Consider the following 57,671-nt stretch of genomic DNA (forward strand, 5'->3'; position numbering starts at 1 on the left):
TGCTGAGGCGCGCGCAGCTGGCGGGCCACCCGCTCCACCCGCTCCAGGGCAGCCAACCGCTCCGGGGTGGTCAGCACATCAAAAGACAAACCGCACAGGCGGTCCGCATCGTAATCGAGCGCGTCGATGACCTCGACGATCTCCTCACGACTACTGCCACCCATACCCCCAACCCTAGAAACACCCACCGACAAAAAACGCCACAATGTGACCACAGAAACCAAAGTGACACAAGGGATTTGCGAGAGCGCACCAGCGGCCCGCTAGCCGCGGGCGGGGCGGGTTCGTCGTGTAGATCCAGGACAGGAACCGCGCGAGAGCGCACGAGCGGCCCGCTAGTCGCGATCGGGCGGGGTTGTCGCGTACACCCAGGACAGGAACCGCGCGACGGCCTCCGCGGACCGATGCGCACGGGGTGAGCTGAAGATGTCGAAAGCGTGTTGCGCGCTGGGCAATTCGGCGTAGGCGACCGGGGACTTAGACACCGCGCGCAGCTCCTCGATGAACTCCTGGGCTTCGCCGACGGGGATCAGGGAGTCGTCGCGGCCGTGCAGGACGAAAAACGGGGGCGCGTCGGCGTGCAGCCGGCGGATCGGCGAGGCGTCGATGTAGACGTCGCGGTTCGAGCTGAATCCCCGCTTCACCACGAACTTTTCGAGCAGCGAGATAAACTCGGGACGACCCTCGCCTTCGGTGGAGAACCAGTCGTAGCGGCCGTAGATCGGGACCGCGGCCGCCACCGACGTGTCGGCGTCCTCGAAGCCGGGCTGGAATGACGGGTCGTTGGGGGTCAGCGCCGCCAGCGCGCACAGGTGCCCGCCCGCGGAACCGCCGGTGACGGCGACGAATTCGGGGTCACCGCCGTAGTCGGCGATGTTCTCCTTGACCCAGGCCAACGCCCGCTTGACGTCGACGATGTGGTCGGGCCAGGTGTGGCGGGGCGAGACGCGGTAACCGATCGACACGCACACCCACCCGCGGGCGGCCAGGTGGCTCATCAGCGGGTAGGCCTGTGGCCGGCGCATCCCGATCATCCAGGCGCCTCCGGGCACTTGGAGCAGCACGGGAGCCTTGGCGTCGCGCGGCAGGTCGCGGCGGCGCCAGATGTCGGCGAGGTTGGCGCGGCCGTTCGGGCCGTAGGACACCACGTTGGTCTTCTCGACGTAGCGCCGGCGCGCGACGGTGTTGCCCAGGGGCAGGCTGCGCCGCCCGCTGCGGGTGGGTTTGGCGTGGGGCAGGTCGTTCAGCGCCTCGGCGTAGTCGTGGCCGAGCTGCTCGCGCAGGCCCGCCTCCAGCACCGGGCCCGGGGTGGTGATGCCGCGGTAGCGGATCACTCCCAGGATCGCCCACGACGCCGCGGTCATGGCCAGCGCCGCCTTGCCGCGCCGTCCCGCGAAGTGGCCCAGCCGCGCGCGCCGCACTGCGTCCAGCAGCGAGACGGAGAAGTAGATGCCGGGCACCTCCGACGTCGGCCAGCCGAACCAGAAGACCAGCACGGTGCTGTAGCCCTTGCGGGCCAGCGGCCGTAATCCATTGGCGGCATTGGCCAGTTCGAGCGCGGCCCGCGCCAATGGGCGGGGGCGCACCAAAGGACGCACCAAGCGGCGCGGCAACCGGCGCATCAGCCCTTGACCCGCGACTGCAGTTCGTTGCGCTGGATCTTGCCGGTGCTGCCGCGGGGGAGTTCGTCCAGCACGGCGATCTCGCGGGGCACCTTGTAGTTGGCCAGGTTTTCCCGGACGTGTTGTTTGAGGGCCTCGGGTGTGGCCTCCTTGTCGAGGGAAGCGCCCGGGCTCAACACCACGAATGCCGCCAGCCGCTGCCCGTACTGCTCGTCGTCGACGCCGAGCACCGCGGCCTCGGCCACGTCGGGGTGGGCCGCCAGCGTCTTCTCCACCTCGATCGGGTAGACGTTCTCGCCGCCGGAGACGATCATCTCGTCGTCGCGACCCACGACGAACAATCGGCCGGCGTCGTCCAGGTAGCCGACGTCGCCCGACGACATGAAGCCGGCGTGGAAGTCTTTCGTGGTGCCCGACGTGTAGCCCTCGAACTGGGTGTCGTTGCGGACGTAGATGGTGCCGACCTCGCCGGTGGGCAGCTCGTTGAATTCGCTGTCCAGGATCCGGATTTCGGTTCCGCCCGCGGCCCGGCCCGCGGTGTCGGGTGCCGCGCGCAGGTCGGACGGGGTGGCGGTGGCGATCATGCCGGCCTCGGTGGCGTTGTAGTTGTTGTAGATCACGTCGCCGAATTCATCCATGAATGCGATGACGACATCGGGCCGCATGCGCGAGCCGGACGCGGGCGCGAAGCGCAATGACTTGCAGCTGTACCGCTTTCGCACTTCGGGCGGCAGTTCCATGATGCGATCGAACATCACCGGCACCACCGCCAGACCGGTCGCCTGGTTCCGGTCGATGAGGTCCAGCGTCGCCTCCGGGTCGAACTTGCGCCGGGTGACCACCGTGCACGCCATCGACGCCGCGAAGATCAACTGCGAGAAGCCCCAGGCGTGGAACATCGGCGCCACGATCACCACCGTCTCCTCGGCGCGCCACGGCGTGCGGTCGAGGATGGCCTTGAGCGTGCCGATGCCGGCGTTTCCGCCGGTTTGGTTGGCCCCCTTGGGGGTTCCCGTCGTGCCGGAGGTCAGCAGAATCATCCTGCCCTTGCGGCCGGATCGTTCAGGCCGTTGGCCGGTGTGCTCGGCGATGAGCTGCTCGACGGTCAGTTCGTGGTCGCCGTCGGTCCAGGCCACGATGCGGGTGGCGTCCGGCTTGTCGGCCAGCGCGCGGTCCACCGTCTCGGTGAACTCCTCGTCGTAGACGACGGCGTCGACGCCTTCGCGGTTGACCACCTCGGCCAGCGCTGGCCCGGCGAAGGACGTGTTGAGCAGCACGACGTCCGAGCCGATCCGGTTGGCGCCCACCACCGCCTCGACGAACCCGCGGTGGTTGCGGCACATGACCCCGACGACCTTGGGAGTCCCCGAGGGCAATCCCTGCAGCGCCGCGGCGAACGCGTTGATCCGCTCGTCGAGCTGGCGCCAGGTCAGGGTGCCGAGTTCGTCGACCAGGCCCGCCCGGTCCGGGCAGCGTTGGGCCGCGGTGGCAAAGCCCACGGTCATCCCCATGCCCTCGCGGCGCATGGCCGCGGCCATCTTCAAGTAGCGGTCGGGCCGCATCGGCGCGATCATGCCGGCGCGCCTCAGGGTCGTGATGATGCCGACGGCGTCGTTGACGGGACCAAGGAGGGAAGCCACGGCTCAGCCGAGTATCGGGAAGCGTCGCTTGGCGGCCAGGTCCATGAGGGCCTGCTGCATCACCGACCGCACGTGCTCGTCGACCTCGTCGACGTCCGGGTCGTCACCGAACTCGGCGGCGATGTCAATCGGCTCGAGCACCTGGGTGACGATCTTGGTGGGCAGCGGCAGGTTGGGCGGGATCACGGCACTGAATCCGAAGGGGAAGCCGAACGACAGCGGCAGGATGGCGCTGCGCAGGAGGCGCTTGACCCCCAGCCGCTCGGCCAGCCAGGTGCCGCGTGACAGGTAGAGCTGCGTCTCCTGCCCGCCGATGGACACGGCGGGCACGATGGGAACGCCCGTCTCGATCGCGGTCCTCACGTATCCCTTGCGGCCGTTGAAATCGATGACGTTCTCCGAGAGCGTCGGACGGTAGGCGTCATAGTCGCCGCCGGGGAAGACGATCACGACCCCGCCGGACCGCAGCGCTTGGGCCGCGTTCTCCCGGTTGGCGCGGATGTATCCGGTGCGCCGGAAGAACTCGCCGGTGGGGCCGGTCATCAGGATGTCGTGGCTCAGCGTGTAGACCGGCCGGTCGTAGCCGAACTTCTCGTAGAAGTGGACGCTGAAGATGGGGACGTCCATCGGGAACATGCCGCCCGAGTGGTTGCCGACGACCAGCGCCCCGCCGGGGGGGAACGAATCCAGGCCGCGCACCTCCGACCGGAAATAGGCCTTGAGGGCGGGGCGCATCACGCCCATCAGGCGCTGGGTCAAGACGGGGTCGAATTTGCCGATGTCGCCGGCATCGGGGCGATCGTTGTCGGTCACGTTCCTCCCTAGACGCTCCCGCGAGGCCGCTCGAGTGTGGGGGCCGCGTCGCGTTTCTCGATGGTAGCGATCGGGGTACAACCGCCGTCATGGTGCTTATCTCTTTTCGCTGTCCGGGGATATGGTGCCGTCCGGTCGCGGACGCTATTGTTACGACGCCCTAAGTGAAAATCTCGAGAAGCGGGGAGCCGATGGACGTTGCCGGTTTGTCCCACGAGCGCGGCGCTCGGCGCAGCGTCGGCCTCCGTGAGCGGCGCGCTCGTGCGCCCCACGCCGGCGTGGCCCGCCCCGAATCGGGTCGCCCCGCGCCGGGCCCCTCGCCGTCCGCCGACGGGCGCGCGGCCGCCGTGGATCCGGGCGCCCCGGATGCGGCGGATCATCGGCAGGCCGACTATTTCCTCCGGCTGCTCTCGCAGAACCGCAGGCTCATCGAGCAGCGGATCGACGACTATCAGAAGGCGATCGCCACCGCGCAGGCCAACGGCGACGTCGATGCCGTCTGCAACCTTCGGCGCATGGCGCGGATCGAGGAACAGGACCGCGAGAACCTGGACGCCATGCTCGAGAAGCTGCGCCACCGTTTCGCCCGCCGGGCTCCGGGTCAGCCGCCGGCGCCCGCCCCGCGGCCGCGCAGCGCGATCCGCTAGCGCGGCATCAATTCACCGGCGGCGCAGCGGTTCTCGCCGCTCGTGCGGCAGCCCGAGGGTGGGCCGCCCCGAATCGGCCCCGCCCGCATCGCCGTCCCGATACATTTGACGGGCCAACTGGTTCTGCCGACACCGAACGAGGCCGCCCATGGGATTCATGACCCCGGACATTCCCGACGTCGACCCCCAGAGCTGGCCCGGTTTGCCGCGATCGACCAGGCGGCAGATCATGACCCGGCACTGGGTCGAACACGGCTTCGGCTCCCCGTACGCGGTCTACCTCTTCTACATCGTCAAGATCGCGGTGTACGTCGTCGGCGCCGCCGCGGTGATCTCGCTGACGCCGGGCCTGGGCGGGCTCGGGCGCATCGCCGACTGGTGGGCGCAGCCGATCGTGTATCAGAAGGTGGTCATCTTCACGCTGCTGTTCGAGATCCTGGGCCTGGGCTGCGGATCGGGGCCGCTGACCGCGCGGTTCTGGCCGGTGTTCGGCGGCTTCCTGTATTGGTTGCGGCCCAACACGATTCGCCTGCCCCCGTGGCCCGACAAGATCCCGCTGACCGGTGGCGACAACCGCACCGTCGTCGACGTGGCGCTCTACCTGGTCGTGCTGGTCTCGGGCGCCTGGGCGTTGCTCTCGCCCGGGCGAGGTGGGCCGGTGACCGCCGGCGGCGACGTCGGCCTCATCGATCCCGTCCTGGTGGTGCCGACCATTGTCGCGCTGGCCCTGCTCGGGCTGCGCGACAAGACCGTCTTCCTCGCCGCCCGCGGCGAACACTACGGGCTGACCCTGCTGGTCTTCTTCTTTCCCTTCACCGACCAGATCGCCGCCTTCAAGATCATCATGCTGGCGCTGTGGTGGGGAGCCGCGACGTCAAAACTCAACCACCACTTCCCGTACGTCGTGGCGGTGATGATGAGTAACAGCCCGGTGTTGCGCAGCAGGGCGTTCAACTGGTTCAAGCGCAGGCTCTACCTCGACCCGATAAACGACCTGCGCCCGTCGTGGGTGCCCAAGGTGATGGCCCACGTTGGCGGGACGACGGCGGAATTCTTGGTGCCCTTGGTCCTGGTCTTCTTCGCCGACGGGCACCGGTGGGCGTGGTTTCTCATCGCCTTCATGGTCCTTTTCCACCTCAACATCACTTCCACGATTCCGATGGGAGTTCCGTTGGAGTGGAACGTGTTCTTCCTGTTCTCGCTGTTCTACTTGTTCGGCCACTATGCCGGCGTCACGGCCCTCGGCCTCAGCTCACCGCTGCTGCTGGTCATCCTGATCGCCGCGCTCGCGGTGGTGCCGATCGTGGGAAACCTGTTCCCCAAGCAGATTTCGTTCCTGCCGGCGATGCGCTATTACGCCGGAAACTGGGCCACCAGCCTGTGGTGCCTGCGCGCGGGCGCTGAGGACAAGATCGACGCGGCCATTACCAAGCCCGCGGCGCTGGTCCCCAAACAGCTTGCGCGGCTTTACGATCCGAACACCGCCGAAATGATGATCGACAAGTTGATGGGCTGGCGGTCCATGCACACGCACGGGCGGACGCTCAACGGGCTGGTGGCCCGCGCCCTCGACGGGTTGGATGAGGCGGACTACAAGCTGCGCGACGGTGAGATCATCGCCGGGCCGCTGATCGGATGGAACTTCGGCGAAGGCCACCTGCACAACGAGCAGTTGCTCGCGGCGGTCCAGCGGCGCTGCGGGTTCGACGAGGGCGACGTCCGGGTGATCATTCTGGAAAGCCAGCCGATCCACGTCCAGCGCCAGGAGTACCGCATCGTCGACGCCAAGACCGGCGTGACCGAAGAGGGCTACGTCGACGTGGAAAGCATGCTGGCCCGCCAGCCCTGGCCGGAGCCCGGCGACGAGTACCCCGTGCAGGTCACCACGCGACGCAGCGCCCTATGACCAGGGCGGTGGTGGTCGGCGCCGGCCCCAACGGCCTGGCCGCGGCAATCCACCTGGCGCGCAACGGCGTCGACGTGCAGGTGTTGGAGGCGAGCGACACCGTGGGCGGGGGAGCCCGGTCGGGCGAACTCACCATGCCGGGGGTCATCCACGACCACTGCTCGGCGTTTCACCCGCTGGGCGTCGGTTCGCCGCTGTGGAAGCAGATCGACCTCCAGCGCCACGGGTTGCAGTGGAAGTGGCCGGAGGTCGACTGCGCGCATCCGCTCGACGACGGCACCGCCGGCGTGCTCTACCGGTCGATCGAGGAGACGGTGGCCGGCATGGGGTCCGACGGCCCCCGATGGCGGCGGGCGATCGGTGACCTGGCGTCGGGATTCGACGAGCTGGCCGAGGATCTGCTCGGCCCGGTCCTGGGTGTCCCGCGGCACCCGATGCGGCTGGCCGGCTTCGGGCCGCGGGCGTTGCTGCCGGCCACCACCATGGCCCGCTGGTTTCGCACCGAGCAGGTGCGGGCGTTGTTCGGCGGCTCCGCCGCGCACATCTACACCCGGCTGGATCGCCCGCTCACCGCGTCGCTCGGGCTGATGATCCTGGCCAGCGGGCACCGCTACGGGTGGCCCGTCGCCGAAGGGGGGTCGGGCTCGATCACCCAGGCGCTCGCCGCCGCGTTGACGGAGCACGGCGGCACCATCACCACCGGCGTGCGGGTTGCCGGCCGCAAAGACATTCCCGGCGCCGACATCGTCATGCTCGACCTCAGCCCCGCCGCGGCGCTCGCCATCTACGGCGACGCGATGCCCGGCCGGATCCGGCGGTCGTACCGGCGCTATCGGGCGGGCTCGTCGGCGTTCAAGGTCGACTTCGCCATCGAGGGCGACATCCCGTGGACCAACCCCGATTGCGCCCCGGCCGGCACCGTGCACCTCGGCGGCACGTTCGCCGAGATGGCGGACACGGAACGCCAACGCGCGCAAGGCAAGATGGTCGACCGGCCGTTCGTGCTGGTCGGCCAGCAGTACCTGGCCGACCCGTCCCGCTCGGCGGGCAACGTCAACCCGATCTGGGCGTACGCCCACGTGCCGTTCGGCTACGACGGCGACGCCACCGCCGCCGTCGTCGCACAGATCGAGCGGTTCGCGCCGGGCTTCCGCGACCGCGTCCTCGCCACCGTCAGCAAGGGCACCGCCGATCTTCAGGCCTACAACGCCAACTTCGTCGGCGGCGACATCATCGGCGGCGCCAACGACGGCCTCCAGGTCATCTTCCGGCCCCGCATCGCCGTCAATCCCTACACGCTCGGCGTCCCGGGCGTCTACCTGTGCTCGCAGTCCACGCCGCCGGGGGCGGGCGTCCACGGCCTGTGCGGTTACCACGCCGCGGAGTCGGCGCTGAAGTGGCTGAACAAGCCGCGCCGCGGCTGACGTCACATTGGTCGCGGGAACCGGGGCGGCAACCGCGCAGGTTGCTGATCTAGGCTGACCACGAGCGCGTAATCAGCGGACTCAGTAAAGACATCGTCAAGACAGGGAGAGATCAGTGACGGTCCGAGTAGGCATCAACGGCTTCGGTCGAATCGGACGCAACTTCTACCGGGCCCTGCTGGCCCAGCAGGAGCAGGGCACCGCGGACATCGAGGTGATTGCGGTCAACGACATCACCGACAACCACACACTGGCGCACCTGCTCAAATTCGACTCGATCCTGGGCCGGCTGCCCTACGACGTCAGCCTGGAAGGCCAGGACACCATCGTGGTGGGCCCGCGCAAGATCAAGGCGCTCGAGGTCAGAGAGGGCCCGGCGGCGTTGCCCTGGGGTGACCTGGGCGTCGACGTGGTCGTGGAATCCACCGGGCTGTTCACCAACGCGGCCAAGGCCAAGGGCCACCTGGACGCCGGCGCCAAGAAGGTCATCATCTCGGCGCCCGCCACCGACGAGGACATCACCATCGTGCTCGGCGTCAACGACGACAAGTACGACGGCAGCCAGAACATCATCTCCAACGCGTCGTGCACCACGAACTGCCTGGCGCCGGTGACCAAGGTGCTGCAGGACGAGTTCGGCATCGTCAAGGGCCTGATGACCACCGTTCACGCCTACACCCAGGACCAGAACCTGCAGGACGGCCCGCACAAGGACCTGCGCCGGGCGCGGGCGGCGGCGCTGAACATCGTGCCGACCTCGACCGGCGCGGCCAAGGCGATCGGCCTGGTGATGCCGGAGCTGAAGGGCAAGCTCGACGGGTACGCGCTGCGGGTGCCGATCCCCACCGGCTCGGTGACCGACCTCACCGTCGAGCTGGCCAAGTCCGCGAGCGCCGACGAGATCAACGCGGTGTTCAAGGCCGCCGCCGAGGGCCGGCTCAAGGGCATCCTGAAGTACTACGACGCGCCCATCGTGTCCAGCGACATCGTCACCGACCCGCACAGCTCGATCTTTGACTCCGGGCTGACCAAGGTGATCGACAACCAGGCCAAGGTGGTGTCCTGGTACGACAACGAGTGGGGCTACTCCAACCGCCTCATCGACCTGGTCGCGCTTGTCGGCAAGTCGCTGTAAGCCCAAGCAGTCGTGACGATTCCAACTCTGAAAGACCTGCTGGCCGAAGGGGTTTCGGGTCGGGGTGTGCTGGTGCGCTCCGACTTGAACGTCCCGCTCGACGACGGTGCCATCACCGACCCGGGCCGGATCACCGCATCGGTGCCGACGCTGCGGGCGCTCGTCGACGCCGGCGCCAAGGTGGTGGTCACCGCGCACCTAGGCCGGCCGAAGAACGGGCCCGACCCGAAGCTGTCGCTGGCGCCGGTCGCCGCGGCGCTCGGTGAGCACCTGGGCCGGCACGTGCAGCTGGCCGGTGACCCCGATCGTTCCCCAGTCGGCGGCGACGCCCTGGCCCGCGCCGAGGGGCTGACGGACGGCGACGTCCTGCTGCTGGAGAACATCCGCTTCGATCCGCGGGAAACCAGCAAGGACGACGGCGAGCGGCTCGCCCTCGCTCGCGAACTCGCCGAATTGGTCTCGCCCGGAGGGGCTTTCGTCTCCGACGGATTCGGGGTGGTGCACCGCAAGCAGGCCTCGGTGTACGACGTGGCCACGCTGCTGCCGCACTATGCCGGCACCCTGGTGGCCGACGAGATCCGGGTGCTCGAGCAGCTGACCAGCTCGACCACCCGTCCGTACGCGGTGGTGCTCGGCGGGTCGAAGGTGTCCGACAAGCTCGGCGTCATCGAATCGCTGGCCACCAAGGCCGACAGCATCGTGATCGGCGGCGGGATGTGCTTCACCTTCCTCGCCGCGCAAGGGTTTTCGGTGGGGAAGTCGCTGCTGGAAGAAGAGATGGTCTACACCTGCCGTCGACTGCTGGACACCTACGTCGACGTGCTGCGGCTCCCGGTGGACATCGTGGTGGCCGAGAAGTTCGCCGCCGACTCGCCGCCGCAAACGGTGGCGGCGGACGCCATCGGGGACGACGTGATCGGGCTGGACATCGGACCGGGATCGGTCAAACGCTTTGCGGCCCTGCTGTCGAACGCCGCGACCATCTTCTGGAACGGCCCGATGGGCGTGTTCGAGTTCCCGGCGTTCGCCGCGGGCACCCGCGGCGTCGCCGAGGCCATCGCCGCGGCGACCGGCAAGGGCGCGTTCAGCGTGGTCGGCGGCGGTGACTCCGCGGCCGCGGTGCGTGCCCTGGGCATCCCGGAGGGCGACTTCTCGCACATTTCCACCGGCGGCGGCGCGTCGCTGGAATACCTTGAGGGTAAGACACTTCCGGGCATCGAGGTGCTTGGGGAGCCGCAGCCGGGTGGAGGGGACGCGTGAGCCGCAAGCCGCTGATCGCCGGCAACTGGAAGATGAACCTCAATCACTTCGAGGCGATCGCGTTGGTGCAGAAGATCGCGTTCGCGCTGCCTGACAAGTACTACGACAGGGTGGACGTCACCGTCCTGCCGCCGTTCACCGACCTGCGCAGCGTGCAGACCCTGGTCGACGGCGACAAGCTGCGGCTGACCTACGGCGGCCAGGACCTGTCCCAACACGACTCGGGCGCCTACACCGGCGACATCAGCGGCGCCTTCCTGGCCAAGCTGGGCTGCAGCTTCGTCGTGGTCGGGCACTCCGAGCGGCGCACCTACCACAACGAGGACGACGCGCTGGTGGCCGCCAAGGCCGCCGCGGCGCTCAAGCACGAGCTGACCCCGATCGTGTGCATCGGCGAACACCTGGACGTCAGGGAGGCGGGCAATCACGTGCCGCACTGCGAGGAGCAGTTGCGCGGCTCGCTGGCCGGCCTGTCCGCCGAGCAGATCGCCAAGGTCGTCGTCGCCTACGAGCCGGTCTGGGCCATCGGCACCGGACGGGTGGCCAGCGCGAGCGACGCCCAGGAGGTGTGCGCGGCCATCCGCGCGGAATTGGCCTCGCTGGCCTCGCCGCAGGTCGCCGAGTCCGTGCGGGTGCTCTACGGCGGCTCGGTGAACGCCAAGAACATCGGCGAACTGATCGCCCGCGACGACATCGACGGGGCCCTGGTCGGCGGGGCGTCGCTAGACGGTGAGCAGTTCGCGACGCTGGCGGCGATCGCCGCCGGCGGGCCCCTTCCGTAGGGCGGGCCGGCTACCCCGGTAAGCTCTCCGTCATGGAGTTGGCCCTGCAAATCACCCTGGTGGTCACCAGCGTGCTGGTGGTGTTGCTGGTGCTGCTGCACCGTGCCAAGGGTGGAGGCCTGTCGACGCTGTTCGGCGGCGGTGTGCAGTCCAGCCTTTCCGGCTCGACGGTGGTGGAGAAGAACCTGGACCGGTTGACGCTGTTCATCACCGGCATCTGGCTGGTCTCCATCATCGGGATGGCCCTGCTGATCAAGTACCGGTGACCCGTCGGCGGGCGGACCACGTGATCCGCACCGATACTGGGACACATGGTTGACGTTTCCGACATCGCGCTGGAACCGATCGGCGCCGTGCAACGGACGCTGGTCGGTCGCGAGGCGACCGAGCCGATGCGTGCCGACATCAGGCTGCTGGGCACGATCCTCGGCGACACCGTGCGCGAGCAGAACGGGGACGAGGTTTTCGAGCTCGTGGAGCGCGCCCGGGTGGAATCGTTCCGGGTGCGCCGCTCCGAGATCGACCGGGCCGACCTGGCGCGCATGTTCGACGGCATCGACATTCACCGAGCGATCCCGGTCATCCGCGCATTCAGCCACTTCGCGCTGCTGGCCAACGTGGCCGAGGACATCCACCGGGAGCGCCGCCGTGCGATCCACGTCGCCGCGGGCGAGCCGCCGCAGGACAGCAGCCTGGCCGCGACCTACGCCAAACTCGATGGCGCCGAACTCGATTCGGCCACGGTGGCGACCGCGCTGCGCGGGGCCCTGATCTCCCCGGTGATCACCGCCCACCCCACCGAAACCCGGCGGCGCACCGTCTTCGTCACCCAGCACCGGATCACCCAACTGATGCGGCTGCACGCCGAGGGGCACACCGAGACCGACGACGGGCGCAACATCGAGCGCGAGTTGCGCCGCCAGGTCCTCACCCTGTGGCAGACCGCGCTGCTCCGGTTGTCCCGGCTGCAGATCACCGACGAGATCGAGGTGGGGCTGCGCTATTACGCGGCCGCGTTCTTCCAGGTCATCCCGCAGGTCAACGCCGAGGTCCGGGACGCATTGCGGGCGCGCTGGCCCGATGCCGATCTGCTCGCCGCACCGATCCTGCGCCCCGGTTCCTGGATCGGCGGCGATCGCGACGGCAACCCCAACGTGACGGGCGACGTGGTGCGCCAGGCCACCGGCAGCGCCGCGTTCACCGCGCTGTCGCACTACCTCGCCGAACTCACCGCCCTCGAGCAGGACCTGTCGATGTCGGCCCGACTCGTCCCGGTCACACCCGGGCTGGCCGAATTGGCCGAGGGCTGCGGCGAGCAGGCCCGCGCCGACGAGCCGTATCGGCGGGCGGTGCGGGTGATCCGCTCGCGGCTCACCGCGACGGGCGCCGAGATCCTGGACCGCAGGCCGCAGCATGAGCTCGACCTCGGCCTGCCACCGTACGCGGCCCCGGCCGAACTGCAACGGGATCTCGACACCATCGACGAGTCCCTGCGCGCCCACGGCAGCGCGCTGCTGGCCGACGACCGCCTGGCCCTGCTGCGAGAAGGCGTGAGCGTCTTCGGTTTTCATCTCTCCGGTTTGGACATGCGGCAGAACTCCGACGTCCACGAGGAGGTGGTGGGGGAGCTGCTGGCCTGGGCCGGGGTGCACCCCGACTACAAATCCCTGCCCGAGGAGGAGCGGGTCGCGCTGCTGGAGGGCGAACTGGGCACCCGGCGTCCACTCATCGGTGACCGAGGGCAACTTTCGGACCTGGCCCGCAAGGAGCTCGAGGTCGTCAGCGCCGCCGAGCACGCCATCGGGCGCTACGGCCCGGCCGCCGTCCCCAACTATGTCATCTCCATGTGCCGCTCGGTGTCCGACGTCCTGGAGGTGGCGATCCTGCTGAAGGAATGCGGGCTGCTGGACGCCTCCGGGCCCGAACCCTATTGCCCCGTGGCCATTTCGCCGCTGTTCGAGACCATCGATGATCTGCACAACGGCGCGGCCATCGTGGACGCGATGCTGGCTCTTCCGCTGTACCGGGCGGTCGTCGACGCGCAGGGCGGATGCCAGGAGGTGATGCTCGGCTACTCCGACTCGAACAAGGACGGCGGTTACCTGGCATCCAGCTGGGCGGTCTATCGCGCCGAGCTGGCCCTGGTCGAGGTGGCCCGCAAAAACGAAATTCGGTTGCGGCTCTTCCACGGTCGCGGCGGTACGGTCGGACGCGGGGGTGGGCCGAGCTATCAGGCCATCCTGGCGCAGCCGCCGGGCGCGGTGAACGGCTCGCTGCGCCTCACCGAGCAGGGCGAGGTGATCGCCGCCAAGTACGCCGAACCGCAGTCGGCGCGCCGCAACCTGGAAAGCCTGGTGGCGGCCACGCTGGAGTCGACGCTGCTCGACGTCGAGGGCCTGGGCGGCGCGGCCGAGCCGGCCTACGCCGTGCTCGACGAGGTGGCCGCCCTGGCGCAGCGCGCGTACGCCGAATTGGTGCACGAGACACCGGGATTCGTCGACTACTTCACCGCCTCCACGCCGGTCAGCGAGATCGGCTCGCTGAACATCGGCAGCCGCCCGACGTCGCGCAAACCCACCTCGTCGATCTCGGACCTGCGCGCCATCCCCTGGGTGCTGGCGTGGAGCCAGTCCCGGGTGATGCTGCCCGGCTGGTACGGCACCGGGTCGGCCTTCGAGCAGTGGATCGCGGCCGGCCCCGAAAGCGAAGAGGAGCGCGTCGGGATCCTGAACGGGCTGTACGAGCGGTGGCCCTTCTTCCGCAGCGTGCTGTCCAACATGGCGCAGGTGCTGGCCAAGAGTGATTTGGGCCTGGCGGCGCGCTACGCGGAGCTCGTCGGGGACGAGGAACTGCGCGAACGGGTGTTCGGCAAGATCGTCGACGAGCACCGGCGGACCATCGCGATGCACAAGCTCATCACCGGTCAAGAGGATCTGCTCGCCGACAACCCCGCGCTGGCGCGCTCGGTGTTCAACCGCTTCCCCTACCTGGAGCCGCTGAACCATCTGCAGGTGGAGTTGCTGCGGCGGTACCGCTCCGGCGACGACGACGAACTGGTGCAGCGCGGCATCCTGCTGACGATGAACGGATTGGCGAGCGCGTTACGTAACAGCGGGTAGCGCCTCGACTAACCGTCCGTAAAGCGGGCCGTGTGCTGAACGATGCGCCAATACGCTGCCCCCGATGGGTGCTTCGGGGCTACCGCTTTGGCTCGTGCTTGTTGGTGTCGTCACCGTCGCCATCGCGATCGCGGTCGGGTGCATCAGCGTGGCGAATCGTACGCTCCGGCACGTCGGTAAAGAGCACAATCCGGCGATGTCGCCGTTCATCGCCGTAGTCGCGCTCGTCTACGGCGCCCTGGTGGGATTCACGGTGGTCGTGTCTTGGCAGCAGTTCTCCTCAGCCGAGGCGATCGTCGCCAACGAGGCGTCGGCGCTGACGACGATGTACCGGCAGACCGTCGCCATGCAGGAGCCGGAGCGGACACAGATTCAGCGGCTGCTGCGAACATACGCGACCGCCCTCGAAAACGCGGACCCGAACAAGCAGGCCAGCGACGGAAGTTCCGACAACGCGCGAACCGCCATCACGAAGATGTACCGCGTCATCGGCAATCAACCGCCGAACGTCGCTTCGAGCCACATCAACGCCGAATTCCTCAGCCAGTTGACCGTTCTGGCCTCCGATCGCACCCAGCGCATCATCGACACCAAGCCGCGCATACCACCGCTGCTATGGGGCGGTCTGGTGTTCGGCGCCGTTGTGTTGGTGGCACTCACCGGATTTCTGCGCCTGGGCAGCACTTTCGGTCACGCAATGGTGTCCGGCGCGATCGCGGTGCTGCTCGGTCTACTGCTGTGCATCATCTTCTCGCTGGACCATCCCATGTCGACCGAGCAGAAACTCACCTCCGCGCCGTTTCAGCACGCGCTGGAGGTGTTCGACGCGGTCGACCGGGCAACGTAGTTGGGCGTGGGCGACGTTGCACGTTACGTAACAGCGGTTTAGGGGCATTCGGGGCGAAGGCCGGTGTCGCCGGCCCGCCGTCGACCGTTCGGGAGGGGTGCCATGTCGGACAGCGCGTCCCCGGTCACGCCGGCCCAATTGGCCCAGAACACCGTCTTCGAACGACTCGCGCGAGTCGGGTTCGTCGTGAACGGGATACTGCATCTCATCGTCGGCTACCTCGCCATCCGTGTCGCGTGCGGCGATGGCGGCACCGCTGATCAGACCGGCGCCCTGGCGACGCTGGCGGCCAAACCAGGCGGCCCGCTCGCGCTCTGGATCGCCACGGCCGCCCTCCTGGCGATGGGCCTTTGGCGGCTTGTCGAAACCGCGCTGGGCCGATCGAGCGACCGTGAGTCGCACCGTTCGTCGGATGCGTCCTCGCGGGCGAAGGCCTTGGGGCTGGCGGCGGTCTACCTCGCGTTCGCCTATTCCGCGTTCGGATTCGCCCGGGGCGCGGGCAGGCCGGCCGATCAACAGAATTCGAGCATGAGCGCGCGCCTCATGGCTACGCCCGGCGGCACCATCGCGCTCATCGCGTGTGGCCTGGTCATCGTCGCGGTCGGTTGCTACCACGTCTACAAGGGCGCCAGCCGCAATTTCGTCGACGACCTGCAGGGCAAGTCGGGTGACCTGGTGCGGCGGCTTGGCATGGCCGGATACATCGGCAAGGGCATCGTGATCACCCTGACGGGCGCGCTGGTGATCGTCGCCGCGTGCCGCTCAGAACCGAAGAAGGCGACCGGGCTCGACGGCGCGCTGAAGACGCTGGGGGCCCAGCACTACGGGGCCGCGCTGCTGACCGTCGCCGGCCTGGGACTCATCACCTACGGGCTGTACAGCTTCGTGATGGCCCGGTCGACCAAGATGTAGCTGTAGCCCGCCTCAGCGGTTCCGCAGCCGGTCCAGTGCGCCGCGCACGGCGTTCTCCGTCATCGACAGCGGCGTCATCATCGTCTCGCCCACCTTGACCATGCCGTCGATGCGCCCGACGATCGCCTCCACCGGCTCGACCAGAACGATCAGTCGCCTCGCCAGGTCGTCCAGCCGCGACAGCGTGCCGTCCAGGTGGTCAAGCCCGCTTTCCATGCGCTCGACCGTGGCGTTCAGGTTGGACAGGGACGCGTTCAGCTCTTTCATGGTGGTGCTCAGGCCATCGAGGACGTCTTCGACCTGCTCCACGGTCTTGTCGGCATTCAGTGCAGCCTGGGTGAGAGTTTTGAGCCGGTTCCGCTCTTGCCCGCCGCGCACGGTTCTGTCTGCCATGACCGTCATTATCACCCGGGACAATCCGGGCCGGGGCTAGCTTGGCTGACCCGGCCGGGGCGGCAGTTTGGCCGCGGCCTCCTCGTCCAGCAGCCACAGCGTCGTCTCCTGACCGATCGCCCCGGCGGCGGGCACCGAAACCGGCGGGGCGCCGCCGATCGCCGCCGCCACCGCGTCCGCCTTCGAGGCGCCGGACACCATCAGCCAAACCTCGCGCGACTGCTGAACCGCGGGCAGGGTCAAGGTGATTCGTTGGGGAGGCGGCTTGGGAGAGTCCTCGACCGCGACGACCATGCGGCTGGTTTCCAGCACGGCGGGGGTGTCCGGGAACAGGGAGTTGATGTGGCCCTCCGGGCCCATACCCAACAGGTGCACGTCGAAATTCGGAACCCGTTGGCCGGGGGCGGCATTGGCCGCCAGCAGCTGTTCGTAGGCCAGCGCCGCGGCCGCGAGGTCGGTGCCGAATTCGCCGTCGCTGGCCGGCATCGTGTGCACATGGCTGCACGGAATGTCGATCCGGTCCAGCAAGGCCGCGCGCGCCTGCTTGTCGTTGCGTTCGTCGTCGTCCTCAGGCACGTAGCGTTCGTCACCCCAGAACAGGTGCACCTTGGGCCAGGCGATCTCGTGGCCCGCCAGGGACTCGAGCAACCCGATGCCATTGCCGCCACCGGTCAGCACGACGAGCGCTCGGTCACGGGCCGCCACGGCCTCGCGGATGGTGCCGGCCAGTCGGTTGGCGGCGGCCTCGACCAGTGCCTGACTTTCGGGAAAAACTTCGATGATGGTGCTCACACGTACTGCACTTTCTCAATGCCTGCTAGCGCTGTCTGATAAATCTCGTCCGGGTCGAGCCGCCGCAAGTCTTCGGCGAGGCACTCGCCGGTTTCCCTGCGCGCCAAGGGGAGTAAGGCCTCCGGCTTGGCGGTGCGGCTCAGTGTCGCCGTCCTGCCCTCTTGGGGCCGGCTCAACACGATGGTCTCGCTCTTGCGAACCAGTTCCACCTTGAGCTCGCCGACCGCACGGCGCACCGGGCCGTCGATCCGGCTGGCCAGCCAGCCCGCGAGGATGTCAAGCGCAGGCTCCGCCTTCAGGCCGGACACCAGGGCCGACTCGATCGGCTCGTGCGGCGCCAGGTCGACGGCCGAGGTGAGCAGCGCCCGCCAATAGGTGATGCGCGCCCACGCCAGGTCGGTGTCACCGGCGGTGTATCCCGACCGTCGGCTCTTGATCGCCGACAGCGGGTCGGTTGCGTTGGTGGCGTCCGTGATGCGCCGAATCGCCAACTTGCCCAACGGGTCTTCGGCCGGAGTCGCCGGGGCGATGTCCGGCCACCAGGCCACCACGGGAATGTCGGGAAGCAGGAACGGGGTCACGACGCTGGCGGCGTGCCCGGCGAGCGGCCCGGACAGGTTCAGGATCACCACCTCGGTGGCTCCGGTGTCCCCACCCGCGCGCAGCTGCGCGTCCAGGCGCGGTTCGTCGGCATACGGGTCGCCCCGCATGGTGACGATGATCCGGCTGGGATGCTCGTGGCTGGCGTTGTTGGCCGCCTCGAGCGACTCCTCGAGGACGGCGTCGCTGTCCGGCGCGACGATCAACGTCAGCACCCGGCCCATCGTCACGGCGCCGACCTTCTCCCGCAGTTCGTCGAGCTTCTTGTTGACCGCGGTGGTGGTGGTGTCGGGCATGTCGATGATCACGAGCGCCGCTCCTCTTCATCACTGCGTTCTGCATCGTCGACGGCGCGAATCATCTAGGGCCGCCGCCATTCGCGACCGGTCCGGCGCAGCATCTCGAACGACGACTCCGGACCCCACGTCCCCGCCTCATACGGCTCAGGCTTGCCGTCGGCCGCCCAGTTGTCGAGGACGGGATCCAATATCTGCCAAGCCAATTCGACCTCTTCGTTGACAGGGAACAACGACGGCTCGCCCAGCAACACGTCCAGGATCAGCTGTTCGTAGGCCTCGGGCGACTCCTCGGCGAACGCCGAGCCGTAGGAGAAGTCCATGTTGACGTCGCGGACCTCCATCGCGGTGCCGGGCACCTTGGAGCCGAATCGCAGCGTGATGCCCTCGTCGGGCTGCACCCGGATGACCATCGCATTGGCCCCCAGTTCGTCGGTCATGGTGGCGTCGAACGGCAGATGCGGGGCGCGCTTGAAGACCAGCGCGATCTCGGTCACCCTGCGGCCCAGCCGTTTGCCGGTACGCAGGTAGAACGGCACGCCGGCCCAGCGGCGGGTGTCGACCTCCAGCGTGATCGCGGCGAACGTCTCGGTCGTGGAGTCCTTCGCGAACCCTTCCTCGTCCAGCAGACCCACCACTTTCTCGCCGCCCTGCCAGCCGCCGGCGTATTGGCCGCGGCTGGTGGTCTCGTCGAGCGGCTGGGCCAGCTGCGTCGCCGAAAGCACCTTGATCTTCTCGGTCTGCAAGGCCGCCGGGTTGAAGCTGACCGGCTCTTCCATCGCGGTCAGCGCGAGCAACTGCATCAGGTGGTTCTGGATGACATCTCGGGCGGCGCCGATACCGTCGTAATATCCGGCGCGGCCGCCCAATCCGATGTCCTCGGCCATGGTGATCTGTACGTGGTCGACGTAGTGCGCGTTCCAGATCGGGTCGAACAACTGATTGGCGAACCGCAACGCCAGGATGTTGCGGACGGTCTCCTTGCCCAGATAGTGGTCGATGCGGAACACGGCCTCTTCGGGGAAGACGGCGTTAACCGCATGGTTGAGGGCCTGCGCGCTCTCCAGGTCGTGCCCGAACGGCTTCTCGATGACGACGCGGCTCCATCGATCGCCCTGCGGGCGGGCCAGCCCGGACCTGTGCAGCTGGTCGCACACCACCGGAAACGATTTCGGCGGGATGGCCAGGTAGAAGGCGTGGTTGCCGCCGGTGCCGCGCTCGGCGTCCAGCTTGTCCAGGGTTTCGGCCAGCCGGCTGAACGATTCGTCGTCGTCGAAAGAGCCCGGCACGAAACGGAATCCCTCGGCCAGCCGCTCCCAGTTCTCCTCCCGGAACGGCGTGCGGCAGTGTTCCTTGACGGCCTGGTAGACGACCTTGCGGAAGTCCTGGGTTTCCCAGTCCCGGCGGGCGAAGCCCACCAGGGAGAAGCTCGGCGGCAGCAGCCCCCGGTTGGCCAGGTCGTAGATGGCCGGCATCACCTTTTTGCGGGCGAGGTCACCGGTGACGCCGAAGATCACCATGCCGCAGGGGCCGGCGATCCTCGGCAGCCGCTTGTCGCGCTTGTCCCGCAGCGGGTTATGCCATTGTGCAGCGGTACGAGCCGGACTCATTTGGAGGCGGAACCCAGCTGCTTCTGCGTCTCCTCCAGCAGCTCGGTCCACGACTCCACGAACTTCTCCACGCCCTCTTTCTCGAGGACCACGAACACGTCGGTGAGGTCGATCCCGACCCCGGCCAGCTTGTCGAAGACCTCTTGCGCGGCCGACGCGGTGCCGGTGACCGTGTCACCCTTGATCTCGCCGTGATCGGCGACCGCGTCAATTGTCTTCTCCGGCATGGTGTTCACCGTGTTCGGCGCGACCAGCTCGGTGACGTAGAGGGTGTCGGAGTAGTCGGGGTTCTTGACCCCGGTCGACGCCCACAGCGGCCGCTGCACGCGGGCCCCGTCGCCCTTGAGCGCCTCGTAGCGATCGCCGCCCTCGAACACCTCCTGGTAGGCCGCGTAGGCGAGGCGGGCGTTGGCCACACCGGCCTGGCCGCGCAACGCGAGCGCCTCCTCGGAACCGATCTTCTCCAGCCGCTTGTCCACCTCGGTGTCCACCCGGGACACGAAGAACGACGCCACGGAATGGATCTTGGACAGGTCGTGACCCGCCTCGCGGGCCTTCTCCAGGCCGGCCAGGTAGGCGTCCATCACCTGGCGGTGCCGCTCGACCGAGAAGATCAGCGTGACGTTGACCGAGATCCCTTCGGCGAGAACGGAGGTGATCGCCGGGATGCCGGCCTTGGTGGCCGGGATCTTGATGAACAGGTTGGGCCGGTCGACGATCTTCCACAGCTCGACGGCCTGCGCGACGGTCTTGTCCGTCTCGTCCGCCAGCCGCGGGTCCACCTCGATGGACACCCGGCCGTCGACGCCGTCGGACGCTTCCCACTGGGGCTTGAGCACGTCGCAGGCGTTGCGCACGTCGTCGGTGGTGACGGTGCGGATGGTGGCGTCCACGTCGGCGCCGCGCTCGGCGAGCTCGGCGATCTGGCCGTCGTAGGCGTCGCCTTCGGCCAGCGCCTTCTGGAAGATCGACGGGTTGGTGGTCACTCCCACAACACTTTTGGTGTCGATCAGCTCCTTCAGATTGCCCGACTGCAGCCGCTGGCGCGACAAGTCATCCAGCCACACGGAAACTCCCGCGGCGCTGAGCGCGGCGAGGTTAGGGTTCTGAGTCATGTGAATCACCCTTTCTCAGTTGTCCACTACCTGTTCCGCGGCGGCCGCGACGGCTTCTGCGGTGAAACCGAATTCACGGAACAAAGTCTTGTAGTCGGCGGATTCGCCGTAGTGCTCGATCGAGACGATCCGGCCGGTGTCGCCGACGAGCTTGTGCCAGGGCTGCGCGACGCCGGCCTCGACGGCCACCCGGGCCGACACCGAGGGGGGCAGGACGCTGTCGCGGTAGTCCTCGGGCTGCGACTCGAACCATTCCACGCACGGCATGGATACCACCCGCGCGACGATGTCCTTGTCGGCCAACAACTTCTGGGCCTCGACGGCGAGCTGGACCTCGGACCCGGTGGCGATCAACACCACGTCGGGGTCCTCGGTGCCTTCGTCGCCGAGGATGTAGCCACCCCGGGTCACGCCCTCGTAGTCGGTGCCCTCAAGGATCGGCACGCCCTGGCGGGTCAGGATCAGCCCGACCGGGCCGCTGCCGTTGCCGCGGGCCAGGATCGTGCGCCAGGCGTAGGCGGTCTCGTTGGCGTCGGCCGGGCGCACCACCGACAGCTTGGGGATGGCCCGCAGCGCCGCGAGGTGCTCGATCGGCTGGTGGGTCGGCCCGTCCTCGCCGAGTCCGATCGAATCATGCGTCCACACGTAGATGGTGTCGATGTCCATCAGCGATGCCAGCCGCACCGCCGGGCGCATGTAGTCGGAGAACTGCAGGAACGTGCCGCCGTAGGCCCGGGTCGGGCCGTGCAGCACGATGCCGGACAGGATGGCGCCCATCGCATGCTCGCGCACTCCGAAGTGCAGTGTGCGGCCGTACCAGTCCGCCGTGTAGTCCTTGGTCGAAATCGACGGCGGTCCAAAGGATTTGACGTTGTCCATGGTGGTGTTGTTGCTGCCCGCCAGGTCGGCCGAGCCGCCCCACAACTCCGGGAGCTTCGGGCCCACGGCGTTGAGCACCTTGCCGGACGCCGCGCGGGTCGCCAGCGCCTTGTCGCCGGGTTCCCAGCGTGGGATGTCGGCGTCCCAGCCCTCTGGCAGCTCCTCGGCGGTCAACCGGTCCAGCAGCGCCTTGCGGTCGGGTTCGCGCTGCGTCCACGCGTCGAAATCCGCCTGCCACTTCTCGTGCGCTTCCTTGCCCCGGTCCACCAGCTTGCGGGTGTGGGCGATGACCTCGTCGCGCACCTCGAACTTCTTTTCCGGGTCGAAGCCCAGGATCTCCTTGACGGCCGCGACTTCCTCGTCGCCCAGCGCCGCGCCGTGCGCCTTCCCGGTGTTCATCAGCTTTGGCGCCGGGTAGCCGATGATCGTGCGCAGCGAGATGAACGACGGCCGGTCGGTGGTCGCCTTGGCGTTGGCGATGGCCTCTTCGATCGCGACGACGTTCTCGCCGCCCTCCACCTCTTGCACGTGCCAGCCGTACGCGCGGTAGCGCGCGGCGGTGTCCTCGCACAGCGCGATGTCGGTGTCGTCCTCGATCGAGATCTGGTTGTGGTCGTAGAAGACGATCAGGTTGCCCAGCTGCTGCACGGCCGCCAGCGACGAGGCCTCGGAGGTGACGCCCTCCTCGATGTCGCCGTCGGAGGCGATCACGTAGATGAAGTGATCGAAGGGGCTGGTGCCCGGGGCGGCGTCGGGGTCGAACAGGCCGCGCTCGTAGCGCGACGCCATCGCCATGCCGACGGCCGAGGCCAGACCCTGGCCCAGCGGGCCGGTGGTGATCTCAACGCCCTTGGTGTGCCGGAACTCCGGGTGCCCGGGCGTCTTGGATCCCCACGTGCGCAGCGACTCGATGTCGGACAGCTCCAGGCCGAACCCGCCCAGGTACAGCTGGATGTACAGCGTCAGGCTGCTGTGACCACACGACAGCACGAACCGGTCGCGGCCCAGCCAGTAGGTGTCGCTGGGGTCGTGTCGCATCGTGCGCTGGAACAGCGTGTAGGCCAGGGGAGCCAGGCTCATCGCCGTTCCGGGATGTCCGTTGCCGACTTTTTGGACCGCGTCGGCGGCCAGCACCCGGACGGTGTCGACGGCGGCCGAGTCGAGCTCGGACCAGTCGTCGGGGAGGTGCGGTTGGGTCAGCGTAGAGATCTCTTCGAGTGTCGTCACAGACTCAGTCCTAAGGGTCATCGAGCTGATCAATCCCACCCTAGTGCGGGATGGCCGGCTCTTGCAGTGCAGGTTTCGGGTACCCGCCGCCGGCTGGTGTGAAAATTACGCGGTAGCCGCCGACCCGTAACATTCAGTTCGGAAATCTGGGAGAAGTCTGGGTGAATGGACCCTGCGGGCGGGCCATCGGCGCCCCGCGGTCTACCATCGTGCGTAGTAGATGCTGCGCGCTGCTGCGACCCCAAGGAGTTATTGCGTGAGCGTTCGCGGGCGCGTCGCCCCGAGCCGAATACCGAGCCGAGTCTCGAGCCGAGTTCAAGGCACGGTGCTGGCGTATTTGGCGCTGACCAAGCCGCGGGTCATCGAACTGCTGCTGGTGACCGCGATCCCCGCCATGCTGCTCGCCCACCGCGGTGCGGTGAACCCGCTGCTGATCCTCAACACGTTGATCGGCGGGATGCTGGCCGCCGGGGGAGCCAACACGCTCAACTGCGTGGCCGACGCGGACATCGACAAGGTGATGAAGCGCACCGCGCGCCGGCCGCTGGCCCGCGCCGCGGTGCCGACGCGCAACGCCTTGATCCTGGGCCTGGTGCTCACGGTGGGCTCGTTCTTCTGGCTGTGGTGGACGACGAACCTGTTGTCGGGTCTGCTGGCGCTCGCCACGATCGCCTTCTACGTGTTCGTCTACACGCTGCTGCTCAAGCGCCGCACCTCGCAGAACGTCGTGTGGGGCGGAGCGGCCGGCTGCATGCCGGTGATGATCGGCTGGTCGGCCGTCACCGGCACCATCGGCTGGCCGGCGCTGGTGATGTTCGCGGTCATCTTCTTCTGGACGCCGCCGCACACCTGGGCGCTGGCGATGCGTTACAAGGACGACTACAAGGCCGCCGGCGTACCCATGCTTCCCGCCGTGGCTACCGAGCGTGAAGTCACCAAGCAGATCCTCATCTACACCTGGCTGACGGTGTTGTCGACGCTGGCGCTGGCCCTGGCCACCGGCTGGCTGTACGCGGCGGTCGCCGTGGCCGCCGGGGTGTGGTTCCTGGCGATGGCCCACCAGCTGTACGCCGGGGTTCGCGCCGGCGAGCCGGTCAAACCGTTGCGGTTGTTCCTGCAATCGAACAACTATCTCGCGGTGGTCTTCTGCGCGCTGGCGGTCGATTCGGTGATCGCGCTGCCGCACCTGTTCTGAGTCTCAGTCACAGCGGCCACATCCGACGCCGAACGTGGGGCCCAGGTACAAAATCCGCCTGGAATCCGTCCCTAGGCCCCACACTCGACGCCTCGGCCGGCCCCTCAGGGCAGCAGCACGATCGAGCCCGCCGTCTTGCGGCCCTGCAGGTCGTGATGGGCGCGCGCGGCCTCGGCGAGCGGATACCGCCCACCTACTTCGACGGTGATGGCGCCGCTGGCGATCGCGTCGAACAATTCCTCTGCCCGCCAACTGAACTCCTGGCCGGTGCGGATGAAGTGGGCCAGTGAGGGGCGGGTCAAGAACACCGAGCCGGCGGCGTTGAGGCGCTGAGGATCGAACGGCGGAACGGGTCCGCTGGCCGCCCCGAACAGCGCCAGCGTGCCGCGCACGGCCAGGCTGGCCAGGCTGGCGTCGAAGGTGCTGGCGCCGACGCCGTCGTACACGGCCTCCACACCGGCCCCGTCGGTGAGTCCGCGGATCTGCCGGCCGAACTCCTCGGCATCCTCCGGGTAGGACAACACCTCGTCGGCGCCGGCCTGCCTGGACAGCCGGGCCTTCTCCGGCGTGGAGACCGTGGTGATGACCCGCGCGCCGAGCAGGCGGGCCCACTGCGTCAGGATCAGCCCGACACCGCCCGCGCCGGCGTGCACCAGCACCGTGTCGCCGGCCTGCACCGGATAGACCGAATTCAGCAGGTAGTGCGCGGTCAGGCCCTTCAGCAGCACCGACGCGGCCACGTCGGAACCCACCCCGTCCGGCACGTGTGCCGTCAAAAACGCTGGGGCCGTAGCGTACTCGGCATAACCGCCGGACGCCGACGCGCTGACCACCCGGTCGCCGACGCGGAACCCCTCGGCGTCGTCACCGATCGCGGCGACGGTCCCGCACAGCTCCGAGCCGAGGATGAACGGCAGCTCGCGCGGGTACTGCCCCGAGCGGAAGTAGGTGTCGATGTAGTTGACGCCGATGGCCTCGGCCTTGATCAGCACCTCGCCGGAACCGGGCGACGGTTGTGGCGCGTCGATGTAGCGCAGCACCTCGGGGCCGCCGGTTTCGCTGACTTCGATTGCGTGCATGTGCTTATCATGCCCGGGCCATGAAACTCGCCCGCCCGGACATCTTCCATCCCCGCATCGTGCTGGCGGGGCCCGGCGACGATCCCGAGGACGCCGGCCTGGTCCCAGCGCTGCGCGCCCGCGGACTGCACGCCCGCTGGCTGGAGTGGGACGACCCCGACACCCTGCGCGCCGACCTGGTCATCCTGCGCGCGACCGCGGACGACCAACGGCGCGACGAATTCCTGACCTGGACCCGCCGGGTGCGCCACCTGCTCAACCCGCCCGACGCGGTCGCCTGGAACCTCGATGAGCGGTATCTGCGCGACCTTGAGAACGACGGGGTCCCGACCCGGCCGGGTGGGACGGCGCAGGCGGCGCTGATCTTCCTGGGCGGCAAGCGGTCGCACTCCTGGCCGGTCGACCTGGAGTTCGAATCGTGGGACCTCGGTTACGCCGCGATCGCGTCGGCCGCGGACCGCTCCGGGATCGATCCACGCGAGCTGCTGTACGCGCGCGCCGACGTGAGCGGTGAAGCGCTGGTGCGGCTTGACCTCGTCGCGCCGTCGCTGGGCTGGCAGCACCTGGACGTTGCCACCCGCGAGCGCGGAGAGCGCGACTTCGCGCTCGCCGTGGAGTCAGCTTGCGAGCGGCTCGGGCTCGGCCCGCTCTCGCGACCGTTCCCGCATGGAGGCCCATAACGCCGCGGTCGCGGCGGTGCACGCCGCGGCGCCGGCCACGTGCAGGGCGACCAGGGCGGCGGGCACCCCGGTGAAGTACTGGGCCGTGCCGACGGCGGCCTGCGCGCACACCAGTGCGAGCAGCACGATCAGCCGCCGCAGGATCGGCCGCGAGGCGTGCACGGCCAGCAGCCCGAAGCCGAGCCCGACCAGCAGGGCGAGGTAGGCGATCAGCAGCGAGGAATGCGCGTGCACCAGGGTGTCGACCGCGATCTCGAGGCGGGGCACCGTCCGGGTGGGGCTGCGGTCACCCGCGTGCGGGCCGGCGGCCGTCACCAGCGTGCCGGTGACCAGCACCACCGCCAGATCCAGGCCGATCAGCGCTGTCAGTCCCAGCAGCGGCACGGGCACCCGCCGCTGCGGCACCCCGTCGTCGGGCTCACCGATCTTGACGTAGAGCAACACCGACAGCCACACCATCGTCATCGAGGTCAGCAGGTGGATGGCCACCGTCCACCACAGCAGCCCGGTGCGCACGGTGATGCCGCCGATCACCGCCTGAACCACCGTCGACACCGGCATCAGCCACGCATAGACCAGGACTTCCCGGCGTCGCCGGGCCCGGGTCACGGCCAGCACGGCCAGCGCCGCCGCGACGACCACCGCGAAGGTGATCATGCGGTTGCCGAACTCGACCGCCTGATGGATGCGCGGCACCTCGGCGTGCGCTACCGGGATGAAGCTGCCCGGAAAGCACTGCGGCCAGGTGGGACAACCCAAGCCCGACGCGGTGACGCGGACTATCGCCCCGGTGACGGCGATGCCGCCCTGCGTGAGGACGACGGCCGCGGCGACGAGGCGCTGGACGCGCACGCTCGGGTTGGGGAGCAGGTCCACCAACCGCATCAGCGTTCGTCCGAGCATGGCCCGATGGTAGGCCAACGAAAACTACGTCCTATAGTAAGCCCTGGCGTCACGAGACATAAACCACGTACACCCGCCTCGGCGTGTCGTGTGCGTGGTTTACGTGTCGTGAGAGGCGGGCGAGCCGAGCCCGCGTCAGGTGAAGCGGAACCAGCGCCGCGCGGCCAGCGCGGCGAGCACGCCCCACACCGCCAGGACCACGACGCCGAACCAGTCCACCGACAGCGCCATGGCCCGCGACAGCGCCTCGGTGAGCGCGCCGGAGGGGGTGAGCCGGGCCGCCCACTTGACCCCCGCCGGGATCATCCCGCTCTCCACGGTCAGCGCGCCGAGGCCGGCGAAGACGAACCACAGCAGGTTGGCGACGGCGAGCACGATCTCGGCGCGCAGCGTGCCGCCGAGCAGCAGCCCGAGGGCCGCGAAGCCCGCGGTGCCCAGCGCGATGACCGCGGCGCCCAACGCCAGTGCGGCTGGGGCCGGCCGCCACCCCAGCGCAAAACCGATGGTGCCCAACAGAATTGCCTGCAAGAACACCACCGTGACCACGGCCAGCGACTTGCCGGCGATGATGCCCCAGACCGGCAGCGGGGTGGCCCCCAGCCGCTTGAGCGCGCCGTAGCGGCGGTCGAAGGCGACGGCGATGGCCTGCCCGGTGAACGCGGTCGAGATCACCGCGAGGGCCATGATGACGGGGACGAACGTGGCGGCGCGGTTGTGGCCGAACGACCCGAGCGGCAAGAGCGTGAGCCCGACCAGCAGCGTGATCGGGATGAACATGGTCAGCAGCAGCTGCTCGCCGTTGCGCAGCAGCAGCTTGAGCTCCAGGTCGAACTGGGCGGCCAGCATCCGCGGCACGGGAGCGGGTCGCGGGTCGGGTTTGAAGGTTCCCGAAGGGAAGACGCTCGATTCGGTCACTGCCGCAACTTCCTGCCGGTGAGGTCGAGGAACACGTCCTCGAGGCTGCGCTGCTCGACGCGCATGTCGGTGGCCAGCACGTCGATCCGCGCGCACCACGCCGTGACGGTGGCCAGCACTTGCGGGTCGACCGGGCCCTCGACCAGATACTCGCCCGGCGTCACCTCGCTGGCCCGGTATTCCTCCGGCAGGGCGGCGGTCAACAGCGACAGGTCGAGCCGCGGCGGCGCGGTGAACCGCAACTCGTCCTTGGCGCCCGCGCGCATCAGCTCGGCGGGAGTCCCGGCGGCCACGGTCGCGCCGTGGTCGATGATGACCAGCCGGTCGGCGAGCTCCTCGGCCTCCTTGAGCTGGTGGGTGGTCAGCACCACCGTCACACCGTCGCGGCGCAGCGCGTCGATCAGTTCCCACACCAGCAGCCGGGCGTGCGCGTCCATGCCCGCGGTCGGCTCGTCGAGGAAGACCAGCTCCGGCCGGCCGACCAGCGCGCAGGCCAGCGCGAGCCGCTGCTGCTGCCCGCCGGACAGCCGGCGGTAGGTGGTGCGGGCGGCGTCGGTGAGGCCCAGGGTGTCCAGCAGCCACGCCGGGTCAAGCGGGTCTGCGGCGTAGGAGGCGACCAGGTTGAGCATTTCGCCGGCGCGGGCGCTGGGGTAGCCGCCGCCGCCCTGCAGCATGACCCCCATGCGGGTGCGCAGGCGGGCGTTGTCCGCGATCGGGTCCAGCCCGAGCACCTCGATGGTGCCGGCGTCCGGTCGCACGAAGCCCTCGCACATTTCGACCGTCGTGGTCTTGCCGGCCCCGTTGGGGCCCAGCAGGGCGAGCACTTCGGCGGCGTGCACCTCGAGGTCGAGATCGGCAACGGCCGTGGTGGATCCGTAGTGCTTGCTCACCCCGCGCAGTCGCACGACTGTTTCAGGAACGTCCGAGCTCACGTGGAATCAGCGTAGGCGTCGGGCAGCGCCTGGGAGCGAGGGGTGGCCCGGGGGGCCTGTTCCGGCGCGGTCGCGACGGGCTCCGGCGGCGTTTCGACGTCCTCGGCCGGCAGCCGCCGCCACGGCAGTCGGGTGTAGGTCAGCGCGATGAGCGCCGCCACGATGACGGTGCTGGCCAGGGTGGCGTCGACGATCTGGAACAACGCGAAGCGGTCCCCGTTGGCCGTCGGCCCGAAGATGCCGACGACCAGGGTCATGACGATCACCGCCGCCCGGAATCCGCTGCGGGTCGCCCAGGCGGCCAACGGGATGATCGCCCAGAGCAGGTACCAGGGCTGCACGACGGGAAACAACAGCACGGTGACGCCCAGCGCCACGCCCAGTCCACCGATCGGGTGCAACCGGCCGCGGAAGACGGCCACCAGCAGCCAGCCCACCATCACCGTGATGATCAGCACACCGATAAAGCGCGTGAGCCCCAGCACCGCGGTGGTGTGATCGCCGAGTCCCAGCAGGATCCCCACCTGCCCGGTGCCCAGGGCCAGCAGCGTCGGCGGCGACAACCAGCTGCGCACCACGTTGGCGGTCCCGAGGGTGAAGATCCAGCCGAACCCGAGCCCGCTGGCCCGGCCGACGACCGCCATGACGGCCAGCGACAGCACCGTCATCGCGCCGCCCGCCAGCAGCAGGGCACGCAGGGTCCCCCCGCAGCGGTAGGCCAGCGCCATCGTGACGAACCCGAGCGCCAGCAACGACGGCAGCTTCACCTGCGACGACAGCGTGATCAGCACGGCGCCGGCCAGCAGCATGCCCAACGGCTCCCAATCCGCGCCGGGCCGCCAGGAGGCGGGCCACAGCCGCGGCGAGTCGATTCCCCGCAGCGCGAACTCGGCCCCGGCCAGCATCAGCCCGAGCATCAACGCCTCGTTGTGGACCCCGGCGACCAGGTGCATGATCAGCAGCGGATTGGCCGCGCCCAGCCACAGCGCGCTCACCTCGGCCACGCCGCAGCGCCGGGCCAGCCGGGGAGTCGCCCACACGATCAGCCCCACGCCGAGCAGCTCGACCAGCCGGTGACACAGCACGGCGGCGACGATGTTCTCCCCGGTGACCGCCGAGATGCCGCGCCCGATCCACAGGAACAGCGGACCATAGGGCGCCGGCGTCTCGCGCCACAGCGTGGGGACCGACAGCGTGAACACGTGCGACAGGCCCAGCCCGGAGGCGGGGCCGACCCGGTAGGGGTCGAGGCCCTCCAGGGAGATCTGGCTCTGGGCCAGGTAGGAGTAGACGTCCTTGCTGTACATCGGCGGCGCGATCAGCAGGGGCAGGATCCACAGCAGCAGGGTGCGGTCCAGGTCGCCGCGCGACATCCTTCTGCTACCCAGCGCGAATCGGCCGAGCATCAGCCAGGCCAGCGCCATCATGACCGCGCCGGTGGTCGTCATCGTCAACGACACCGTCTGGATCCGGGACGGCAGGTTGAGCAGCCGCACCCCAAAGGTGGGGTCCTGCACGACGGGCCGGGCCCCGGCGCCCAGCGCGCCGATGGCCATCAGGACGGTGCCGGTGGCGCCGAACAGTCGGGTGCGCTGCAGGGCGGTGAGCTCGGTATCGTTCAGCGGCGTGCCCACCGCTTGCTCGTCGCCATGCAGGCTGGCGATCGATGAGCTCAGCGCGTGGTGGCGGGCTGCCATCCGTGCAGCTTAGCTGCCGGGGGCTCCCCGCCCGCCGGCTCGCCGTCGCCGTCACGGCCGTGCTGTGCCTGGCGGCTCCGACCTGGACGCCGGCCGGGCCGGCCCGTGGCGACCACGGTGAGGTGTCCTACCGCTTTTCCTGCACCTGGGGTTCATTGACGGCGGATTTCGCCGGCCGCGACGCGCTGCCGCAAACCGACGACCCGCCGGCCCAGTGGTACCGCACCGATGCCGAGGGCCAATACGTGAACCGGGGATGGGGACCGCGCGCAAAAACCCTGCCGCCGCCGAGCATTCCGCAGGATGCGCGGTGCGATCCGGCGACCTGGAAGCGGGAACGGATCCTCGCGGTGGCGATGCGCTACATCTACGCGCCCGGCAACCCGCTGGGGCTGCAATACCGCCACCATCACATCCCCGGCTGGGAGCCACCGGCCCCGACGTATGCCGGTGTGTCCGAGGAGAATCCCGATGCCGACGCTCCGCCCGGGCTGACGGCCTGGGGTCCCGGACGAGGCCTGGACTGTTCGAACTTCACCGCTTGGGTCTACAACTACGGTCTGGGCATCAAGTTCGGCGGCAATGTCCACCAACAAGCCGACGGCACCGCCGGTCCGATGGGCCGGCGCATCCCGACAGAGGGGCCGTTCCAGCTTGGGGACTTGATCTACTTGCACCCCAACGGAAATGCCAACCAGGCCTCGCACGTGGTCATTTACGTCGACGACGACCACATCATCGACAGCCGGGTCAGCGCCCAGAACCTCAGCGGAGTCCAGGTCCGGGACCGGGTCGGCTGGTACCGGGACGCCGCAATCGGCGCGTGGCGGCCGATCGGCTGAGACCAGTCCACGGCGGATCGGGATTGCTCACGCGTAGCCTCTCGTTCGTGGCGATTCGCGACCATGGCGACCTCGGGGACGCACCCTCCGTGCCGCCACCCCTGTACCCGCCGGCCAACGACGCCCGCCCGTCCGCGGCGGAGCAGGCCCGCACCATCGCCGCCGCCACCAACGCCGCCACGCTGGCCACGTTGACCGCCGACGGCGACCCGTGGGCGTCGTTGGTGGCCTACGGACTGCTGGACGGCATGCCCGTGCTCTGCGTCTCGAGCCTGGCCGAGCACGGCCGTAACCTCGCGCGCGACCCGAGGGCCAGCCTGTCGATCGTGGCGGCGAGCGGCGACACCGACCCGCTGGCCGGCAGCCGGATCACCCTCGCCGGGCTGGTTGCGAAGCCCACGGGTTCGGCGCACGACGACGCCCGGGCGGCATACCTGGCCGCGGTCCCCGCTGCCCGGTACTACCTGGACTTCAGCGACTTCAGCCTCTGGGTCCTGAGGATTCAGCGGTTGCGGTGGGTGGGCGGGTACGGCCGGATGGACTCGGCCACCGGCGATCAGTACGCCGCCGCTGCTCCCGACCCGGTTGCGCCGGTGGTCGCCAGGGCCGTCGCGCATCTCAACGCCGATCACGCCGACGCCTTGGCTGCCATGGCCCGAATCTTCGGCGGCTACCCCGACACCGACACCGCACTGTGTACGGGCGTCGACCGCTACGGCCTGGACCTGCGGGTGCACACCCCCCGCGGCGTGGCCTACGCCCGGGTCGGGTTTTCCGCACGGCTGGATTCCGCCGACGAATTGCGTTCGGCCACAGCGGGATTAGCCCGCGACGCGGCTTCGGCTATAGCCGAAGGGGGCGCGCAGCAAAGCGTCTGATCCGCCACGCGCCCCCGTTCCTGGCTACTTCTCTTCGCCGTCGGCCTTGCTCAACGCCCGGTCCGCGGTCGCGACCAGCCTGCGGTTGAACTGATACTGGGCGGCGACAAGCTTGTCGGCCAGTTCGATAGCGGCGTCGACAATCCTGGTGCGCAGCGGTTGCACCGCCTCCGGGATTGCGTCGTCGAGGGTCTTGTGGAACGCCCGAAGCGCCTCCGCCGCGGCGTGCTGGCCGGCTTTGGCCGATTCGCGTACCTCGTCGAGCAGGTCGGTCGAACGCGATGCGATGGACGTCGATTCAGTCGTGTCAGGCATGCCAGTTCCTTTCCTGGGGTTGATTCCTTCACTACCGCCGCCGACGCTATTCGGCGCGGTGGGCCGCGTACTACGGGCGAAGGTCCCATCGTCGGTGCCAATGGTCTTTCGCCGTGGGCGTAGTGTGACCAGCGCAACCGCCGCTCAGGGCACCCTTGGTAGACCGATCCCCGGAATTGCGTCACACTGGTGTTGTGAAAATCCGGACCGGCATCGACGACGCCGCCGTGAGCGTGGCGGCCGCGGCGGCACGGGATGGTCACACCCGCCGCGCCATCGTGCGCCTGCTACTGGAGTCCGGATCGATCACCGCCGGTGAGATCGGCGACCGGCTCGGGCTGGCGGCCGCCGGCGTGCGTCGCCACCTCGACGCACTGATCGAGGCGGGCGACGCCGAGTCGGTACCCGCCGCGGCCTGGCAGCAGGCGGGGCGCGGCCGCCCAGCCAAGCGTTTCCGGCTGACGGCGGCGGGCCGCGCCAAGCTCGAGCACGCCTACGACGACCTGGCGGTGGCGGCCATGCGGCAGCTGCGCGAGATCGGCGGGGAGGACGCCGTCCGCACGTTCGCCCGGCGGCGCGTCGACGCGATCCTGGGCGGCGTGCCGGCCGCCGGCAGCGACGACGACGCCGAAGTCGAGGCCGCCGCCGAGCGCGTGGCCGGTGCGCTCACCAAGGCGGGTTACGTCGCCACCACCGCACGTGTCGGCGGCCCGATCCACGGCGTGCAGATCTGCCAGCACCACTGCCCGGTGTCGCACGTCGCCGAGGAATTCCCGGAGCTGTGCGAAGCCGAGCAGCAGGCCATGGCCGAGGTACTCGGGACCCACGTGCAGCGGTTGGCGACCATCGTCAACGGCAACTGCGCCTGCACCACCCACGTACCACTGACCCCGGCGCCCAGCCCGCGTCGCGACACCACGAGCATCGAAGGAGCGTCGTTATGACCCTCACGCCCGAGGCCCAGCAGGCCATCAAGACGGCAGACGGGCCGTTGACCCAGGAGCAGGCCATCGCCTCGTTGGGCCGCTACGGCTACGGCTGGGCGGACTCGGACGTCGCGGGAGCCAGCGCGCAGCGCGGGCTGTCCGAGGCGGTGGTCCGCGACATCTCGGGGAAGAAGGACGAACCCGACTGGATGCTGCAGACGCGACTGAAGGCGCTGCGGATCTTCGACCGCAAGCCGATGCCGAACTGGGGCTCGGACCTGTCCGGCATCGACTTCGACAACATCAAATACTTCGTGCGGTCCACCGAGAAGCAGGCCGCCTCATGGGATGACCTGCCCGAGGACATCCGCAACACCTACGACAGGCTGGGCATCCCGGAGGCCGAGAAGCAGCGCCTGGTCGCCGGTGTCGCGGCGCAGTACGAGTCCGAGGTGGTCTACCACCAGATCCGCGAGGACCTGGAGTCCCAGGGCGTCATCTTCGTCGACACCGACACGGGTCTGCGGCAACATCCCGAGCTCTTCCAGCAGTACTTCGGCACCGTCATCCCGGCGGGGGACAACAAGTTCTCCGCCCTGAACACCGCGGTGTGGAGCGGTGGTTCGTTCATCTACGTCCCGCCGGGCGTGCACGTCGACATCCCGCTGCAGGCCTACTTCCGGATCAACACCGAGAACATGGGTCAGTTCGAGCGGACGCTGATCATCGTCGACGAAAACGCCTACGTGCATTACGTGGAGGGCTGCACCGCGCCCATCTACACGTCGGACTCGCTGCACTCGGCGGTGGTGGAGATCATCGTCAAGCCCGGCGGCCGTTGCCGCTACACCACCATCCAGAACTGGTCGAACAACGTCTACAACCTGGTCACCAAGAGGGCCCGCGCGGAGGCCGGCGCCACTATGGAGTGGGTCGACGGCAACATCGGGTCCAAGGTGACCATGAAGTACCCGGCGGTGTGGATGACCGGGGAGCACGCCAAGGGTGAGGTGTTGTCGGTCGCCTTCGCCGGCGAGGGCCAGCACCAGGACGCCGGCGCCAAGATGCTGCACCTGGCGCCCAACACGTCGAGCAACATCGTCTCCAAGTCGGTGGCCCGCGGCGGCGGCCGCACCTCCTACCGCGGCCTGGTGCAGGTGAACAAGGGCGCGCACGGTTCGCGCTCCAGCGTGAAATGCGATGCGCTGCTGGTCGATACGATCAGCCGCAGCGACACCTATCCCTACGTCGACATCCGCGAGGACGACGTCACGATGGGCCACGAGGCCACCGTGTCCAAGGTCAGCGACAACCAGCTGTTCTACCTGATGAGCCGCGGGCTGACCGAGGACGAGGCGATGGCGATGGTGGTGCGTGGCTTCGTCGAACCGATCGCCAAGGAACTGCCCATGGAGTACGCGCTGGAGCTCAACCGGCTCATCGAGCTGCAGATGGAGGGCGCGGTCGGATGACGGCTGCTGCTGCCCTGAACAAGGGTGAGTTGTTCGCGTCCTTCGACGTGGACGCCTTCGAGGTGCCCAGCGGGCGCGACGAGATCTGGCGGTTCACCCCGCTGCGGCGACTCCGGGGGCTGCACGACGGCTCGGCCCAGGCCACCGGTAAGGCGCAGATCAGCGTCCGCGAACAGCCCGGCGTGCAGGTCGAGACCGTCCGCCGTGGTGACGAGCGGCTGGGCCGCGGCGGTGTACCCACCGATCGGGTTGCTGCGCAAGCGTTTTCGTCGTTTAATTCCGCGACGCTGGTGAGCGTCGGGCGGGACACGCGGATCGCCGAGCCGGTCAACATCACTGTGACGGGCCCCGGGGAGGGGGCCGTCGCCTACGGGCACCTGCAGATCAGCGTCGCCGAACTCGGCGAGGCGGTCGTGGTGATCGACCACCGGGGGAGCGGAACCTACGCCGACAACGTCGAATTCATCGTCGGCGACGCCGCCCGGCTCACCGTGGTGTGGGTCGCGGACTGGGCCGACGACATGGTGCACGTGAGCGCGCACCACGCCAGGCTGGGTAAGGACGCGGTGCTGCGGCACGTCGCCGTCACCCTGGGCGGCGAGGTGGTGCGGATGTCGGCCAACGTGCGATACGCCGCCCCGGGCGGGGACGCGGAGCTGCTGGGCTTGTACTTCGCCGACGACGGGCAGCACCTGGAATCGCGGCTGCTGGTCGACCACGCGCAGCCCAACTGCAAGTCCAACGTGCTCTACAAGGGTGCGCTGCAAGGGGATCCGTCGTCGCAGCGGCCCGACGCGCACACCGTCTGGGTGGGCGACGTGCTGATCCGCGCCGAGGCCACCGACACCGAGACCTTCGAGGTGAACCGCAACCTGGTGCTCACCGACGGGGCGCGCGCCGACTCGGTGCCCAACCTGGAGATCGAGACCGGCGAGATCGTCGGTGCCGGACACGCCAGTGCCACGGGGCGTTTCGACGACGAGCAACTGTTCTACCTGCGGGCCCGCGGCATCCCCGAAGATCAGGCGCGGCGGCTGGTGGTGCGCGGCTTCTTCGGCGAGATCATCTCGAAGATCGCCGTGCCCGACATCCGGGAACGCCTGACCGCCGCCATCGAACACGAACTGGAAATCACGGAGAAGACAACGGCATAATGACGACTTTGGAAATCAAGGACCTGCACGTCAGCGTCGAAGACCCCAACGCCCCCGAGGGAAGCCGCGAGATCCCCATCCTCAACGGCGTCAATTTGACCGTGAAATCCGGTGAGACGCATGCGGTGATGGGGCCCAACGGGTCAGGCAAGTCCACACTGTCCTACGCGATCGCCGGTCACCCGAAGTACCGGGTGACATCCGGGTCGATCACGCTCGACGGCCAGAACGTGCTGGACATGAGCGTCGACGAGCGCGCCCGCGCCGGCCTGTTCCTGGCCATGCAGTACCCCGTCGAGGTCCCGGGTGTGTCGATGTCGAACTTCCTGCGCAGCGCGGCGACCGCCGTCCGCGGCGGGCCGCCGAAACTGCGGCACTGGGTCAAGGAGGTCAAGGCCGCCATGGCCGACCTCGACATCGACCCGGCGTTCGCCGAACGCAGTGTCAACGAAGGGTTTTCCGGTGGCGAGAAGAAGCGCCACGAGATCCTGCAGCTGGGGCTGCTCAAGCCGAAGATCGCCATCCTCGACGAGACCGACTCCGGCCTGGACGTCGACGCGCTGCGGGTGGTCAGCGAGGGCGTCAACCGCTATGCCGAGGCGGAGCACGGCGGCATCCTGTTGATCACCCACTACACCCGGATCCTGCGCTACATCCGCCCGCAGTTCGTGCACGTCTTCGTCGGTGGCCGGATCGTCGAATCCGGCGGTCCGGAGCTGGCCGACGAACTCGAGGAGAACGGCTACGTGCGCTTCACCGAAGCGGCGGCGGCCGCAGGGGCGTAACCATGGCGGGGACAGCACTGGACGTCGACGCGATCCGCGCCGACTTCCCCATCTTGAAGCGCGTGATGCGCGGCGGAAAGCAGTTGGCGTACCTGGATTCCGGCGCGACGTCGCAGCGCCCGCTGCAGGTGCTCGACGCCGAGCGCGAGTTCCTGATCACCTCCAACGGCGCGGTGCATCGTGGTGCGCACCAGCTGATGGAGGAGGCGACCGACGCCTACGAGCAGGGCCGCGCCGACATCGCGGCGTTCGTCGGCGCCGGTGCCGACGAACTGGTGTTCACCCGCAACGCCACCGAGGCGCTCAACTTGGCGTCATACGTGCTGGGGGACAACAGGTTTGAGCGCGCCCTCGATGAGGGTGACGTCATCGTCACCACCGAACTCGAGCACCATGCCAACATCGTCCCGTGGCAGGAGCTGGCCCGTCGCACCGGCGCCACGCTGCGCTGGTACGGCGTCACGGAAGACGGGCGCATCGACCTGGACTCGCTGGAACTCGACGAGCGCGTGAAAGTCGTTGCCTTCAGCCACCACTCGAACGTGACAGGCGCGGTGGCGCCGGTGGCCGAACTGGTCGGCCGCGCCCGGGCGGTGGGGGCGGTGACGGTGCTGGACGCCTGCCAGTCGGTGCCGCACCAGCCCGTGGACCTGCACGCGCTCGACGTCGACTTCGCCGCGTTCTCCGGGCACAAGATGCTGGCGCCCAACGGGGTCGGCGTGCTCTATGCCCGTCGCGAGGTGCTGTCGGAACTCCCGCCCTTCCTCACCGGGGGGTCGATGATCGAGACGGTGACCATGGAGGCGTCCACCTACGCGCCGGCGCCGCAACGGTTCGAGGCCGGCACGCCGATGACCTCCCAGGTTGTCGGGTTGGGTGCTGCCGCACGGTATCTGGGCGGCATCGGCATGGACGCGGTCGAGGCGCACGAGCGCGAGCTGGTCGCCGCGGCCATCGACGGGCTCTCGCGCATCGACGGCGTGCGGATCGTCGGCCCGACCACGATGGAGAACCGGGGCTCGCCCGTCTCGTTCATCGTGGACGGGGTGCACGCGCACGACGTCGGGCAGGTGCTCGACGACGACGGCGTCGCGGTGCGGGTGGGGCATCATTGCGCGATGCCGCTGCACCGCCGGTTCGGGCTGGCGGCGACTGCCCGGGCGTCGTTCGCCGTGTACAACACCGCCGACGAGGTCGACCGACTGGTGGCCGGCGTGCGACGCGCGCTCGAATTCTTTGGGAGAGAATGACGGTGCGCCTCGAGCAGATGTATCAGGACGTGATCCTGGACCATTACAAGCATCCGCAGCACCGCGGGCTGCGGGAGCCGTTCGGCGCGCAGGTCCATCACGTCAACCCGGTCTGCGGTGACGAGGTGACCCTGCGGGTCGCCCTGTCCGACGACGGTCAGCGCGTCGCGGACGTCTCCTATGACGGGCAAGGCTGCTCGATCAGCCAGGCGGCCACCTCGGTGCTGACCCAGCAGGTGATCGGGCAGACCGTGCCGGAGGCGCTCGACACCGTCGCCGCATTCACCGAGATGGTGTCCTCGCGCGGCACCGTCGAGGGTGACGAGGACGTCCTCGGCGACGGCATCGCGTTCGCCGGGGTGGCCAAATACCCGGCCCGGGTGAAATGCGCTCTGCTGGGCTGGATGGCGTTCAAGGACGCATTGGCCCAGGCTTGCGCGGACAGGGGCGCCGACTTCGAGGAGGAGAAGGATGAGCGAGACCGCCGCACCGGGTGACGAATTTCTTGCCGACCTCGAGGAGGCGATGCGCGACGTCGTCGACCCCGAATTGGGCATCAACGTCGTCGATCTCGGTTTGGTGTACGGCCTCAACGTGGAGGAGGGCGACGAGGGCACCGTCGCCCTGCTCGACATGACGCTGACCTCGGCGGCCTGCCCGCTGACCGACGTCATCGAGGACCAGTCCCGCAGCGCGCTCGTCAGCAGCGGGCTGGTCGACGATCTGCGGATCAACTGGGTGTGGAATCCGCCCTGGGGTCCGGACAAGATCACCGAGGACGGACGCGAGCAGCTGCGCGCCCTCGGCTTCACCGTCTGAACGCTGCCCCGGCCGGCTTCGCCGCGCTGCGATCACCGCTAGGCCCGATGGCGGCGACCCGCTGCGCCCGGCTTCGCCGCGCTTGCGATCGCCGCTAGGCCCGATGGCGGCGACCCGCTGCGCCCGGCTTCGCCGCGCTTGCGATCGCCGCTAAAGGTGGAAGGGCAGATGGGGCAGGTGCAGGTGGTGGTGCGGGCGCCCCATCGGCGGACACGTCTGCAGGCTGATTGTCGTCGCCTGCAGCGCCCTACCGTCGTTCGTTCCCTGGGCCCCCATGCACGTGCCGTTCGTGATCGCCTGGGTGTTGCTGATCGTCTGCTTCTTGTAGGACGTCGCGTCGGTGACCGCCACCGTGGTGGGGCCGCCCGGCCCAATCCCGTTGACGGCAATCGTGTTTCCCGACACCGACGCGACCGTGCCGTAGAAGCCGGCCGGCGGCGGGCACTTGCCGTCGACGGGCGCCGTGATCATGACGGTCTGCGCGGTAACGCCGGCGGCCGGTGAACTCTGCGGGGTGGCTCGCACGTTGACACAGCTACCCGGAGTGACATCTGGGAGCTTGGCCGGGGCAACCTGGAAGACCGGTGTCGCAGGAGCAAAGTCCACGGTCGCCGAACCGCTGCGCGTTCTGAGCTGAATCTTGTCGCCGGCCACCGACTGGACCATGCCCTCCACGTAGTCCTTGCCCACGGGCGGGGGTGCCGCCGACGGCGCCGCGCTCGGCGGCACCGCGCTGGGCGGTGCCGCGGCCGCCGCCGCCGGTTTGGCGGTATTGCCGGTGGTCGTGTCACTCGACCGGCACATGGCGACGCCCAGCAGGACCACCGCGACGACGGCGACGAGCGCGAGCCGCGCCAACCGCCGGTTCACCGAAGTGGTGGGCATCGACACACCTCCGAACGCGGGCTGGCCATCGCCAGCGAATACCCAGGCGGGCGCGGATATCACCTCGCGCCCGCCTGGTGTGACGGTAATCTCGTGCGGCCGCGATCAGCCGTGGGCGTGCGGCGGCTTGGCCGGGCCCCCGCACTTGCCGTCGGTGGCCGGCCGGACGTTGATGCTGGTCGCCTGCAGCGCGCTGCTGCTGTCCTTGGTTCCGCGCGCGGTGAGGCACTTGCCCGGCGCGATCGCGTCCGTGGTGGCCGGCGACTGTTTCATGTACCTGGTCTTGTCGTCGACCGTCACGGCCGTCTGGGTGGTGTTGCCGCTCGGGTCAGTGCCCGTGACGTTGATGGTGTTACCGGTGACCGAAGCCACCGCTCCCTGCACGGACGCAGGCTGTGCCGGCGGCGGCGTCGGCGCACCGGACGGGGCGGGGCTGGGCGAACCACCGGGCGCCGTCTTGGGCTTCGGGCAGGTGCCGTTGACCGACGGGCTGACCTTCACCGACGCCGCGGTGACCTGCTGCCCGCCCTGCGCCTCCTTGGTGGGCCGGACGGTGACGCAGTTGCCCGTGGTGACGTCGGTGAGTGCGGCCGGGGTGACCTCGGTGACCTTGGTCGTCGCGGTGAAGTTCACGGCGGCGGTGGCGTTGTCCTCCTGGGTCACCTGAACGGAATTGCCCGCCACCGAGGCGATCAGGCCGCTGACCCGCGCCTCACCGGCGGCCGGCGCCGGCGACGTGGTGGTCGAGGTGACGGTGGACGTCGACGTCGACGGCGGACTGGACTTGTTGGACGAGCCGCAGGCGGCGATGGACAACGCGGTGGTTCCCGCGACGGCGACTACCGCGACGCGGGTGAATAGAGCCGTGTGACTGCTGGCAGACATCAACGCTTCTCCAATCGTGGTCAGGACCAACGAAAGGGTTTACCCGCCGAACCTGTAGCTAACCTGTGTGTAATCCGGGCGCACTCAGAATGCGTTTTCGGAAACCCGCATGACGTCGTCGTCGATGGACTCGATGACTTTGCGCAGGGAGGTGAGCTTCGGCAGCATGTTCTTGGCGAAGAACGCCGCGGTCGCAACTTTCCCCTGGTAGAACGCCAGGTCGTCGCCGGCCGCGTCCGCCAGCGCGGCGTTGGCGACGCCGGCCTGCACCAGCAGCCGCCAGCCGATGAGCAGATCGCCCACCGCCAGCAGATACCGCACCGATCCGAGCCCGACTTTGTAGATTTCACTTGGATGTTGCGCGGCGGACATCAGGTAACCGGTCAACGCGCCCGTCATCGCCGTGACCTCGTCGAGCGCGGTCTGCAGCAGCTGGGCCTGCGGTTTGAGCGCCTCGTCGCAGGAGTCGATCGTCGCGGTGATCTGAGCCGTCACGAACTGCAGCGCCTCGCCACGATCGCGGACGATCTTGCGGAAGAAGAAGTCCAGCGCCTGGATCGCCGTGGTGCCCTCGTAGAGCGAATCGATCTTGGAATCACGGATGTACTGCTCGAGCGGGTAGTCCTGCAGGAAGCCCGAACCGCCGAGCGTCTGCAGCGATTCGGTCAGGACTTCGTAGGCCCGTTCGGAGCTCACACCCTTCACGATCGGCAGCAGCAAGTCGTCCACCCGGTGCGCCATCTCGTGATCGGCACCCGAAACGTGTTGCGCGACAGCGTCTTCCTGGTGGGCGGCGGCATACATGTAGAGCGCCCGCAGGCCCTCGGCGTAGGCCTTCTGCGTCATCAGGCTGCGACGCACGTCGGGGTGGTGCATGATCGTGACCCGCGGCGCGGTCTTGTCGGACATCTGCGTCAGGTCAGCACCCTGCACCCGTTCCTTGGCGAAGGCCAGCGCGTTGAGGTAACCGGTGGACAGGGTTCCGGCGGCCTTGACGCCGATCGTCATGCGCGCGTGCTCGATCACGGTGAACATCTGCGCGATCCCGTTGTGCACGTCGCCCACCAGGTAGCCGACCGCGGGCACATCCGTTGCGCCGAAAGTCAATTCGCATGTGGGGGAGGACTTGATCCCCATTTTGTGTTCCACGCCCGTCGTGAAAACGCCGTTGCGGGGCCCAAGTTCGAACGTCTCCGGGTCGAAGAGGTATTCGGGCACGTAGAACAGGCTCAGCCCCTTGGTGCCCGGGCCGGCGCCCTCCGGTCGGGCCAGCACCAGGTGGAAGATGTTCTCGGCGGTGTCACCCACGTCGCCGCCGGAGATGAAGCGCTTGACGCCCTCGATATGCCAAGTGCCGTCGGGTTGTTCGATGGCCTTGGCGCGGCCCGCGCCGACGTCGGAGCCGGCATCGGGTTCGGTGAGCACCATGGTGGCCGCCCACCCACGCTCCACACCCTCGGCGGCCCAGCGCCGTTGCTCTTCGTTGCCCTCGACGTACAGCGCCTGCGCCATCAGCGGGCCGAGGCAGAAGAAGTTGGCAGAAGGGTTGGCGCAGATGATCATTTCGTTGACCCCCCACGCCAGCGGCGGCGGCGCGGCCATGCCGCCGATCTGTTCGTCGAGCATCAGCCGCCACCAGCCGGCCTCTTTGATCGTCTCCACCGTCTTGGCCAACTCGGGCGCCACGCTGATGGTGTGGGTGGCCGGGTCGAACACCGGCGGATTGCGGTCGGCGAAGGCGAAGGTTTCCGCAACCGGGCCTTCGGCCAGGCGGGCGGCTTCGTCCAGGATCGTCCGGACCGTGTCCTCGTCGAGGTCGGCGTACGGGCCGGTGCCCAGGACGGCGCCCACGCCGAGAACCTCGAACAGGTTGAACTCGATGTCGCGGACGTTTGCGATGTAGTGGCCCAACGCGATTCCCTCACTGGTCCTCGAGGCGGCGGATCGTCCGCATCAGTGTCTCCGACGTGGGAAAACGTACGCAACCGTAACCTACGGCGGGCCGCAGGCAGGTTACGACCCGGTGTCGTCGTGCCGAACCGGGCGCGCGCGGTTGCGTTGGGCCGTAGGCGAATCCGGCGATGCGGTTGCGACGACCCGGCGGCGCACGCACCGCCGTCGTCGACCGGGAACACCGCGCCGGGTTCCGGCGTTGGAGCAAATGTGACAACACTCGATCTCACGGCTGAGAAGTTCAACGAAACCATCGAGGGCAACGACATCGTCCTCGTCGATTTCTGGGCGTCGTGGTGCGGACCGTGCCGCCAGTTCGGGCCCACCTTCCAGGCGTCTTCGGAGAAGCATCCCGACATCGTGCACGCGAAGGTCGACACCGAGGCCGAACAGCAGCTGGCCGCGGCCGCCCAGATCCGGTCCATCCCCACGCTGATGGCCTTCAAGAAGGGCAAACTGTTGTTCAATCAGGCCGGCGCGCTGCCGCCCGCGGCCCTCGAAGACTTGGTCCAGCAGATCAGGGCATTCGACGTGGACGCGGCCCAGGCCGGCCAGGCCGAATAGTTCCGGCCCCGAGGCCCGCGATCCCGCGAATCGGGGGAGCGAACGGTCAGGAGGCCGGAATCGGCGCACCCTCCGGCGGCGCGACGTGCCCCGCACCTTCTACGGGTATGGCATGCGGCGGGGGATCCCGGCGCATCCACGCCGCTGCCGATGTGTTTGTGGGGGTGGTGACCCACGTACCCACGGCCGCCGAGGTCGGCGACGAAGTCCCACCGACAGCCGGCTCGCCGCGGGGTACTGCACTGGCGTCTGGACGGGGGATGGGGTACCGCAGGCCTACTTGTGAGGCAGGCAGAGCAGCTAGCGTGCCCAGGAACAGAAAACAGGCTTCCTTGAAGCCCTCGATGCGTGCTCTGAGCATTAGCTTCCTAAACCGTGAGAACGAGGGGCGATTTGCTTTACCCGTGCGTACGCGATGACAAACTTGGAAATTTCTCCAAATTCCGACTTCGAAACTAGAGGATCCCGCCATCGTCGGGGCTGCGCACCCCACGCGCTAGGTTGCTTGGGTGAGCTTGGTACTGGTAGAGCACCCGCGGCCCGGCGTCGCGCTGATAACCCTCAATCGTCCCGAGCGGATGAACTCCATGGCGTTCGACGTCATGGTGCCGCTCAAAGAGGCCCTCGAGAAGGTCCGGTACGACAATTCCGTGCGCGTGGTCGTGCTGACCGGGGCGGGCCGGGGGTTCTCCTCTGGCGCCGACCACAAGTCCGCGGGCTCGGTGCCCCACGTCGAGGGGCTGACCCGCCCGACTTACGCGCTGCGCTCCATGGAGGTCCTCGACGAGGTCATCCTGGGGCTGCGGCGCCTCCACCAGCCGGTGATCGCCGCGGTCAACGGCCCGGCCATCGGCGGCGGGCTGTGCCTGGCGCTGGCCTGCGACATCCGGGTCGCCTCGACCGGCGCGTACTTTCGCGCGGCCGGCATCAACAACGGCCTGACCGCCAGCGAACTGGGGCTGAGCTACCTGCTGCCCAGGGCCATCGGCTCGTCGCGGGCCTTTGAAATCATGCTGACCGGACGCGACGTCACCGCCGAGGAGGCCGAGCGCATCGGGCTGGTGTCGTGCCAGGTGCCCGACGAGCAGTTGCTGGACACCTGCTACGCGATTGCGGCGCGGATCGCGGCGTTCTCGCGGCCGGGAATCGAGTTGACCAAGCGCACACTGTGGAGTGGACTGGACGCCGGTAGCCTGGAAGGGCACATGCAAGCCGAAGGCTTGGGCCAGCTGTTCGTTCGTCTGCTCACCGCCAACTTCGAAGAAGCGGTTGCTGCGCGCGCGGAAAAGCGGCCGCCGGTGTTCACCGACGACAAATAGCCACCACACAAGGGAGTAGATGTGATCACGGCCACGGACCTCGAGGTCCGCGCTGGTGCGCGCATTCTGCTCTCACCGGACGGCCCGGACCTGCGCGTGCAGCCCGGCGACCGCATCGGGCTGGTCGGTCGCAACGGCGCGGGCAAGACCACCACCCTGCGCATCCTGGCGGGCGAGACCGAACCGTATGCGGGATCCGTCGCGCGCGCCGGTGAAATCGGTTATCTGCCACAGGATCCCAAAGAGGGCGACCTCGAAGTCCTGGCCCGCGACCGGGTCCTGTCCGCCCGCGGTCTGGACGTGCTGCTCACCGACCTGGAAAAGCAGCAGGCGTTGATGGCCGAGGTCGCCGACGACGACGCCCGCGACCGCGCCATCCGCCGCTACGGACAGCTCGAGGAGCAGTTCGTCGCGTTGGGCGGCTACGGCGCCGAGAGTGAAGCCAGCCGCATCTGCGCGAGCCTCGGCTTGCCGGACCGGGTGCTGACGCAGAAGCTGCGCACGCTGTCCGGTGGGCAGCGCCGCCGGGTGGAGCTGGCGCGCATCCTGTTCGCCGCGTCGGACACCGGTGCTGGGTCGTCGACCACGCTGCTGCTCGACGAGCCCACCAACCACCTGGACGCGGATTCGATCGGCTGGTTGCGTGATTTTCTGCGGACCCACACCGGCGGCCTGGTGATCATCAGCCACAACGTCGAGCTGCTCGCCGACGTCGTGAACCGGGTGTGGTTTCTGGACGCCGTGCGCGGCGAGGTCGACGTCTACAACATGGGTTGGCAAAAGTACCTGGACGCCCGGGCCACCGACGAACAGCGCCGCCGCCGCGAGCGCGCCAACGCCGAACGCAAGGCCTCCGCGTTGCGCACCCAAGCGGCCAAGCTGGGCGCCAAAGCCACGAAAGCCGTTGCGGCGCAAAACATGTTGCGCCGTGCCGATCGGATGATGGCCGCGCTCGACGAGGAGCGAGTGGCCGACAAGGTGGCCCGCATCAAGTTCCCGACCCCCGCCCCGTGCGGGCGCACACCGTTGGTCGCCAAGGGACTGAGCAAGTCGTACGGCTCGCTGGAGGTGTTCACCGGCGTCGACCTGGCCATCGACCGCGGCTCTCGGGTGGTGGTGCTGGGCCTCAACGGCGCCGGCAAGACCACGCTGCTGCGACTGCTGGCCGGCACCGAGCAGCCCGACACCGGCGGGCTGGAGCCGGGGCACGGTTTGCGCATGGGCTACTTCGCGCAGGAGCACGACACTCTCGACAACGACGCGAGCGTGTGGGAGAACATCCGGCACGCAGCGCCCGATTCGGGGGAGCAGGACCTGCGCGGCCTGTTGGGCGCGTTCATGTTCAGCGGCCCGCAACTCGACCAGCCGGCGGGCACCCTGTCGGGCGGGGAGAAGACCCGGCTCGCGCTGGCCGGCCTGGTGGCCTCCACGGCCAACGTGCTGCTGCTCGATGAACCGACGAACAACCTGGATCCCGCCTCGCGCGAACAGGTCCTCGACGCGCTGCGCAGCTATCAGGGTGCGGTGGTCCTGGTGACGCACGACCCCGGGGCGGCCGAGGCGCTGGACCCGCAGCGCGTGGTGCTGCTGCCCGACGGCACCGAGGACTTCTGGTCCGACGAATACCGGGATCTCATCGAGCTCGCCTGACTTCGGTCAAATCGGCCCGCGGGCGGCGCCGGCTTTTTACTCTTGGTGCTTGCGATCGTGTTCGGGCGCGGAGGGCATCCATGAAAAGGACGCTGCAGAGGTCGAAGAAGACCCGCGAGCAATTGTTGTTCGAGCTGCGTAACGCCTATGAGGGCGGGGCCAGCATCCGCACGTTGGCGGCCAGCACCGGGAGATCGTACGGATCGGTTCACGCCCTGCTGCTGCAGGCGGGCACCACGATGCGCGGCCGGGGTGGCCCCAACCACACGTCGCGGACCGCGCGGGCGTAGCGTCGCCGCGCTACTCGCGCGGTACGGAATCCCCGGATTCGTTGCGCCGCACCGACTTCTCCACCAGGTCGAGCACGGCGGACAACCGCCGCGGGTCCTCGCCTGAGGCCAGCCGCGCCACCAGGCCGTCGAGCACCAACTCCAGATAGCACTGCAACACGTCGCCGGGCACGTCGTCACGCACCCGTTGCGCTTCCTTCTGCCGGCGCAACCGATCGGTCGTCGCCGCCGCCAGTTCCGCGGACCGCTCGGCCCAACCGCGGTTGAAGTCCGGGTCGTTGCGCAGCTTGCGCGCGATCTCCAACCTGGTGGCCAGCCAGTCGAACTGGTCGGGGGCGGCGAGCATGTCGCGCATCACCTGGATGAGGCCCTCGCGCGACGCCACGTCGGCCATCCGCTCGGCGTCCTCGTGTGCCAGCGCGAAGAACAGCGCGTCCTTGTCCCGGAAGTGGTGAAAGATCGCGCCGCGCGACATCCCGATCGCCTGTTCCAGCCGCCGCACGGTGGCCCTGTCGTAGCCGTGTTCGGCGAAGCAGCGGCGGGCGCCGTCGAGGATCTGGCGGCGGCGCGCCGCCAGATGGTCCTCACTGACTTTTGGCATGGGCCGGAGTTGGCCGGTTGCTTAGCCCGACTTCAGCATGTTGCGCAGCACGTACTGCAGGATGCCGCCGTTGCGGTAGTAGTCGGCCTCGCCCGGAGTGTCGATGCGCACCACCGCGTCGAACTCGATCGGATCGCCGGACTCCTTGGCCGCCTTCACCCGCACCGTCTTGGGCGTCTTGCCGTCGTTGAGCGCCTCGATGCCGGTGATGTCGAACACCTCGGTGCCGTCCAGCCCCAATTCCTTGGCGGACTTGCCCTCGGGGAACTGCAGCGGGATCACGCCCATGCCGATCAGGTTGGAGCGGTGGATGCGCTCGAACGACTCGGCGATCACCGCCCGCACGCCCAGCAGCAGGGTGCCCTTGGCCGCCCAGTCCCGCGACGAACCGGACCCGTACTCCTTGCCGCCCAGGACCACCAGCGGAATGTTCTGCGCCGCATAGTTTTGCGCGGCGTCGTAGATGAACGCCTGCGGGCCGCCGTCTTGGGTGAAGTCGCGGGTGTAGCCCCCCGACACGTCGTCGAGCAACTGGTTGCGGAGCCGGATGTTGGCGAACGTGCCGCGGATCATCACCTCGTGGTTGCCGCGCCGGGAGCCGAAGGAGTTGTAGTCCTTGCGCTCCACGCCGTGCTCGTCGAGGTACTGCGCCGCAGGGGTGCCCGGCTTGATGGCGCCGGCGGGGGAGATGTGGTCGGTGGTCACCGAGTCGCCCAGCAGGGCCAGCACCCGGGCGCCGGTGATGTCCTTGACCGGCTCGGGCTCCGCCGCCATGCCCTCGAAGTACGGGGGCTTGCGCACATACGTCGAATTCTGGTCCCACTCAAAGGTATTGCCGCTCGGCGTGGGCAGGTTGCGCCACCGTTCGTCACCCTTGAAGACGTCGGCGTAGTTCTTGGTGAACATCTCCTGGCTGATCGCCGAGGCGATGGTGTCCGAGACGTCCTTCTGCGACGGCCAGATGTCTTTCAGGAAGACGTCGTTGCCGTCTTTGTCGGTACCCAGCGGCTGGTTCTCGAAATCGAAGTCCATGGTCCCCGCCAACGCGTAGGCCACCACCAGCGGGGGCGACGCCAGGTAGTTCATCTTCACGTCGGGGTTGATCCGGCCCTCGAAGTTGCGGTTACCGGACAGCACCGCGGCCACCGAAAGGTCGTTGTCGTTGATCGCCTTGGAAATCTCCTCGGGCAGCGGGCCGGAGTTGCCGATGCACGTGGTGCAGCCGTAGCCGACCAGATAGAAGCCGAGCTTCTCGAGATACGGCCACAGGCCGGCCTTTTCGTAGTAGTCGTGGACCACCTGCGATCCCGGCGCCATCGTGGTCTTCACCCACGGCTTGGACGCCAGCCCCTTTTCGACAGCGTTGCGCGCCAACAGCGCCGCGCCCAGCATCACCTCGGGGTTGGAGGTGTTGGTGCACGACGTGACCGCCGCGATCACCACCGCGCCGTGGTCGAGCTCGAAATCGCCGCGGTCGCCGGACTTCACGCGCACCGGGTTGCTCACCCGGCCCTTGGCATGCGCCGCCGCCGATTCGAACTTCGGGGCGTCGTCGGCGTGACCGTTCTCCAGCGCCCCGGGGTCGCTGGCCGGGAAGGACTCGTCGACCGCCTCGTCGAGCTTGGAGTACTCCTTCTTGTCGGGGTCGTCGCCGACGTAGTCGCCGATCTGCGCGCGGAAGGTGGACTTGGCATCCGACAACGCGATTCGGTCCTGCGGGCGCTTCGGCCCGGCGATCGAGGGCACCACGTCGGAGAGGTTGAGTTCGAGGTATTCGGAGAAGGCCGGCTCGTGGGAGGGGTCGTGCCACATGCCCTGCTCTTTGGCGTAGGCCTCGACCAGCGCCAGCTGCTCCTCGTTGCGGCCGGTGAACCGCAGGTAGGAGATGGTCTCCTCGTCGATCGGGAAAATCGCTGCGGTGGAACCGAATTCGGGGCTCATGTTGCCCAGGGTGGCGCGGTTGGCCAGCGGCACCTCGGCCACGCCCTCGCCGTAGAACTCGACGAACTTGCCGACCACGCCGTGCTTGCGCAGCATCTCGGTGACGGTCAGCACCACGTCGGTCGCGGTGACGCCCGGCTGGATCTCACCGGTCAGCTTGAAGCCGACCACCCGCGGGATGAGCATCGACACCGGCTGACCCAGCATGGCGGCCTCGGCCTCGATGCCGCCGACGCCCCAGCCCAGCACGCCCAAGCCGTTGACCATGGTGGTGTGCGAGTCGGTGCCCACGCAGGTGTCGGGGTAGGCGACTCCGTCGCGTTCCATCACGACGCTGGCCAGGTACTCGATGTTGACCTGGTGCACGATGCCGGTCCCCGGCGGCACCACCTTGAAATCGCGGAAAGCGCCCTGGCCCCAGCGCAAGAACTGGTAGCGCTCGCCGTTGCGCTGGTACTCGATCTCGACGTTGCGCTCGAAGGAGTCGGCGGTGCCGAACAGGTCGGCGATCACCGAGTGGTCGATCACCAGGTCGGCCGGCGCCAGCGGGTTGACCTTTTCGGCCTTGCCGCCGAGGTCGCCGATGGCCTCCCGCATGGTGGCCAGGTCGACGATGCACGGCACCCCGGTGAAGTCCTGCATGACGACGCGGGCCGGCGTGTACTGGATCTCAATGCTGGGCTCCGCCTTGGGATCCCAGTTCGCGATGGCCTCGATGTGGTCCTTGGTGATGTTGCTGCCGTCCTCGTTGCGCAGCAGGTTCTCGGCCAGCACCTTGAGGCTGTAGGGGAGTTTCTCGGTGTTGGGGACGGCGTCGAGACGGTAGATCTGATAACTCTTGTCGCCGACCTTGAGGGTGTCGCGTGCTCCGAACGAGTTCACAGAATCTTCTTTGCTCACTTCAACTCCCGAGGATTAAGTTCTTCCACCGACGGGCCGTGTCGGCGGTGCGGTGCAACATTAACAGTACGCTTGTCCTGCATTAAAAGGGGCACCCGTACTCCCCAAGTCTTATCGCCTGAGTCGACGGTTTAAACCCCCCGAACCGAAGTCGCGTACGGTGCCTGTAGCGCTACGGCAGGAGGGACATCATGACCTGGCACCCGGCCCTACCCGTCTACATCCCGCAAGACGTCGACATGACCGCGGTCAAGGCCCAGGTCGCCGCCACGGGCGTCAGCGCGCCGGCGGCGGACATGCCCGGCCTGTTGCACATCGTCGACGAAGCCCACGCGCACGGCATCAACCTCAAGATCGTGCTGCTCGACCACAACCCTCCGAACGACACCCCGCTGCGCGACATCTCCACGGTGGTCGGCGCCGACTATCACGACGCCACCGTCCTGACCCTGAGCACGAGCTACGTCGGGAGCTACAGCACGCAATTCCCGCGCGTCACGCTCGAGGCCGGCGAGGATCACGCCAAGACGGGCAATCCGATCGTCTCGGCCCAGCACTTCCTCAACGAGCTGGAAGCCCCGGAATTTCCCTGGACGGGCCTGACCATCTTCCTGTTGCTCGCCGTGCTCGCGGCGGCGGTCGGGACCCGCTTCCTGCAGTTGCGCAGCAAGCGTTCAGCAACCCCGGCGGATTCGGCGGGGGCGCAGGAAGTGACGCCCACCAACACGGCCTAGCCAGGCGCGTCCGCCTCGGCCGAAACACGGTCACCGGGGTCGCGCTGCCACCGCGCGGCAAACACGGTAGGTCACCGTTCGGTCACATTAAACGCACGTAGAGAGTGCGATTTCGGCGGAGCGTTTGCACGCCCAAAAGTGTGACGTACGGTGCAAATGATGCTGCTGTTGTCTTTGGCGCCCTTTGTGAACTTCGTGGCCGGCGCCGCCCGTCACGTTGAGCCGTAGGAGACCTGAGTCGAATGACACGCACACGCCGGGGCTCCGCTGTGAGGCCGGTCGCGAGGCTGGTCCGGCCGGTCGTGCCATCGGTGGTGAGCGTGGCCCTGCTGCTTTGCACGCCGGGGCTCGCGCACGGTGATCCCGCCGCGGACAGCCTGGCCGGCTTGATCGCCAACGTCGCCAAGGCCAACCAACGGCTGGAAAACCTGAGCGCCGAAATCCAGACCGAACAGGAAAGCGTCAACAAGGCGCTGGTCGACGTCGAGACCTCCCGGGACAACGCCGCGGCGGCCCAGCACGACCTGGAGACAAGCCAGCAGGCGGTCAAAGACGCCAACGCCGCGATCGCCGCGGCGCAGCAGCGGTTCGACACGTTCGCGGCGGCCACCTACATGAACGGCCCCTCGAACGCTTACCTGACCGCCAGCAGCCCCGACGACATCATCGCCACCCAGGCCGCCGCCAAGACCCTGTCCGCGAGTTCCCAGACGGTGATGGCCAAGCTGCAGCGGGCGCGCACCGAACAGGTGAACAAGGAATCGGCGGCGCGGCTGGCCAAGCAGAAGGCCGACAAGGCCGCCGCCGACGCCAAGGGCAGCCAGGACGCCGCGGTGGCGGCGCTGACCGACTCCAAGCGCAAGTTCGACGAACAACGCGAACAGATCACTCGCCTGGCCGCCGAACGCGACGAGGCGCAGACCAAACTCGAAGCGGCCAAACGGCAATGGTCGACGGGTCCCGGCGGACCCGCCGCCCCCGCATCGGGCGACCGGTGGGAGACCGGCTCGCCGGGCGCGCCGGCACCGCAGGGCGGGGCCCGCCGCTGGGACGGCGCCTGGGACCCCACGCTGCCGATGATCCCCAGCGCCAACGTGCCGGGCGACCCGATCGCGGTGATCAACCAGGTGCTGGGCATCTCCGCCACCTCGACGCAGGTCACCGCCGGCCTGGGCCGCAACTTCCTGCAGCAGCTCGGCATCCTCAAGCCCGACGACACCGGCATCACCAACGCGGCCCCCGGCGGGACTTCCGGCCGGATCCCGCGGGTGTACGGGCGGCAGGCCACCGAATACGTGATCCGCCGCGGCATGTCGCAGATCGGCGTGCCCTACTCCTGGGGCGGCGGCAACGCGGCCGGCCCGAGCAAGGGCATCGACTCCGGGGCCGGCATCACCGGCTTCGACTGTTCGGGCCTGGTCCTGTACTCGTTCGCCGGGGTGGGCATCAAGCTGCCGCATTACTCGGGCTCGCAGTACAACCTCGGCCGCAAGATCCCGTCCTCGCAGATGCGCCGCGGCGACGTGATCTTCTACGGGCCGGGCGGCAGCCAGCACGTGACCATCTACCTCGGCGACGGCCAGATGCTCGAGGCTCCCGACATCGGTCTGAAAGTCCGCGTCGCACCGGTGCGCACCAGCGGCATGACGCCCTACGTGGTCCGCTACATCGAGTGGTGAACGAATGAGAAGTGAACGGAAAGCCATGCACCACAAGCGGATTCGTCTGATCAACTTCGCCTGGATCACCACCGTGGTGACCGGGCTGCTGCTGTCTGTGGCCTACTCCGGGTCCGCCCCGGCCGCGGCCGACCCCGGGGCGTGGGACCCCACCCTGCCCGCGACGATCAGCGCCGGCGCCCCCGGCGACCCGCTCGCGGTCGCCAACGCGTCGCTGCAGGCCACCGCGCAGGCGACCCAAACGACGATGGACCTGGGCAGGCAATTCCTCGGCGGCCTCGGAATCAACATCCTGGGGGATCCCGCTCCCACCGCGGCCGCCCCGACCAACCCCGGCGGCAAGATTCCCCGCGTCTACGGCCGGCAGGCCATCGAATACGTGATCAAGCGGATGGGATCGCAGATGGGCGTTCCCTACTCCTGGGGCGGTGGCTCGCTGGACGGTCCCAGCAAGGGCGTCGGCGACGGCGCCAACATCACCGGTTTCGACTGCTCGGGCCTGATGCGGTACGGCTTCGCCGGCGTCGGCGTGCTGATCCCGCGGTTCTCCGGCGACCAGTACAACGCCGGCCGGCACATCCCGCCGGACCAGGCCAGGCGCGGCGACCTGATCTTCTACGGCCCGAACGGCGGCCAGCACGTCACGATGTATCTGGGCAACGGGCAGATGCTGGAGGCGTCCAGCCTCGCCGGCAAGGTGACCGTCAGCCCGGTTCGCAAGCCCGGCATGACGCCGTTCCTGACTAGGATCATCGAGTACTGATCCAGGCGCGGTCCGCCCCACCGGTTGCCGGGGGCGAACCACCAGCGTCGACGGAATCCGGCGGGCCTGGAATAGTTGGACGCGGGCACGTCGCGGCCCCACGACAGTGGTGTTGCAAGCAGTCGTGTCCGAATGAGCTGTGGAGGGTTATTGATGACAGCAGCAGGTGGGCCGCCCCCGGGCGCCAGCGGTTACCCGGGCCCGGGCGGACAGTCCGGCCCGCCGGCCCATGAGGCGCCGTCGGGTGGTGCCGGTAACGGCCTGGCCGCCGAAGTCCACACCCTCGAGCGGGCCATCTTCGAGGTCAAGCGGATCATCGTCGGGCAGGACCAGCTCGTCGAGCGGATGCTGGTCGGCCTGCTCTCCAAGGGGCACGTGTTGCTCGAGGGTGTCCCCGGCGTGGCCAAGACGCTGGCCGTCGAGACCTTCGCCAAGGTCGTCGGCGGCACGTTCGCCCGCATCCAGTTCACCCCCGACCTGGTTCCCACCGACATCATCGGTACCCGCATCTACCGGCAGGGCAAGGAGGAGTTCGACACCGAACTCGGCCCCGTGGTGGTCAACTTCCTGCTTGCCGACGAGATCAACCGCGCGCCCGCCAAGGTGCAGTCGGCGCTGCTGGAGGTCATGCAGGAACGCCACGTGTCGATCGGCGGCAAGACCTTCCCGCTGCCCAACCCGTTCCTGGTGATGGCCACCCAGAACCCGATCGAGCACGAGGGCGTCTACCCGCTGCCCGAGGCCCAGCGCGACCGCTTCCTGTTCAAGATCAACGTCGGCTACCCGACGCCCGAGGAGGAGCGGGAGATCATCTACCGGATGGGTGTGCGCCCGCCCGAGCCCAAGCAGATCATGGCCACCGGCGACCTGTTGCGCCTGCAGGACATCGCGGCCAACAACTTCGTCCACCATGCGCTGGTCGACTACGTGGTGCGCGTCGTGACCGCCACCCGCCACCCCGAACAGCTCGGCATGAACGACGTCAAGACGTGGATCTCCTTCGGGGCGTCCCCGCGTGCGTCGCTGGGCATCATCGCGGCGTCGCGCTCGCTGGCGCTGGTGCGCGGCCGCGACTACGTGATCCCGCAAGACGTCGTGGACGTCATCCCCGACGTGCTGCGGCACCGCCTGGTGCTCACCTACGACGCCCTCGCCGACGAGATCTCGCCGGAGATCGTCATCAACCGGGTGCTGCAGACGGTGGCCCTGCCGCAGGTCAACGCCGTTCCGCAGCAAGGGCAGTCGGTGCCCCCGGTGATGCAGCCCGCCGGCGCGGCCAGCGGTCGGTGACCGAGCCCCAGCAGCCGGCGGCGATCGCACATCCGCCATCGATGCAGCGCGGGCAGATCGTCGACCCGAAGCTGGCGGCGGCGCTGCGGCAACTCGAGCTGACGGTCAAGCGCAAGCTCGACGGCGTCCTGCACGGCGACCACCTGGGCCTGATCCCGGGGCCGGGTTCGGAGCCGGGGGAGTCGCGCGAGTACCAGCCAGGCGATGACGTCCGGCGCATGGACTGGGCCGTCACCGCGCGCACCACGCACCCGCACGTCCGGCAGATGATCGCCGACCGCGAGCTGGAAACCTGGCTGGTGGTCGACATGTCGGCCAGCCTGGACTTCGGCACCGTGGGGTGCGAGAAGCGGGACCTGGCGGTGGCGGCCTCGGCCGCGATCACGTTCCTCAACAGCGGCGGCGGCAACCGGCTCGGGGCGCTGATCGCCAACGGCGCGACGATGAAGCGCGTCCCGGCGCGCTCGGGGCGCCAGCACGAGCAGACGCTGCTGCGCACCATCGCCACCACCCCCCGGGCGCCGGTGGGGGTGCGCGGGGACCTGGCCACCGCCATCGACGCCTTGCGCCGCCCGGAGCGGCGCCGCGGCATGGCGGTGATCATCAGCGACTTCCTGGGGCCGATCAACTGGATGCGTCCGCTGCGCGCGATCTCGGCTCGTCACGAGGTGCTCGCGATCGAGGTGCTGGACCCCCGCGACGTCGAGCTGCCCGACATCGGCGATGTCGTGCTGCAGGACGCCGAGTCCGGGGTCACCCGCGAATTCACCATTGACGCCCAGCTGCGCGACGACTTCGCCAAGGCCGCCGCGGCGCACCGCGCCGAGGTGGCGCGCACCATCCGCAGCTGCGGGGCCCCGCTCCTGACGCTGCGCACCGACCGCGACTGGATCGCGGACATCGTCCGGTTCGTCGAGTCCCGCAGGCGCGGTGCATTGGCGGGGCGGCAGTGACGTTGCCGCTCCTCGGCCCGATGTCGTTGTCGGGTTTCGAACATGCGTGGTTCTTCCTGTTCCTGCTCGTCGTCGTCGGGCTCGCCGCGCTCTACATCGTGATGCAGTTGGCGCGGCAGCGGCGCATGCTGCGGTTCGCCAACATGGAGCTGCTGGAAAGCGTCGCCCCCGAGCGGCCTCCCCGGTGGCGGCATGTGCCGGCGATCCTGCTGGTGGCGTCGCTGGTGCTGTTCACGATCGCGATGGCCGGGCCGACGCACGACGTGCGGATTCCGCGCAACCGCGCGGTGGTGATGCTGGTGATCGACGTGTCGCAGTCGATGCGAGCCACCGACGTGCAGCCGAACCGGATGGCGGCCGCCCAGGAGGCGGCCAAGCAGTTCGCCGACGAGCTGACGCCGGGCATCAACCTCGGGCTGATCGAGTACGCGGGCACCGCGACCGTGCTGGTGCAGCCGACGACCAACCGGGACGCGACGAAGAACGCCCTGGACAAGCTGCAGTTCGCCGACCGCACAGCGACGGGCGAGGGCATCTTCACCGCGTTGCAGGCCATCGCCACCGTGGGCGCGGTGATCGGGGGTGGCGACACACCGCCGCCGGCGCGCATCGTGTTGTTCTCCGACGGCAAGGAGACGATGCCGACCAATCCGGACAACCCCAAGGGCGCCTTCACCGCCGCGCGCACCGCCAAGGATCAGGGCGTGCCGATCTCGACGATCTCGTTCGGCACGCCGTACGGGTTCGTCGAGATCAACGACCAGCGGCAGCCGGTGCCCGTCGACGACTCGACGATGAAGAAGGTCGCCGAGCTCTCCGGGGGCAGTTGGTACAACGCCGCCAGCCTCGCCGAGCTGAAGGCCGTCTACGCGACGCTGCAGCAGCAGATCGGCTACGAGACGATCAAGGGCGACGCCAGCATGGGCTGGGTGCGGTTGGGTGCGCTGGTGCTGGCGCTTGCGGCCCTGGCGGCGTTGCTCATCAACCGCCGCCTCCCGACCTGAGGTTTCTTCGCTCGCGCGCCTAGACCCCTTTGGCTCGCGCGCCTAGACCCCTTTGGCCTCGGTGGGCCCTCGACCCCTTGGCCTCGGTGGGCCCTCTTGGCCCGCGAGCGTAACGCCACTGCGAAATCTGGCCCGAATTTTCGCAGTGTGGTTACGCTCGCGAAGCGCGTGCCTCGCGCACCCGGCGGATGATGTCGTCGGGGTGGTCCTCAGCGACGACGCGGACCACGATCCACCCGTAACGGCGTTCCAGTTTCTCGAGACGGCGAATGTCTTTCACGTAGTGATAGCGGCTGGACCGGTGTTGGTCGCCGTCGTACTCCGCGGCGACCTTGATGTCATCCCAACCCATGTCCAAATACGCCTCGGCCCAGCCCCATTCGTTCAGAACTGGGATTTGCGTTTGGGGACGGGGCAATCCAGCCTCAATCAAAAGCAGGCGTAACCAGGTTTCCTTCGGTGATTGTGCCCCACCGTCGACGAGTTGCAGGACGTCGCGCGCTGCCTTCATACCTCGACGACCCCGATATCGGTCGACCAAGGGCTGGACGTCGGCCATCTTCAGATCCGTCGCCTGCACCAGGGCGTCGATAGCCGCGACCGCGACACCCGAACGGCAGCGCCTCGCGAGGTCGAGCGCGGTGCGCGCGGGCGATGTGACTCGCATGCCGCTGATCACGGCGATCTCGTCGGTCTCTATGCGTTCTCCCCAGATCTCCACTCCAGCGGCAGGACGGCGGTTGGTGTCGATGATTGCGGCCGGCAACGTGGCATCGATCCACTTCGAGCCGTGCAGCGCGCAGGCCGAGAAGCCGGCGAGCACACCGCGCCGCCGCGAACGCAACCAGCATGCCTTCGCCCGCAACACCGCAGTGAGCGCGGCGTCCTTCGGCACGTATACGTCTTTGTGCAGGGCTATGTACCGACTGCGCAGCTCGTAGGGTGTTAACGCCCCGACAGCCAGGGCCTCACTGCCCAGGAAGGCGTCTGTCACGGCGGAAGTGTGCCGACGACCACCGACATCGCGCGCGAGCGTAACCACACTGCGAAATCCCGACCTAAAACTCGCAGCGTGGCTACGCTCGCGGCGCGAAAGGGGGGACATTACGGTCACGGCAACCCCAGGCGATAGGTTGACGGGGTGACTGACACGGCCACCGAGAGCACCACCGAAAGTACCGCCACCGGCGGCAAACCCGCATTCGTATCCCGCTCAGTCCTGGTGACGGGCGGAAACCGAGGCATCGGACTGGCGATCGCGCAGCGGCTGGCCGCCGACGGCCACAAGGTGGCCGTCACGCACCGCGGATCCGGGGCGCCCGAGGGGCTTTTCGGTGTGGTGTGTGACGTCACGGACAACGAGGCCGTCGACCGCGCGTTCAAAGAGGTCGAGGAGCAC

Annotated in this window: 53 protein-coding genes (1 of these 53 running past the window's edge); 32 read left to right on the forward strand and 21 right to left on the reverse strand. The window is 68.6% G+C overall.

Translation table 11 applies throughout. The features are described 5' to 3' along the window. Window positions 1–335: 335 nt before the first annotated feature. The 3 genes from A5713_RS04910 to A5713_RS04920 are packed head-to-tail and all read right to left on the reverse strand — an operon-like array spanning window position 336 to window position 4,006. On the reverse strand, window positions 336–1,622 hold the full coding sequence (locus tag A5713_RS04910) for an alpha/beta hydrolase (protein WP_068093122.1): 1,287 nt from the start codon (window positions 1,620–1,622) through the stop codon (window positions 336–338). Next, window positions 1,622–3,262: an acyl-CoA ligase FadD12 gene (gene fadD12, locus A5713_RS04915; protein ID WP_082972791.1), complete on the reverse strand. Its 1,641-nt coding sequence runs from the start codon at window positions 3,260–3,262 to the stop codon at window positions 1,622–1,624. Before fadD12 ends, A5713_RS04910 begins: the two co-directional genes overlap by 1 nt. A 3-nt stretch (window positions 3,263–3,265) precedes the next feature. Next, a complete protein-coding gene (locus A5713_RS04920; protein WP_156751757.1) occupies window positions 3,266–4,006 on the reverse strand; it encodes a lysophospholipid acyltransferase family protein in 741 nt (246 codons plus the stop codon). A 233-nt stretch (window positions 4,007–4,239) separates the two neighbouring features. Here A5713_RS04920 and A5713_RS04925 point away from each other — a divergent pair, with 233 nt between their 5' ends. The 10 genes from A5713_RS04925 (at window position 4,240) to A5713_RS04970 (ending at window position 16,107) form a co-directional block, all read left to right on the forward strand. Beyond that, window positions 4,240–4,722, forward strand: coding sequence for a hypothetical protein (locus tag A5713_RS04925; RefSeq protein ID WP_231980252.1), 483 nt, complete (start codon window positions 4,240–4,242; stop codon window positions 4,720–4,722). Window positions 4,723–4,870: 148 nt separating this feature from the next. Beyond that, on the forward strand, window positions 4,871–6,628 hold the full coding sequence (locus A5713_RS04930) for a DUF3556 domain-containing protein (protein ID WP_068093131.1): 1,758 nt from the start codon (window positions 4,871–4,873) through the stop codon (window positions 6,626–6,628). After that, window positions 6,625–8,052: an NAD(P)/FAD-dependent oxidoreductase gene (locus A5713_RS04935; RefSeq protein ID WP_068093135.1), complete on the forward strand. Its 1,428-nt coding sequence runs from the start codon at window positions 6,625–6,627 to the stop codon at window positions 8,050–8,052. The genes A5713_RS04930 and A5713_RS04935 overlap by 4 nt, the downstream gene beginning before the upstream one ends. A gap of 115 nt (window positions 8,053–8,167) precedes the next feature. Continuing rightward, window positions 8,168–9,187 carry a type I glyceraldehyde-3-phosphate dehydrogenase gene (gap, locus tag A5713_RS04940; RefSeq protein WP_068093140.1) on the forward strand — a complete coding sequence of 340 codons (1,020 nt, stop codon included), beginning with the start codon at window positions 8,168–8,170 and terminating at the stop codon, window positions 9,185–9,187. 12 nt (window positions 9,188–9,199) lie between these two features. Further along, the gene (gene pgk, locus A5713_RS04945; protein WP_068093143.1) at window positions 9,200–10,447 is read left to right on the forward strand and encodes a phosphoglycerate kinase; all 1,248 of its coding nucleotides are present in this window, start codon (window positions 9,200–9,202) and stop codon (window positions 10,445–10,447) included. After that, window positions 10,444–11,229 carry a triose-phosphate isomerase gene (tpiA, locus tag A5713_RS04950; protein ID WP_067928554.1) on the forward strand — a complete coding sequence of 262 codons (786 nt, stop codon included), beginning with the start codon at window positions 10,444–10,446 and terminating at the stop codon, window positions 11,227–11,229. Before pgk ends, tpiA begins: the two co-directional genes overlap by 4 nt. Before the next feature lie 32 nt (window positions 11,230–11,261). After that, window positions 11,262–11,495: a preprotein translocase subunit SecG gene (gene secG / locus A5713_RS04955; RefSeq protein ID WP_067408932.1), complete on the forward strand. Its 234-nt coding sequence runs from the start codon at window positions 11,262–11,264 to the stop codon at window positions 11,493–11,495. A gap of 45 nt (window positions 11,496–11,540) precedes the next feature. Then, window positions 11,541–14,348 carry a phosphoenolpyruvate carboxylase gene (gene ppc, locus A5713_RS04960; RefSeq protein ID WP_068093146.1) on the forward strand — a complete coding sequence of 936 codons (2,808 nt, stop codon included), beginning with the start codon at window positions 11,541–11,543 and terminating at the stop codon, window positions 14,346–14,348. Between the two features lie 64 nt (window positions 14,349–14,412). After that, window positions 14,413–15,195, forward strand: coding sequence for a DUF4239 domain-containing protein (locus A5713_RS04965; protein ID WP_067928560.1), 783 nt, complete (start codon window positions 14,413–14,415; stop codon window positions 15,193–15,195). A 102-nt stretch (window positions 15,196–15,297) separates the two neighbouring features. Beyond that, complete coding sequence (locus A5713_RS04970) at window positions 15,298–16,107, forward strand: DUF1206 domain-containing protein (protein ID WP_068093149.1); 810 nt, start codon at window positions 15,298–15,300, stop codon at window positions 16,105–16,107. A 12-nt stretch (window positions 16,108–16,119) separates the two neighbouring features. On the opposite strand, the gene A5713_RS04975 is transcribed toward A5713_RS04970, so the two are convergent. Genes A5713_RS04975 through tkt form a run of 6 tightly spaced genes read right to left on the reverse strand, consistent with a single transcriptional unit; the run spans window position 16,120 to window position 23,019 of the window. Continuing rightward, the gene (locus A5713_RS04975) at window positions 16,120–16,509 is read right to left on the reverse strand and encodes an ATPase (RefSeq protein ID WP_067928566.1); all 390 of its coding nucleotides are present in this window, start codon (window positions 16,507–16,509) and stop codon (window positions 16,120–16,122) included. Window positions 16,510–16,536: 27 nt separating this feature from the next. After that, on the reverse strand, window positions 16,537–17,292 hold the full coding sequence (pgl, locus tag A5713_RS04980; protein WP_068093151.1) for a 6-phosphogluconolactonase: 756 nt from the start codon (window positions 17,290–17,292) through the stop codon (window positions 16,537–16,539). Further along, a complete protein-coding gene (opcA, locus tag A5713_RS04985) occupies window positions 17,289–18,200 on the reverse strand; it encodes a glucose-6-phosphate dehydrogenase assembly protein OpcA (protein ID WP_068093153.1) in 912 nt (303 codons plus the stop codon). Before opcA ends, pgl begins: the two co-directional genes overlap by 4 nt. A 53-nt stretch (window positions 18,201–18,253) precedes the next feature. Further along, window positions 18,254–19,798, reverse strand: a complete 1,545-nt coding sequence (gene zwf / locus A5713_RS04990; protein ID WP_067928575.1) for a glucose-6-phosphate dehydrogenase — start codon at window positions 19,796–19,798, stop codon at window positions 18,254–18,256. After that, entirely contained in the window at window positions 19,795–20,913 is a 1,119-nt protein-coding gene (gene tal / locus A5713_RS04995) for a transaldolase (RefSeq protein WP_068093156.1), read from the reverse strand. The genes zwf and tal overlap by 4 nt, the downstream gene beginning before the upstream one ends. 15 nt (window positions 20,914–20,928) lie before the next feature. After that, window positions 20,929–23,019 carry a transketolase gene (gene tkt / locus A5713_RS05000; protein ID WP_068093160.1) on the reverse strand — a complete coding sequence of 697 codons (2,091 nt, stop codon included), beginning with the start codon at window positions 23,017–23,019 and terminating at the stop codon, window positions 20,929–20,931. A 256-nt stretch (window positions 23,020–23,275) separates the two neighbouring features. Between tkt and A5713_RS05005 the strand changes: the two genes are divergently transcribed. Then, on the forward strand, window positions 23,276–24,214 hold the full coding sequence (locus A5713_RS05005) for a heme o synthase (RefSeq protein WP_068093164.1): 939 nt from the start codon (window positions 23,276–23,278) through the stop codon (window positions 24,212–24,214). 104 nt (window positions 24,215–24,318) lie between these two features. On the opposite strand, the gene A5713_RS05010 is transcribed toward A5713_RS05005, so the two are convergent. Continuing rightward, window positions 24,319–25,293: a quinone oxidoreductase gene (locus A5713_RS05010; RefSeq protein ID WP_068093166.1), complete on the reverse strand. Its 975-nt coding sequence runs from the start codon at window positions 25,291–25,293 to the stop codon at window positions 24,319–24,321. Between the two features lie 20 nt (window positions 25,294–25,313). Here A5713_RS05010 and A5713_RS05015 point away from each other — a divergent pair, with 20 nt between their 5' ends. After that, on the forward strand, window positions 25,314–25,973 hold the full coding sequence (locus A5713_RS05015) for a hypothetical protein (RefSeq protein ID WP_068093169.1): 660 nt from the start codon (window positions 25,314–25,316) through the stop codon (window positions 25,971–25,973). On the opposite strand, the gene A5713_RS05020 is transcribed toward A5713_RS05015, so the two are convergent. The 4 genes from A5713_RS05020 to mptB form a co-directional block, all read right to left on the reverse strand. After that, window positions 25,911–26,876 (reverse strand): heme A synthase, encoded by a 966-nt coding sequence (locus tag A5713_RS05020; RefSeq protein ID WP_068093171.1) that lies wholly within the window; start codon window positions 26,874–26,876, stop codon window positions 25,911–25,913. The genes A5713_RS05015 and A5713_RS05020 overlap by 63 nt on opposite strands. Before the next feature lie 135 nt (window positions 26,877–27,011). After that, window positions 27,012–27,722, reverse strand: a complete 711-nt coding sequence (locus tag A5713_RS05025; protein ID WP_231980254.1) for an ABC transporter permease — start codon at window positions 27,720–27,722, stop codon at window positions 27,012–27,014. Between the two features lie 65 nt (window positions 27,723–27,787). Continuing rightward, window positions 27,788–28,723 (reverse strand): ABC transporter ATP-binding protein, encoded by a 936-nt coding sequence (locus tag A5713_RS05030; protein WP_156751756.1) that lies wholly within the window; start codon window positions 28,721–28,723, stop codon window positions 27,788–27,790. Next, window positions 28,720–30,420, reverse strand: coding sequence for a polyprenol phosphomannose-dependent alpha 1,6 mannosyltransferase MptB (gene mptB, locus A5713_RS05035; RefSeq protein WP_068093181.1), 1,701 nt, complete (start codon window positions 30,418–30,420; stop codon window positions 28,720–28,722). Before mptB ends, A5713_RS05030 begins: the two co-directional genes overlap by 4 nt. Here mptB and A5713_RS05040 point away from each other — a divergent pair. Together A5713_RS05040 and A5713_RS05045 are read left to right on the forward strand one after the other, a co-directional pair. Further along, window positions 30,390–31,262 carry an NlpC/P60 family protein gene (locus A5713_RS05040; RefSeq protein ID WP_082972793.1) on the forward strand — a complete coding sequence of 291 codons (873 nt, stop codon included), beginning with the start codon at window positions 30,390–30,392 and terminating at the stop codon, window positions 31,260–31,262. The genes mptB and A5713_RS05040 overlap by 31 nt on opposite strands. A 47-nt stretch (window positions 31,263–31,309) precedes the next feature. Further along, window positions 31,310–32,140, forward strand: coding sequence for a HugZ family protein (locus tag A5713_RS05045; RefSeq protein WP_068093272.1), 831 nt, complete (start codon window positions 31,310–31,312; stop codon window positions 32,138–32,140). A 24-nt stretch (window positions 32,141–32,164) separates the two neighbouring features. Here A5713_RS05045 and A5713_RS05050 read toward each other — a convergent pair whose 3' ends face one another. After that, the gene (locus tag A5713_RS05050; protein ID WP_067925614.1) at window positions 32,165–32,455 is read right to left on the reverse strand and encodes a hypothetical protein; all 291 of its coding nucleotides are present in this window, start codon (window positions 32,453–32,455) and stop codon (window positions 32,165–32,167) included. A 155-nt stretch (window positions 32,456–32,610) separates the two neighbouring features. Between A5713_RS05050 and A5713_RS05055 the strand changes: the two genes are divergently transcribed. From A5713_RS05055 to A5713_RS05085, 7 genes are read left to right on the forward strand one after another with little or no spacing between them, the layout of a single operon-like run. Continuing rightward, entirely contained in the window at window positions 32,611–33,399 is a 789-nt protein-coding gene (locus A5713_RS05055; protein WP_082972792.1) for a metalloregulator ArsR/SmtB family transcription factor, read from the forward strand. Next, entirely contained in the window at window positions 33,396–34,853 is a 1,458-nt protein-coding gene (gene sufB / locus A5713_RS05060; RefSeq protein WP_067925607.1) for a Fe-S cluster assembly protein SufB, read from the forward strand. Before A5713_RS05055 ends, sufB begins: the two co-directional genes overlap by 4 nt. After that, window positions 34,850–36,007: a Fe-S cluster assembly protein SufD gene (gene sufD, locus A5713_RS05065; RefSeq protein ID WP_068093192.1), complete on the forward strand. Its 1,158-nt coding sequence runs from the start codon at window positions 34,850–34,852 to the stop codon at window positions 36,005–36,007. The genes sufB and sufD overlap by 4 nt, the downstream gene beginning before the upstream one ends. Continuing rightward, window positions 36,007–36,792: a Fe-S cluster assembly ATPase SufC gene (gene sufC, locus A5713_RS05070; protein ID WP_068093195.1), complete on the forward strand. Its 786-nt coding sequence runs from the start codon at window positions 36,007–36,009 to the stop codon at window positions 36,790–36,792. The genes sufD and sufC overlap by 1 nt, the downstream gene beginning before the upstream one ends. Before the next feature lie 2 nt (window positions 36,793–36,794). Next, window positions 36,795–38,042 carry a cysteine desulfurase gene (locus A5713_RS05075; RefSeq protein ID WP_068093199.1) on the forward strand — a complete coding sequence of 416 codons (1,248 nt, stop codon included), beginning with the start codon at window positions 36,795–36,797 and terminating at the stop codon, window positions 38,040–38,042. Further along, entirely contained in the window at window positions 38,039–38,539 is a 501-nt protein-coding gene (gene sufU / locus A5713_RS05080) for a Fe-S cluster assembly sulfur transfer protein SufU (protein WP_067925595.1), read from the forward strand. The genes A5713_RS05075 and sufU overlap by 4 nt, the downstream gene beginning before the upstream one ends. Continuing rightward, window positions 38,514–38,861 (forward strand): metal-sulfur cluster assembly factor, encoded by a 348-nt coding sequence (locus A5713_RS05085; protein ID WP_055405537.1) that lies wholly within the window; start codon window positions 38,514–38,516, stop codon window positions 38,859–38,861. The genes sufU and A5713_RS05085 overlap by 26 nt, the downstream gene beginning before the upstream one ends. Before the next feature lie 150 nt (window positions 38,862–39,011). Here A5713_RS05085 and A5713_RS05090 read toward each other — a convergent pair whose 3' ends face one another. From A5713_RS05090 to A5713_RS05105, 3 genes are all read right to left on the reverse strand, one after another. After that, window positions 39,012–39,746, reverse strand: a complete 735-nt coding sequence (locus A5713_RS05090; protein ID WP_068093279.1) for a DUF5666 domain-containing protein — start codon at window positions 39,744–39,746, stop codon at window positions 39,012–39,014. 105 nt (window positions 39,747–39,851) lie between these two features. Continuing rightward, window positions 39,852–40,631 carry a DUF5666 domain-containing protein gene (locus tag A5713_RS05095; protein WP_197516296.1) on the reverse strand — a complete coding sequence of 260 codons (780 nt, stop codon included), beginning with the start codon at window positions 40,629–40,631 and terminating at the stop codon, window positions 39,852–39,854. Window positions 40,632–40,715: 84 nt separating this feature from the next. Further along, window positions 40,716–42,542 carry an acyl-CoA dehydrogenase gene (locus A5713_RS05105; protein WP_068093202.1) on the reverse strand — a complete coding sequence of 609 codons (1,827 nt, stop codon included), beginning with the start codon at window positions 42,540–42,542 and terminating at the stop codon, window positions 40,716–40,718. Window positions 42,543–42,794: 252 nt separating this feature from the next. On the opposite strand from A5713_RS05105, the gene trxA reads away from it, so the two are divergent. The 4 genes from trxA to A5713_RS05125 all read left to right on the forward strand — a co-directional run bounded on the left by trxA (window position 42,795) and on the right by A5713_RS05125 (window position 46,407). After that, complete coding sequence (gene trxA / locus A5713_RS05110; protein ID WP_067925583.1) at window positions 42,795–43,148, forward strand: thioredoxin; 354 nt, start codon at window positions 42,795–42,797, stop codon at window positions 43,146–43,148. A 509-nt stretch (window positions 43,149–43,657) separates the two neighbouring features. After that, the gene (locus tag A5713_RS05115; RefSeq protein WP_068093204.1) at window positions 43,658–44,467 is read left to right on the forward strand and encodes an enoyl-CoA hydratase; all 810 of its coding nucleotides are present in this window, start codon (window positions 43,658–43,660) and stop codon (window positions 44,465–44,467) included. Between the two features lie 21 nt (window positions 44,468–44,488). Further along, entirely contained in the window at window positions 44,489–46,117 is a 1,629-nt protein-coding gene (locus A5713_RS05120; protein ID WP_068093215.1) for an ABC-F family ATP-binding cassette domain-containing protein, read from the forward strand. After that, the gene (locus tag A5713_RS05125; RefSeq protein WP_255398342.1) at window positions 46,114–46,407 is read left to right on the forward strand and encodes a helix-turn-helix domain-containing protein; all 294 of its coding nucleotides are present in this window, start codon (window positions 46,114–46,116) and stop codon (window positions 46,405–46,407) included. The genes A5713_RS05120 and A5713_RS05125 overlap by 4 nt, the downstream gene beginning before the upstream one ends. Window positions 46,408–46,417: 10 nt before the next feature. Here A5713_RS05125 and A5713_RS05130 read toward each other — a convergent pair whose 3' ends face one another. Then, window positions 46,418–47,008, reverse strand: coding sequence for a TetR/AcrR family transcriptional regulator (locus A5713_RS05130; RefSeq protein ID WP_067925572.1), 591 nt, complete (start codon window positions 47,006–47,008; stop codon window positions 46,418–46,420). Between the two features lie 21 nt (window positions 47,009–47,029). Beyond that, window positions 47,030–49,849, reverse strand: coding sequence for an aconitate hydratase (locus A5713_RS05135; RefSeq protein WP_197516297.1), 2,820 nt, complete (start codon window positions 49,847–49,849; stop codon window positions 47,030–47,032). A 191-nt stretch (window positions 49,850–50,040) separates the two neighbouring features. Here A5713_RS05135 and A5713_RS05140 point away from each other — a divergent pair, with 191 nt between their 5' ends. The 6 genes from A5713_RS05140 (at window position 50,041) to A5713_RS05165 (ending at window position 56,272) form a co-directional block, all read left to right on the forward strand. Further along, entirely contained in the window at window positions 50,041–50,583 is a 543-nt protein-coding gene (locus tag A5713_RS05140; protein ID WP_068093224.1) for a DUF6676 family protein, read from the forward strand. A gap of 242 nt (window positions 50,584–50,825) precedes the next feature. Then, window positions 50,826–52,262, forward strand: a complete 1,437-nt coding sequence (gene ripA / locus A5713_RS05145) for an NlpC/P60 family peptidoglycan endopeptidase RipA (protein WP_068093227.1) — start codon at window positions 50,826–50,828, stop codon at window positions 52,260–52,262. A 25-nt stretch (window positions 52,263–52,287) separates the two neighbouring features. After that, window positions 52,288–53,025, forward strand: coding sequence for an NlpC/P60 family peptidoglycan endopeptidase RipB (ripB, locus tag A5713_RS05150; protein WP_068093228.1), 738 nt, complete (start codon window positions 52,288–52,290; stop codon window positions 53,023–53,025). Window positions 53,026–53,178: 153 nt separating this feature from the next. Then, complete coding sequence (locus A5713_RS05155) at window positions 53,179–54,315, forward strand: MoxR family ATPase (protein WP_067928627.1); 1,137 nt, start codon at window positions 53,179–53,181, stop codon at window positions 54,313–54,315. 41 nt (window positions 54,316–54,356) lie between these two features. Then, window positions 54,357–55,268, forward strand: coding sequence for a DUF58 domain-containing protein (locus tag A5713_RS05160; RefSeq protein WP_369804371.1), 912 nt, complete (start codon window positions 54,357–54,359; stop codon window positions 55,266–55,268). Beyond that, window positions 55,265–56,272: a VWA domain-containing protein gene (locus tag A5713_RS05165; RefSeq protein ID WP_067928623.1), complete on the forward strand. Its 1,008-nt coding sequence runs from the start codon at window positions 55,265–55,267 to the stop codon at window positions 56,270–56,272. The genes A5713_RS05160 and A5713_RS05165 overlap by 4 nt, the downstream gene beginning before the upstream one ends. Before the next feature lie 151 nt (window positions 56,273–56,423). Here the strand turns inward: A5713_RS05165 and A5713_RS05170 are convergent, their stop codons facing one another. Further along, a complete protein-coding gene (locus A5713_RS05170; protein WP_068093234.1) occupies window positions 56,424–57,266 on the reverse strand; it encodes a hypothetical protein in 843 nt (280 codons plus the stop codon). 147 nt (window positions 57,267–57,413) lie between these two features. Here A5713_RS05170 and fabG1 point away from each other — a divergent pair, with 147 nt between their 5' ends. Continuing rightward, window positions 57,414–57,671, forward strand: the start of a protein-coding gene (fabG1, locus tag A5713_RS05175; protein ID WP_067928617.1) for a 3-oxoacyl-ACP reductase FabG1. 510 nt of this gene lie beyond the right edge of the window; only the first 258 of its 768 coding nucleotides appear in the window; the start codon lies at window positions 57,414–57,416; the stop codon falls past the right edge of the window.

Origin of the sequence: Mycobacterium sp. E2497, assembly GCF_001668695.1 — a bacterium.
Taxonomy (GTDB): Bacteria; Actinomycetota; Actinomycetes; order Mycobacteriales; family Mycobacteriaceae; genus Mycobacterium.

Excerpts from the sequence above, each read along its gene's own strand:
- A5713_RS04970 (WP_068093149.1), top strand. The coding sequence starts at position 15,298 with ATGTCGGACAGCGCGTCCCCGGTCACGCCGGCCCAATTGGCCCAGAAC.
- A5713_RS04910 (WP_068093122.1), bottom strand. The coding sequence starts at position 1,622 with ATGCGCCGGTTGCCGCGCCGCTTGGTGCGTCCTTTGGTGCGCCCCCGC.
- sufU (WP_067925595.1), top strand. The coding sequence starts at position 38,039 with ATGACGGTGCGCCTCGAGCAGATGTATCAGGACGTGATCCTGGACCAT.
- sufB (WP_067925607.1), top strand. The coding sequence starts at position 33,396 with ATGACCCTCACGCCCGAGGCCCAGCAGGCCATCAAGACGGCAGACGGG.
- A5713_RS04975 (WP_067928566.1), bottom strand. The coding sequence starts at position 16,509 with ATGACGGTCATGGCAGACAGAACCGTGCGCGGCGGGCAAGAGCGGAAC.
- A5713_RS05090 (WP_068093279.1), bottom strand. The coding sequence starts at position 39,746 with ATGCCCACCACTTCGGTGAACCGGCGGTTGGCGCGGCTCGCGCTCGTC.
- ripA (WP_068093227.1), top strand. The coding sequence starts at position 50,826 with ATGACACGCACACGCCGGGGCTCCGCTGTGAGGCCGGTCGCGAGGCTG.
- tal (WP_068093156.1), bottom strand. The coding sequence starts at position 20,913 with ATGACTCAGAACCCTAACCTCGCCGCGCTCAGCGCCGCGGGAGTTTCC.
- A5713_RS05050 (WP_067925614.1), bottom strand. The coding sequence starts at position 32,455 with ATGCCTGACACGACTGAATCGACGTCCATCGCATCGCGTTCGACCGAC.
- ripB (WP_068093228.1), top strand. The coding sequence starts at position 52,288 with ATGCACCACAAGCGGATTCGTCTGATCAACTTCGCCTGGATCACCACC.
- A5713_RS04930 (WP_068093131.1), top strand. The coding sequence starts at position 4,871 with ATGGGATTCATGACCCCGGACATTCCCGACGTCGACCCCCAGAGCTGG.
- A5713_RS05160 (WP_369804371.1), top strand. The coding sequence starts at position 54,357 with ATGCAGCGCGGGCAGATCGTCGACCCGAAGCTGGCGGCGGCGCTGCGG.
- sufD (WP_068093192.1), top strand. The coding sequence starts at position 34,850 with ATGACGGCTGCTGCTGCCCTGAACAAGGGTGAGTTGTTCGCGTCCTTC.
- A5713_RS05015 (WP_068093169.1), top strand. The coding sequence starts at position 25,314 with ATGAAACTCGCCCGCCCGGACATCTTCCATCCCCGCATCGTGCTGGCG.
- A5713_RS05130 (WP_067925572.1), bottom strand. The coding sequence starts at position 47,008 with ATGCCAAAAGTCAGTGAGGACCATCTGGCGGCGCGCCGCCGCCAGATC.
- A5713_RS05020 (WP_068093171.1), bottom strand. The coding sequence starts at position 26,876 with ATGCTCGGACGAACGCTGATGCGGTTGGTGGACCTGCTCCCCAACCCG.
- A5713_RS05085 (WP_055405537.1), top strand. The coding sequence starts at position 38,514 with ATGAGCGAGACCGCCGCACCGGGTGACGAATTTCTTGCCGACCTCGAG.
- A5713_RS05040 (WP_082972793.1), top strand. The coding sequence starts at position 30,390 with ATGAGCTCAGCGCGTGGTGGCGGGCTGCCATCCGTGCAGCTTAGCTGC.
- mptB (WP_068093181.1), bottom strand. The coding sequence starts at position 30,420 with ATGGCAGCCCGCCACCACGCGCTGAGCTCATCGATCGCCAGCCTGCAT.
- A5713_RS04920 (WP_156751757.1), bottom strand. The coding sequence starts at position 4,006 with ATGGGCGTGATGCGCCCCGCCCTCAAGGCCTATTTCCGGTCGGAGGTG.
- A5713_RS05140 (WP_068093224.1), top strand. The coding sequence starts at position 50,041 with ATGACCTGGCACCCGGCCCTACCCGTCTACATCCCGCAAGACGTCGAC.
- A5713_RS04935 (WP_068093135.1), top strand. The coding sequence starts at position 6,625 with ATGACCAGGGCGGTGGTGGTCGGCGCCGGCCCCAACGGCCTGGCCGCG.
- secG (WP_067408932.1), top strand. The coding sequence starts at position 11,262 with ATGGAGTTGGCCCTGCAAATCACCCTGGTGGTCACCAGCGTGCTGGTG.
- A5713_RS05155 (WP_067928627.1), top strand. The coding sequence starts at position 53,179 with ATGACAGCAGCAGGTGGGCCGCCCCCGGGCGCCAGCGGTTACCCGGGC.
- zwf (WP_067928575.1), bottom strand. The coding sequence starts at position 19,798 with ATGAGTCCGGCTCGTACCGCTGCACAATGGCATAACCCGCTGCGGGAC.
- A5713_RS05025 (WP_231980254.1), bottom strand. The coding sequence starts at position 27,722 with ATGCTGGCCGCCCAGTTCGACCTGGAGCTCAAGCTGCTGCTGCGCAAC.
- A5713_RS05075 (WP_068093199.1), top strand. The coding sequence starts at position 36,795 with ATGGCGGGGACAGCACTGGACGTCGACGCGATCCGCGCCGACTTCCCC.
- A5713_RS04965 (WP_067928560.1), top strand. The coding sequence starts at position 14,413 with ATGGGTGCTTCGGGGCTACCGCTTTGGCTCGTGCTTGTTGGTGTCGTC.
- ppc (WP_068093146.1), top strand. The coding sequence starts at position 11,541 with ATGGTTGACGTTTCCGACATCGCGCTGGAACCGATCGGCGCCGTGCAA.
- sufC (WP_068093195.1), top strand. The coding sequence starts at position 36,007 with ATGACGACTTTGGAAATCAAGGACCTGCACGTCAGCGTCGAAGACCCC.
- A5713_RS05010 (WP_068093166.1), bottom strand. The coding sequence starts at position 25,293 with ATGCACGCAATCGAAGTCAGCGAAACCGGCGGCCCCGAGGTGCTGCGC.
- A5713_RS05095 (WP_197516296.1), bottom strand. The coding sequence starts at position 40,631 with ATGTCTGCCAGCAGTCACACGGCTCTATTCACCCGCGTCGCGGTAGTC.